We start from the raw sequence: 57,671 nt of genomic DNA, 5'->3' as shown, positions 1-57,671 counted from the left end.
CCCGGTCTGTCAGCGTCGTCTGGGCCTGCTTGATTGTCTCATAGGCCGGGTCAATCAAAAGAACGTCTGAACTCATTTTTTGCTGGATCTCAGGGGTCAAAAACGGGAAGTGGGTACATCCTAGGATCAGACCGTCAACCGGGTGCTGGTCAAAGAACGCCAGTGCCGAGTTGACCGTTGTCTGGGCTTGAGGGGTCCCGGTCAGGCCGTGTTCAACGATGGGCACCATCTCTTGCGCGGCGTGGCTGAAAACCTTCATTTGGGGATCCAAACGGTGAATGGTTGCTGGATAGGCTCCCTTAGCAATCGTCGATGCGGTGCCGATCACCCCGACCGTCTGCAAATGGTGGTGAACGGCTGCTATGGCTCCAGGCTCAATCACCCCAATCACCGGTACCGGCAGCACTCGTTGCAGGAGGGGCAGGGCTGCCCCGGTGGCGGTGTTGCAAGCCACAATCATCATCTTGATGCCCTGGTCAACCAGAAAGTGACCGATGTTTAGTACCAAATGCTGCAACTCCTCCTGACTCTTGGTCCCATAGGGAAAGTGACCTTGGTCACCCACGAAGATCAGTGATTCGCGGGGCAGCTGCTTATGCAAGACCCGCATCACCGATAGACCACCGAGCCCAGAATCCATTAAGCCGATTGGCCGTTCATCCATTTCCTTCACCTCATTAATTAACATTTAAACTTAATCTGCGTAAAATTGCTTGAAACTATATTATCGTTTTCCAGCAGAGAATTTGCAAGTTTTTTAGAACTTTTACTATTCCCACCACTATTTTTAAGTATAATAGGAATGATTGCGATAAAGGAGCGAAAAGTCTAATGAGTCAAAAAAGTTATGATCAATTGCTAGCCAGTCACCAAGGCCTGATGAACGGGACCCTGCGTGACGTAATCCTGCCAAGCATCCTCGGCAAGGAAGCCGACGATATGCTCTACTGGATTGGAAAGGATCTGGCCCGGGAATATCCGGTTGCCACTCATGATGATCTCATCATTTTGACTCACCAACTGGGACTCGGAGACTTACAGCTACGCCGGCACGATAAGACCAGCCAGGTCTGGCGGCTGGGCGGGCCGATCGTTGTCGAGCGCATCCGGCGTGATGAGGAACAGACCTCCTTTGGTCTCGAACTAGGCTTTCTGGCCCAGGAGATCGAGTTCCAGCTCGGTACGGTGGCCGAGGCAGAGATTACTGATCGTCACCATGAATACGTCGATATCACTGTTAAGAACGACCCAAAGAGCGATGCCGACAGCGAACGCAGCGAGCTGGTAACCTTCATTCATGTTGCCGCCCCGCAGGACAATAAGCCGGCTCCCCAAAAGAAGCACAAGCACTCTCTGCTGAAGAAACGTAAACAATAAGCAAAAGACCTGGTGAAATTAGCTCACCAGGTCTTTTACTTATGCTGTGTATTGTTGCAGGATCTGCTGCAACTGTTCTTTTGGATGATAACCGACAATCTGGTCAACCACCTGACCATCTTTCTTAATCATTAAGGTTGGAATGCTCATGATCCGGAATTGCTGAGCGGTAGCCGGATTCTGGTCAACGTCCAGTTTGAAGAAATTAACTTCTGGCATCTCCTCGGATAATGCCTCAACTACTGGTGATTGCATCCGACATGGACCGCACCAGGTTGCCCAGAAATCGATCAAGGCAACCCCGGTGGCCGTGTCCTGTTCAAAGCTTTGGTCAGTTGTTACGTTAACAGCCATTTGCTCGTCCTCCTATCGAATTGATTACTTTTATTCTAGCAGAGACAGGCAGGCCTGTCACGATTACTGCTTACTTTTATTCGGTAAACTATAGGTTGACAATCGTCGCCCCATCGCCACCATTATTCGGGGCAGCATAGGAGAAAGACTTGACCCGCGGGTTGCTCTGCAGATATTGTTGGGTCCCCTTCCGCAGGGCCCCGGTTCCCTTCCCGTGGATGATGGTGACCGAGGACAGGTTGTTCAAAAGGGCGTGGTCAATAAAGTCGCTAAGTTCACTCATCGCTTGCTCGTAGCGGTGACCACGCAGGTCGAGCCGGGCCGACGTACGGCGGGTCTGGGTGGTATGCACGGCACTCGTTCGCCGCTTGTTTTTCTCCTTCGGTAGTTCCTTCTTGGTAACCTTCTCTAGGTCATGCTCATCAATCTCCATCTTGAGGATTCCAATCTGAACCTCCCACTTATGCTTTCCCCGCTTGTCAAGAAGTTCACCGTATTGACCATAGGACTTGACTAAGACAGCATCTCCAACATGAAGGTCGTGCTTGGCCTTAGCCCGCTTGAGAACGCTGTTATGCTTAAGGTGCGGATTCTCCTGGTGCAGGGCGTTTAAGGCTCCTTGAGCGTCGATCAGCTGATTTTCCTTAACATTTGCCCCCTGTTGAACCTCCAGTTGACGGAGGTGGTGAATAATGCTGTTAGCCTTGCGCTTGGCCATCGATACCTGGTGGTTGGCCTGAGAACGAGCTTGGTCGAAGAGTTTATCACGCTGCTCGTTAAACCGGTTCAGCTTCTCATCCAGCTCCTTTTGGGTCCGTTCATTGGCCGTCACCAGCTTGCTCAGGCGCTCATTCTCTTCGCGAGCGGCCTTGCGTTGGGCTACCAGGTCACCAATCATCTGATTGAGTTCCTGACTATCGTCACTGACTAGGGAACGGGCCTCGTCAATCACAGTCGAATCAATTCCCAGTCGTTGGGCGATCTCAATCCCGTTGGACCGACCGGGAATCCCTAATAGAAGCCGGTAGGTCGGCTGAAGAGTTTCTTGGTCAAACTCCATACTGGCGTTGATCGTCTTAGCGCGGTCGTAACCATAAACCTTTAGTTCCGGGTAGTGGGTCGTGATAACGACCGTACTCCCCTTGCTGCCGAGTTGATCAAGAATTGCCATCGCCAGGGCCGCCCCCTCCTTCGGGTCGGTCCCAGCCCCTAGTTCGTCCAGCAGGACCAGGCTCCGGTTAGTAACCTGCTCGAGGATTGCCTTCACATTGTCCATGTGTCCCGAAAAGGTCGACAGGTTCTGCTCTAATGATTGCTCATCCCCGATGTCGGCGAAGATATTGTCAAAGACACCAATCGTGCTCCCCTCCTCGGCAGGAATGAAGAGCCCCGATTGTCCCATCAGCTGAATTAACCCGAACGTCTTCAGGGTGATCGTTTTCCCACCAGTATTAGGACCTGTAATCACAATTGCCTGGTAGTCGTCGCCAACCTTGATGTCGTTAGGCACTACCTTGTGTGGATCAATCAAGGGGTGACGGGCATGACGGAGGTTAACATGGTTCTCCTGGCTCAACAGGGGCAGACTAGCCTTCATATCGTGGGCCAAGGCTGCCTTAGCGTTAATGAAGTCAAGCTTTCCCAGTACCCGCTCATTGTTTTGAATGTCGTGACGATAAGGAGCAATCAGGGCTGACAGTTCGGCTAAGATCCGTAGCATTTCCTGGCGCTCCTCAATCTGAGCCTGGCGGAGACGGTTGTTATACTCAACCACCCCAGCTGGTTCGATGTAGAGGGTCTGGCCACTGGCACTTTGATCATGGACGACCCCACCAAGCTTATTGCGGTAACGGGCCAGGGCTGGCACAACGTAGCGATCGTTTCGAATCGTTACTACCGGTTCACTGAGATACTTGGCCCCCTTCCCCCGAGTGTAATGTTCCATCTGCTGATGGATCTCCCCCTCGGTCTTAACGATCAGCTGCCGGATCCCGTGCAGCTTGCTAGAAGCCTCATCGTTCAACCGGCCATCCGGGTCCACCGACCGAACCAAGCGCTGGGTGATCGACGGAATAGTTATCAACCGATCCACCAGCTGGTCGAGAACGCGGAGTTTGATCTTCTTCTCCCGCATCTGGTCGAAGAAGTTTTTCACGCTCATGCTGGTCTGCAAAACCTTAGTAATCTGGGCCAGTTCCGTCCCGTTCAGGTTGGCACCAATCTTGAGCCGCTTCATCTGCGGCTGGATATCGGCCAATTTAGGAATCGGGATACCGCCTTCCAGGCGCAGAATATCGGCTCCGTCAGTTGTTTCCGTCAGGTAGCGTTGGACACGGTCATAATCCCCCTGAGGCGCCATGTGTTCCAGTTCGTGATGGCCGGCCGCTGAAACCAGGTAACGGGCCAGCATCCCCTTGACACGCGCAAATTCTAATGTTTCCGTAATCTTGTGATTCATTCTCATTCTTCCTTTATTTAAGCGTATTAAGCATCAGCTGGGCCAGGCCTGGGGTCTGGTTAATCATGAACTGGGCCAGGCCCGAGTTGGCTAACTGCAACTGCCACCAACCAGCCGGCCATAGCTGGAGAATCACCAGAGCCACGTAGATCACCACGTAGCCAATCGCCAACGACAAAATTCCCCCGGCCAATTGGTCAAAGGTCCCGATCACCGGCAGACACTTAATCCAGCGTAGTTTGCTGATTCCCCAGTGACAGAGGATTGAAACCAAAGTGAAGATCACCAAAAAGGCAATCCCATTGTAGAAAAAGACGTTGTTGTCGACCGCCTTCAGCACAGTCGTCGAGTAGGCCGCACTATGGCTGACATCGGGCAGCATCCCGCTCAATCCGCCACCAATTGTCTGTGCTCCCCACTTAGCAACTAACCAGCTGATCAGGTAGGTTCCAGCGTACAGGACCATCATCAGTAACCCACGCCGACGGCCATTAATGAAGCAGCCAATCATAATTAAAATAATCAACGTTGTTAGAATCATGTTATTACCCGTTTGATAGAAAAGGGAAGTAGCAGCGCCGCGGCTGTCACTTCCCGATTACTCGCTATTTATTAAGCATTGAAGTTCCCGTCATCATCGAGAAAGGTGTTTAAGACCTGTTCAACCATGTCCCATTCCTTATCATCCTCGATTGGTACCAGGTCTTGTCCATCGCCGTCTTCGTTATCCGCCACGATATAAGCCTGAATGTCAACTGAATCATCATTCTCCTGTTCGGCAGGATAGATGAAGATGTAGGACTTGCCATAATCATCAGAGTCAAAGGTAAACAGTTCCTTAAAGAGCTGCTCGTTGCCATTCTCGTCGATCAGAGTAATTAAGTTTTCATCGTTATTAGCTTGTTGTTTACTCATAATTAATTCATCCTTATTTCAATTTCTGGACTAAACGGCCGTGACGATCCAGGTAACTCTGCAGGATAAAGGTGGCTGCAACTTCATCGATCACCTTTTTCTGCTTGGCCCGGGAGATATCGGCTTCCTCAACCAGCATTCGGTGCGCCTCGACAGTGGTTAGACGTTCATCTTGGAAATCAATGGGAATATCAGGAAAGCGCTGTGCGAGGAGCTCGCCATAGTGCTTAGAAGCATCTACTCGCGGCCCTTCCGTGTTGTTCATGTTCTTTGGCAGGCCAACCACAAACCCGGCCACCTGCTCCTTGACCACCAGCTCAGCAACGCGATCAATCCCAAAGACTGCGTTATCCTCATCAATGGGGATAATCTCCACTGCCTGTGCTGTCCAGCCTAAAGGATCACTAACCGCGATCCCAACCGTCTTTGAGCCAACATCTAGCCCCATCAATCTCATTTAGTCTCACCATTATTCTTCAGATATGACACAACTAACTCCTCAATAATCTCATCGCGTTCGTGCTGACGGATCAAGTTCCGGGCATCATTTAAACGGGGAATGTATGCGGGGTCACCAGAAAGGAGATAGCCCACGATCTGGTTGATTGGGTTATAACCCTTCTCCTCTAAGGATTCGTATACTGTCTTGAGGGTCTCCTTGATATTTTTTTGCCGTTCCTGACCAAAGTCATAGAACATCGTTTCATCATTATTGGTAGTCATTAATCGTCACCTCCGACTAGTCTCTTAGCTATACATTCTACTATAAATATCAATAAATCACAATTATGAGGCCCAATGAATAATAAAGAAAGGCAACCTGCTGGCATCCCTACCAGCTGATTGCCTTTCAAGCAATACTACTTATCCATGTATTCCTTAGCAAGCTTCAGAGCATCCTGAATCCCGGCTGGGTTCTTACCACCAGCCTGGGCAAGGTTTGGCCGTCCACCGCCACCACCGTTGATGGCTTTAGCAATCGACTTGATCAAGTCGCCGGCTTTCATGCCGCCCTTAACCTTGTCGTCGCTGACAGCAACCAGCAGGTTAGCCTTGCCGTCGTTGGCCGTACCAAGGACCAGCACGTCGGAGAGCTGCTTAGCCCGCCAGCTATCAGCCAGCTGCCGGAGTTGTCCCATCCCGGCTACCTTGACCTCGGCGGCAATTAGCGTCCCCTGCTTGGTATCCTGAACGTTCTCGAAGACGTTGTTGGCCTGCTGAGCCGCAATCTTAGCTTCAAGAGCCGCACTCTTCTTTTGAGTTTCCTTTAATTCCGCCTGAAGAGCAGCGACCTGGTGAGGAACCTCCTTGATCTGGGCAGTCTTCAGTTCGTCAGCCGTCTGATTCAGCAGGTTGTCCCGATCCTGCAAGAACTTGAAGGCGTCGCTGGAAGTAACGGCTTCAATCCGCCGAACGCCAGCACCAACCCCACCTTCAGAGACAATCTTGAAGAGACCGAGCTCATTGGTGTTCTTGACATGGTCACCACCACAGAATTCAGTGTTGTAATCGCCAATCTTAACAACCCGAACCTTGTCACCATACTTATCAGAGAAGAGGGCGATAGCTCCCATCTCCTTGGCCGAGTCAATGTCGGTTTCAACGGTCTTGACTGGAATTTCCTTCCAAATCTGCTCGTTGACCATCTGTTCAACCGCCCGCAAATCCTTGGCCGTGACCTGACCGAAGTGGTTAAAGTCGAAGCGCAGGTAATGCTCTTCAACCAGGGAGCCGGCCTGCTGGGTGTGTCCACCCAAGACGTTACGCAGGGCCTGATCCAACAGGTGGGTAGCAGTATGGTTCTTCTCAATTTTCAGGTGACGGAGCCGGTCAACAACCAGCTTGTAACGGGCCCCCTTCTTGATTGGTGCCGTCAATTCAACCCGGTGCAAATTCTGCTGGTTTGGAGCGTGCTGAACGTCGACAACCCGGCCAATCTTCTTGCCATAATTATCGATGATATCACCGGTGTCGGCTACTTGACCACCCATCTCGGCGTAGAATGGGGTAACGTCAAAGATAACCTCAATGTTCTTATCATCAACATTGGCAGAATCTGCCTGCTTACCGTCGTGAGCAAGACCGATCACCTTGGCGTTATCAACACTCAGGTCGGTATAGCCGACATACTTACTTGCTTCCTTAAAGTCGGTCCACAGGTCAGTCTGAACTCCCATTCCATTATCCATATCACGAGCGTTACGAGCCCGGTTCTGCTGCTCGATCATCGCGGCCTCAAATCCTTTTTGATCAACCGTCAGGCCTTCATCGCCAGCATATTCCTTGGTCAGCTCAATTGGAAAGCCGTAAGTATCGTAGAGCTTAAAGGCAGTCTTGCCATCGATCTCGTTAGTACCATTCTTCTTGGCCTCAGCGATTACGTTGTTCAGTAGGTTCAGACCGCCATTCAGGGTTGCGCTAAAACGATCTTCCTCGGACTTGATGACAGAAGCAATGTAGTCGGCATTTTCCAGAACATCTGGATAGTAGTCCTGCATGATCTTACCAACTGTTGGAACCATCTTGGCCAGGAATGGCTCGTCGATGCCCAGCTTCTTGCCAGCCACTACGGCCCGCCGCAACAGACGCCGGATGACGTAACCCCGACCCATGTTGGATGGTAAGGCACCATCCCCGATAGCAAAAGTAATCGTCCGAATGTGGTCGGCGATAATCTTGAACTGGATATCATCTTCCTTGTTCTCACCATATTTCTTCGTCCCGCTGAACTGCTCAGTCTGCTTGATCAGTGGCATAAAGAGGTCGGTTTCAAAGTTAGTTGGGGCGTTTTCAAAGATGGAAACCACCCGCTCAAGCCCCATTCCGGTATCAATGTTCTTGTGGGGCAGCGGCTCGTAGGTATCTTCAGGGGTATGATTGAACTGACTGAAGACAATATTCCAGATCTCTAGGTAACGTTCATTTTCCCCACCTGGGTAGTTCTCAGGATCGTCATCGGCCAGGTTGTTAAATTCCTGCCCACGATCGTAGAAAATCTCGGTATCTGGACCAGATGGCCCTTGACCAATATCCCAGAAGTTGTCCTCATCCGGAATCAGGTGATCCTTGGCTACTCCAACCTCACGCCATCTGTTGTAAGCATCATGATCCTTTGGGTAATAGGTGATGTAGAGCCGTTCGGGATCAAACCCAAACCACTTGTCACTGGTCAACAGTTCCCAGGCCCAAGGAATAACCTCATTCTTGAAGTAATCACCAACGGAGAAGTTCCCCAGCATCTCGAACATGGTGTGGTGACGGGCAGTTTTTCCCACATTTTCAATATCATTGGTTCGAATACTCTTCTGAGATGAAGTCATCCGTGGGTTCTCCGGCACAACCTTGCCATCGAAGTATTTCTTCATCGTAGCCACCCCAGAGTTGATCCAAAGCAGGGTTGGGTCATTGACTGGAACCAGTGACGCACTTGGCATGATCTTATGCCCATGTTCCTCAAAGAACTTTAGATACATCCGCCGAACCTGAGCACTATTCAGCTTCTTTAATTCTTTCATAGTATCTCCCTTTCCAAAACAAAATCCATCCTTGCGATCAGAGACGCCGGACGACGCGGTACCACTCTGCTTGCAACGATGGATTTCGTTTACCTCTTATTTCTCGACATTGGCCGAGTTGAATATCAAATTTTATGAATGGGGAGCACCCGCCAGGTATTCATCGGTCGTCACAGCAACCCAACCGTTTCTGAAAATCGTACCTGGCCGGCATGTCCCAAACGAGTCATATTATAGCGAACTTGTCCGCCAAAATCAACGGGCATTCCGTTCCCGACGGTGCTGCCGCTGGCGTTGCCGCTTGGCTTTACGAATCTTGTGACGAAGCTCGAGTCGGTGCTTTTCCTGTTCGTCCTCTCTGATGGCCCGTTTGATCCGTTTCTTATAGCCCGGCTTAACCCGCTTCTTGGTCTTTTTAACAAAGCCCTTCATGGATGGATCCAGTTCGGCCCGCTTGCGACGGTAATTCTTCCGCCGATTCCGGTCATGAGTTGTAACCAGCCGACCATTGCGTAGTACCTTGGGAACAAACTTGATCCCCCGTTCTTCCAACTTAGCAATCAGGTCATCTTCAGCCGGAGCGTAAAGGGTAATCGCTGTCCCAGTCATCCCGTTGCGGCCTGTCCGGCCAACGCGATGGATGAAGTATTCCAGGTCAGTCGGAATATCATCATTGATCACCAGGGAAACCCCGTCGATATCAATCCCCCGAGCAGCCAGGTCAGTGGCTACTACATACTGGTAATCCAGATTTCGTACTTGCCGCATCGTCCGCTTTCGTCGACGTGCTTCCAGTCCACCGTGAATCATGGCAACTTTAAGCCCTTGCTCTTCCAAATAGTGAGTCAACTCTTCGACCCGCTCTTTGGTATTAGCGAAAACGAGCGCCAGGTAAGGTTCACCCATCGTCAGAAGACGGTAAATCAACTGATTCTTATCCTGACCCTTGGTCGACATCAGCCAATTTTGCACGTCGGGGTTGATGACCGCCTGCGTCGGAATCTCCTCAACCTCGGGATTAGCCATATACTTTTTTAAAAATGGCCGCAGCTTCTTTGGGATCGTTGCTGAGAAGACCATCATCTGAAGATCCGCTGGGAAGTTACTGGCGATCTGGTCAACTTGCTCTAAGAAGCCCATGTCGAGGGTCATATCAGCCTCATCAACAACAAACATTGTTGCCGTATGGATATCTAGGGCCTGACTCTTGATCAGATCAAGCACCCGTCCCGGGGTTCCGATAACCAGTTGCGGCTGCTTACGGGCCAGCTGATCAAGCTGATGCTGCTTATCGGTACCACCAACGTAGTTATGAATCGTTAGTGCTTGTGGGGCAAACTTATTCAGCTGCTTGGCGGCACTATAGATCTGGTAGGCTAGTTCCCGGCTTGGGGTGGTAATGACTGCCTGCACCGCTTGAACATCAGGATTAATCCGGGCAAAGAGCGGCAATAGAAAGGCATGAGTCTTCCCACTTCCGGTTGCTGACTGGCCAACAACACTCTGCCCCTTCAGAATGTCCGGGATAACCCGTTCTTGAATCGGCGTCGGTTGGTAAAAGTTGATCGCCTGCACCGCCTTGATTAAGTACGGTGGCAGCTTGAAGTTCTTAAACTTATTTTCGGTCATTTAGTCAGTTCCTCTCCGTTATTTCGTTGCGTAATCGGTCGTCAGCTGATCTAGCTCAGCGATCACCTGTTTGATCTCATCCTGATCCTGGGCCTTGGCCCCGCTGGCCAGGGCGTGCCCCCCACCATTGTGTTTCTTAGCCAGTCCATTGATGGATGGCCCCTTGGAGCGTAGCCGGATCCGATAGTGCCCTTCCTCCTGCTCAACAAAGATCGCCCAGGCAGTCACATCCTTGATCCGCCCTGGCAGGGAGACCACTGCAGAGGTCCCAGCCTCACTCAATCCAAACTTGGTCAGCAGATCATTGGTCAGCACGACGTAGGCCGCCCCGTGGTCCAGGATGGTCAAGTGTTCGTAAACGTAGGCCGACAGACGTGCCAGGGGCAGGGTAATCTCATTCTCCCGCTGGCTGATAGCAGCTGCATCTGCCCCGGCCGCCATCAGAGCCCCAGCAACCAGCATTGTCCGTGGGGTCGTCGCTGGATAAAGGAAGCGACCAGTATCACCAATAATTCCAGCGTAAAGAGCGCTAGCGGCATTCCTTGGCAATTTCAGCTCCTTGGCAAAGTGCTGGTAGAAGGCGTAGATCATCTCCGAACAGCTGGATGCATCCGGTTCGACCCACATCAGGTCACCGAAGGGCTCGTCATTTGGATGGTGATCAATCTTGATCAGCTCGTCCCCGTTATTGAAGCGTCGGTCGTCAATTCGCGGTGCGTTAGCGGTGTCAGTAACGATTACTAGAGCATCGTCAAAGGTTTCATTATCGATCTCGTCCATCGTTCCAATCCAGTCGAATCCTGGAATATGTTTACCGACCACATAAATCTGCTTATAAGGGAAGGAGGCCTTCAAGATCTCTGCTAACCCTACCTGGGAGCCGATGGCATCCGGGTCGGGACGCTGATGCCGGTGGATGATAATTTTATTGTATTTCTTGATTTGTGCAAAAATTGCTGCTAATTGATCAGCCATGATTATTTACCCTCTTATCCAAAATTGTTCTAATAATTAAGTATACCAGTAATCGTCAAGCGGGCCAATTTTAAAAAATAAATACCTCCCGCTAATTGGCGAGAGGTATTTATTAAAGAAACTAATAGAAAATCATTAGTTTACTTGGCAGCGTCCATTGCGTGGCCACCAAAACCGTTCCGCAATGCAGAAACAACCTTTCCATCGAAGGAGTCGTCTTGCATTGAACGGAACCGCTGACTTAATGCTTCGTAGATGACTGGTGTTGGTATTTGCTTGTCCATTGCGTCCATCAGGGTCCAGTGAGCTTCACCAGAACTGTGCATCCGACCGGCAATCTTATCCAGGTGTGGGTCCTTTTCAAAGGCTTCTTGAGCCAGTTCCATCAGCCAGGAACGGATAACAGAACCATGGTTCCACATCTTGGAAACGGCTGCATTGTCGTAGTCGAAGTCAGAAGCTTCCAGAATTTCGAAACCTTCACCAATGGCTTCCATCATTCCGTATTCAATGGCATTGTGAACCATCTTAAGGTAGTGACCAGAGCCAGCCTTACCGGTGTAAAGGTAACCATCCTTCTTAGCAATACCGTCGAATAATGGAGCAAGACGTTCGTTGAAGATGTCCTCGTCATCCCCACCGATCATGAAATTACCGTCTTTAAGAGCACCCTTCCAACCACCGGAAGAACCGCAGTCGAAGTAGTGAATACCCTTTTCGGTGAACATACGGTTATGACGTACGGAGTCCTTCCAGAAAGTGTTTCCACCATCGATAACCGTATCGTCAGCATCGAGCAGGTCTGCTAGTTGGTCCATCGTAGAATCAGTTGGCTTGCCGGCTGGAACCATGACCCAAACGGTCCGTGGCTGGTTAAGCTTCTTAACCATTTCTTCCAGGGTGTAGGCAGGCTCGGCACCATAAGAAGCAGCTTCTTCAACTAACTTCTTGTCAAGGTCAAAGGCAACCACTTGGTTGTCATTGCGCAACATGTTTTGGCAAAGGTGGATACCCATCTTACCTAAACCAATCAATCCGATTTGCATTAGAATTTCCCTCCTGTATTTACAGTCTCACTAAGGAAATGCAGCCCTCAGCAAGGGATAAAGACGCGTAAACGTCGTGTCTGAGAAAACGGGCGGTAAGCGCATTTAATCAAACTTCCGTTAAAAGTTTCCCACTTTTTACAGGATTAGTCAATTACTTTTCCTGATCGGCAGCCTGGTCGCTAGCGGAGTCGGCCGCGGAATCATCCGTGGCTGCTTTATCTGCTGCTGAAGCCTTCTCGTCAGCAGTCGGTTGGTCGCTGGTGTCAGCCGCTGGTGCAGCTGAAGCTGGTTGATCGGCGGTATTTTCCTTACTGCTATCGGTCTTAACAACCCTGGCAATGGCTACCATATCAAAGGTAAGGTAAATTCCTTCACAGTCTAAGGTTACCGTCCGGTCAGTTTCGTTGATCGAATCGATCTTACCGTGCAGCCGACCGATGGTGACAACCTCATCCCCAGGATGCAGGTTACTCATCATATCTTGGTGTTGCTTACGTTGTTTCTGTTGTGGCCGAATCATGAAGAAGTACATCAGAGCAATCATCAACAGGATTAGGATGATTCCGGAGTAACTACTTGCTCCCGCACTAGCGGCACCTAAAATTCCAAAAGTTAAACTATTCACAGTAATATCCATCCCTTCAAAAATACTCACCAATAACTGTAACAAACTTTATTATAAAAAGCCACTATTGGTCATGCTGTTCAGCAAATTTACGCAGGTCGTCTGATACCTGTTTTCTCGCAATCATCGACCGCACATGTGCAACTAATTGATTGACGGCGAAGAGGTTATGGAGGAGCAGATAACGCTCCCCGACCGGTTGACCGGTAATCAAGAAGTGGTGAATTGTCGCCCGAGAAACTCCAGCGCGACAGGTTGGACAACTACACCGCTCCGCTAGTGGGTGACCGTCATCAGCAAAACGCTCCCGATCAAGGTGGAGCCGCTCCAGGCCAACCAGGGCGTTTCCCATCGCGGCTTCACGACCAGCTAAATCACTATCGATCATGTCAACCCCACCTAACAGCATGGCGACCAACTGATGAAAGTCGCCGGTCGTCGGCAGGTAGCGCAGCTTAGCAGGCTCCAGCATGTCTATCAACTCGCTGAGCAAGCGAACTTGCTCAGCGGTTGGCACATCCGGACCAACCCCCAGAATACTATAGCCGGTCACGGTTGCCGGAACAGCAGCCTGGCTGGCTTGGCGAACCCTTTTCAAACCTCCCCCGACCACCGGAGCCAGGTCACCAGCTAGTGCCGGTTGGGCGGTCAGCCACCCGGCTGTTTGCTCAGCAGCCACATTGAGGTCGTCGACTGGTGCAAAGTAGTCATCATCCCGAGCAAAACCCTGACTGATGTCGGTCCCGAGTTCCTTCTGCATAGTCAAGGCCGCCTCGGGGGTGTAAAACTTCAGCTGGCCGCTATTAGGGTCATGGAAACTGACTCCATCCTGTTTACGACCACGGGGTTTAGCCCATTGATAAGCCCGCTCAGCCCCAGAAGATGTCACCAGAATCCCGGGCCAGCCGAGCAAATCGTGTAGGTCCCCGGACTGACTATCACACCAGTAATCGATAGCATCCTGCTTGATGGCCTGAACCCCGCACGCCTTCAGCTCTGTCGGAGTCAGGATAGTCAGGGCACTCCCCGTCTGGACGATTGCCGGGGTCGTCAACTGACGGCCGTTAACCGTCACCGTACCGACCCGCATATTCCGGTATTGCTGTTTGATCTGAAAGGTTAACTTCTTACTCATCGTCTCTTCCTTCATTTATCCGTTGGATAGCTGATTCCCAGGTGCCGGTAAGCATCTGGCGTAACCACCCGCCCCCGTGGTGTTCGGCTGATAAAGCCAATCTGCAGCAGGTAGGGTTCATACATTTCCTCAATCGTGTTGGTTTCTTCGCCGATGTTGGCGGCGATCGTCTTCAGGCCGACTGGGCCACCATGGTAGTAGTTGATCATTGTCAATAGCATTTTACGATCAATCTCATCGAGCCCCTGACGGTCTACCTGGAGCAGGTCAAGGGCCTTGCTGACAGTAGCAGAGTCAATGCTGGGCTTCCCCGCTACCTGAGCAAAGTCGCGAACTCGCTTGAGCAGACGGTTGGCGATTCGAGGAGTCCCTCGGGATCGCAGTGCTAACTCATGAGCCCCCTCATCCTCGATCTGGGTTTCAAAGATCTTAGCCGAACGAAAGATGATTTGTTTGAGTTCATCCTGGTTGTAATAGTTCATATGCTCGACAATACCAAAGCGATCCCGTAGTGGGGCAGATAACATTCCGGCTCGGGTAGTGGCCCCAATCAGGGTAAAGGGTGGCAAGGGGAAATGAACCGGGTGGGCGGTTGGCCCCTCCCCGACCACAATATCAATGTAGTAATCCTCCATCGCCGAATAGAGCATCTCTTCGACTACCTTGGGCAGGCGGTGAATCTCGTCGATGAAAAGGACATCGCCAGGCTTAAGCTCATTAAGCATAGCCACCAGGTCACCAGGCTTCTCGATCGCTGGCCCACTGGTGGTCTTGATATTAACCCCCATCTCGTGGGCAATCACCATTGCCAGGGTTGTCTTTCCCAGGCCCGGGGGGCCATACAACAGGACATGGTCTAACGCTTCCTCACGCGCCTGTGCTGCCTGAATATAAACACTCAGTTCATGTTTAATTTTATCCTGACCGATATAGTCACGCAGACGTTGTGGACGCAATGTCATCTCAATCTGTTCCTCCGCGTCGTTTTGGGAATGATCGGACATCAGTCCATGATCCTCAGCCATCTAATCGCCTCCTAACTAGTTAATCAGGGCTAACGCCTGACTCAGGTACTCTTGGGTCGTATTAGCGTCCACCTTTAATAATTGCTTCTTGATCCGTTTGATGTCCCGCTCCTTATAGCCTAGGGCAGACAAAGCGGATAAGGCATCTTGCAGGGCCGGATTATCCGCCTCCACTGGGACTGCCGGGGAAAACAGGGCGGTACTTGTCATACCGGCCACCTTATCCTTGAGGTCCAGAACAATTTGGGAGGCCGTCTTCTTGCCAATCCCAGGGAATTTGGTCAAGTAGCCAACGTTATCGTTGGCAATCGCGTCAATCAATCCCTGGTGGTCAGGATTGGCCAGAATTGCCAAGGCACTTTTCGGCCCGATTCCGGAAACGTTAATCAGCTGTAAAAAGAGCTGTTTCTCGGCCCGGTCAATGAAACCAAACAGTGTGATGGCGTCGTCACGTACTGCTTGGTAAACGTAGATTCGGACCTTTTTCTCTGCATCTTCCTGAAAGCGGTAGGGATTTGCCACAAATAACTGGTAGCCGACCCCACCGACTTCTAGGACAACATACTGGGGAGTCACGCTAGTAACCAACCCCGTCAAATATTCATACATTGATTCAACCTACTTTTCGTTAAAATTCGTGATCGTCAAACTCGTCAGCAAATGGAGTGTGACTGTCCTGGATCCGTTTAAACATCTTCTCCAGGTCCTGATCATTGAAGTGGACTGTCACCGGCCGCCCATGGGGACAGTTGAAAGGATTTTCACACTGTGGCAGGCGGTGCAGGAGAGCCTTAGCCTCACGATCATCAAGGTGGTGATTAGCCTTGATCGCCCGCTTGCAACTCATCATGATTGCTGTCTTCATTCGAAACTCCCGGACGGTGATCTTGCCATTCTTAAGTAGCCACTCAATCATCTCCCGAGCAGTGTCCTCCTCTTGCCCCTCCTTAAACCAGGTTGGGTGAGAGCGGAGAATGAAACTGTTCTGCCCAAATGGTTCCAGGTTCAGCCCTACTCCGGCCAGGGTATCGCGGTGCTGATTGATGGTCATCGCATCAACTGTCGAGTAGTTCAGTACCAGTGGCACCAGAAAGGCCTGTTGGGCACCGCTGACCTGACCAACCTCCTTGCGGTAACGTTCGTAGTTGATCCGCTCCTGAGCAGCGTGCTGATCGACGATGTAGAGTCCGTCCCCGGCCTGGGCCAGGAGAAAGGTCCCCTGGAGCTGGCCAATGTATTGGAGATCCGGGAAACGCTGTTTAGCCTCATCGCTCTTATCGTGGACGTCAAGCTCTAGATTCTGGGCCGAGTGCACTGACTGGCTTGAGGCTAGAGTATCATCCATGGGATAGCCAAATGGCTGGGCATCCCCCTCCGTTCGGTAACGTTGATCGAAGGCTTGCATTGCCGGACCTTCCAATTCAGCAACGTGATGGATAACCACCGGTGCTGCCACCTGACTGTCGTCAGCATCAGCATTGGCTGGTCCGGCACTTGGACTGGTAGCCGACTGAGCACTCTGCGGTGCTGCTTCATCCGGCTGGAAGTGTGTCGCCCCACCGACCTGGTAGTGACTGGCGGCCTCATTCAGACGTTGGTCAAGGGCAGCAATGTCGTCGGCGCTTGGTCCCAATGTGGCCGGACCAACATCGGGAATCAGGTTTTCACCGGCAAGTCGTTGCCGAATCGTTCTGGCAATGAGCTTGGTAAGCTGATCTTCCTTACTCAGTCGGACCTCCCGCTTAGCCGGATGAACATTCACATCAACCAGAACCGGATCGAGTTCGACATTAACAACCGCAATCGGGTAACGACCAACCATCAACTTGGATTCATAGCCCTGAATAATCGCCTTAGTCAGTTCGAAGTTACGGATATAACGGTGATTGATCGTAATCGTGATGTACTGGCGTGATGCCCGGGTCAACTCAGGCAACGAGACAAAGCCAGTGACCGCAAAATCATCGTCTTGGCCAGCAATTGATAGCATTTTACGCCCAGCCTTGATTCCATAGATGGCAGCAATAACCTGTTGGAGATTATCATTACCGGCCGAACGGAAGATTTCCTTATCGTTGTGGGTAAAGCTGAAGGCAACAGCTGGGTTAGCTAAGGCCAATCGATTAATAATATCTGTGATTCTGGTCAGTTCTGTCTGGGGCGATTTGAGATACTTCAGACGGGCCGGAGTATTGAAAAAGAGGTCAGTGACCCGGACATCGGTCCCTTGCCGGGCAGCGGCGGGTTTCTTATCTAGGGTCTCGCCACCCCGGATGTGAATCTGGGTACCGGCGTCCTGGCCAGCCTGAGCGGTCACCATCCTGACATCAGCAACAGAGGCAATGCTGGGTAGGGCCTCACCCCGAAAGCCCATTGTCTGCACTTTAAAAAGGTCCTTGCGACTAGCAATCTTGCTAGTTGCGTGCCGTTGGAAGGCCAATTGCACGTCATCATTGGCGATCCCCTCACCATCATCGATTACACGGATGCTGTCAAGTCCCGAGTTTTCCACGATGATGTCAACCCGTCGGCTATGAGCATCTAAGGCATTTTCAACCAGTTCCTTAACAATTGAGGCCGGCCGCTCAATCACCTCCCCGGCAGCAATCTGGTCGGCCAAGACCGTGTCTAGCTCGTGAATCTTTCCCACACTATTCACCTCACTTCAGTTTTTCCTGCCATTGATAAATCTGATTCATTACTTCCATCGGTGTCATCCCCATCAGGTTGAGCTCCTTGAGCTGGTGGAGGATCTTATCCCCCTTATTGGACCGGCGCTTCGGCGGGACTGGGGTAAACAGCTCCATCTGCCCATTGGCGTCAACCGCCGGGCTATTACTGGTAGGAACACTTGGCGTCCCGGTTGTTTCCTTTACCCGGTCCGCCGACGTGGCTGATTTATAGACCGCCGTATTTGCTTTAGTTGGAGTTGGCAGGGTGGTTGCCTTCTTCTCCAGCTTCTGGAGAATCTGGTCAGCCCGTTTCAGCAGAGTATCCGGCATCCCCGCCAATTTAGCAACATGGATCCCGTAGGATTTGTCCGCTGGACCGGCACTAACCTTATGGAGGAAGACCAGTTCGCCATTCTTCTCAGTAGCTCCCACATGGACGTTCTTTAACCGGGATAGGGTGTTCTCCAGAGCCGTCAATTCGTGATAGTGGGTTGAAAAGAGGGTCTTGGCCCGGACATGCTGGTGAACATACTCGATAATCGCCTGAGCCAGGGCCATCCCGTCGTAGGTCGCGGTCCCCCGCCCGATTTCATCGAAGAGAATCAGGCTATGGTCAGTTGCATGAACGAGGGCATTGTTGGCCTCCATCATCTCAACCATGAAGGTACTCTCCCCGGAGATTAAGTCATCAGCCGCCCCAATCCTGGTGAAGATCTGGTCAAAAATCGGTAACTCAGCCGACTTGGCTGGTACAAAGCACCCCATCTGCGCCATCACCGCTGTCAGGGCCAGCTGACGCATATATGTACTCTTTCCGGACATGTTAGGCCCGGTGATCAGTAGGATATCAGTCTGATCATCCATCATAACATCGTTGGGAACGTATTCCTGGTGACCCATAAACTTCTCGACAACCGGATGACGGCCATCCTTGATCTTTAGGGTATGGCCGGTATTCATCCGTGGCCGGACGAAGTGATAATCTTCGCTAACCACCGCAAAGCTCTGCAGGACGTCCAACTCGGATAAGGCCTGGGCCAGCCGTTGCAGCCGTTTAATCTCCTTCTTGACTCGTTCACGAATATCAACAAAGAGGTCATATTCTAAGGCCGTAGACTTCTCCTGAGCCCCCATAATCAGGGCCTCCTTCTCCTTCAATTCCGGAGTCGAGAAACGCTCGGCATTAACTAAGGTTTGCTTGCGTTCATAACGATCCTGGGGAATCTTGCTCAGGTTGACCTTGGTGACCTCAATGTAATAGCCGAAGACGTGATTATAACCAATCTTTAGGTTATTGATCCCAGTGACTTCACGCTCGTGAGCTTGAAGGTCGGCGATCCAGCGTTTCCCGTTATTCATCGCGTCCCGATACTGGTCAAGCTGCTTGTTATAACCTGGCTTAATCAGCCCGCCATCGGTAACGGCAATCGGCGGGTCATCAACGATGGCGGAATCGATCAGGCTAGCCACGTCGCTCAATGGGTCAAGACGTTTCTCCAGGGATTCGAAGACCGGTGAATCAAGGGTCTCCAGGACATACTTGATCTTGGGAACCTGCTGAAGAGAGGTCTTCAGCTGGATCAAATCACGCCCGTTGACGCTCCCGTAGGCCACACGACCGGCAAGGCGCTCCAGGTCATAAACCTTGATCAACTCCTGCTGGAGATTGCTACGTTCGAAGTAATGGTCGAGGAGCTCTTGAACCTTATCCTGACGCGCACTGATTTGGTCCGGATCAATTAGGGGCCGGTCCAACCAGCGCTTCAGTAGACGACTCCCCATCGCCGTCTTCGTCTCGTCCAGCAGCCATGATAGGGTCCCCTGACGCTTGCCACTCCGCATGTTGGTCATTAGCTCCAAGTTGGTCTTAGAATAGTGATCAATCTTCATAAAGGCACTCGGCTGGTAAGCTACGGCCCGCTGCATGTGGGCCAGAGAACGCTTCTGAGTTGTCAACAGGTAGGACACCAGCAATGCCACCACATGCTGCTGATCGTCAGAAGCCAGGTCCTGAGTTAGGTAGCTCACCTCAGCGTTCTTGAGGATCTTCGGCTGGTGGGACTGGAGAATGTTGCGTTTAGTCAGCTGGTTAGTCAGTGCGTCCGGCAAGTGGTCATCGACGACCGTCTCCTTGCTGCGCAGGTTGACCAGTTCGTTGACAATCGCACTGACGCTATCGAGAGTGGTAGTTTTCAGTTCACCAGTCGAGAGGTCGGTGTAAGCGAGGTTAAACTTCCCCTGCGCCACACTGATCGCCGTCAAATAGTTATTCTGACGGGCAGCATCGCCGGTCATGTCCATCTGGGTTCCCGGCGTGACCAAACGGGTAACTGCCCGCTTGACCATCCCCTTAGCCTTCTTTGGGTCCTCCATCTGTTCACAAATAGCGACCTTGTAGCCCTTATCAATCAAGATGTCAACGTAGTTTTTCACTGCCCGGTGAGGCACCCCACACATTGGAATTGGGTTCTTCGCACTATGGTTACGGGTCGTCAGGGTCAGCTCCAACAGCTGGGCCCCCTTCACCGCATCATCATTAAAGAGCTCATAGAAGTCTCCCAACCGGTAGAACAGGAAGGCGTCCGGATACTGGTCCTTTACCTTTTGATATTGTTCCATCATTGGTGTCAGTTTTTTTGTCAAATGTCTCACCTCATCAAATATTCACTAATTAAATAATACGGTAGCTCTTTATTTGTTCATGTTTTTTTACATAGTTCAATTATATTTTCTGACCCCATTCGGTGCAAATGAACTACACACCGCTTAAAGGCAGTGGTTTCCAGGAAAGCAAAGTAGGATTAAGATCTTACACGTGTATTTACGCTACCTAATTTGCAAAACTCCACTCCCTTAGTATGATTAGTCCCTAACCAACAGCCGTGATGAACACTACACTTTGGACATGTCCATTCACGAATTTCTAACGTTTTTTTGCCACTATATATTAATTATATCAAGAATGGGCGCTCATCCCACGACTAAAGTCACGGACTTTCTGCCCAACATCATCAGTAAACACTGCTAAACAAAAAAGAACTGGGGCCTCCCCCAATTCTTCTCACTTAGCATAGTCAACCGCGCGTACTTCCCGAATTACCGTCACCTTAATGTGCCCCGGATACTCAAGCTGCTGTTCAACTTGCCGCTTGATATCATGGGCCAAAGTAGTGGCTTGCAAGTCCGAAATCTTCTTCGGCTTGACGATTACCCGCAGTTCACGACCTGCCTGAATTGCGTAACTATGGTCAACACCATCGTAATTATTTGCTATGCTTTCCAGCTTCTTGAGGCGCTGGATGTACTGCTCAAGCGATTCACTCCGAGCACCAGGCCGAGCACCGGAAATGGCATCCGCCGCCTGAACCAGAACCGCAATGATTGAGGTTGGGGCAACATCGCCGTGGTGGGAGGCAATCGTATTGATAACCACCTTATTTTCCTTGTACTTGCGCGCCAGTTCTACTCCTAATTCAACGTGAGAGCCATCAACCTCGTGGTCAACTGCCTTCCCGATATCATGAAGTAAACCAGCTCGTTTGGCGAGAGTAACATCCTCACCCAGTTCAGCTGCCATAATGCCGGCCAGCTTGGCCACCTCAATCGAGTGGTTGAGGACGTTTTGCCCATAGCTGGTCCGATACTTCATCCGACCGACCGTCTTGATCAGATCCGGATGCATGGCATGGATTCCGAGGTCAAAGAGAGCCTGTTCCCCAGTTTCACGGAGTTGGGCATCCATCTCCTTGCGAGCCTTCTCAACAGCCTCCTCAATCCGGGCTGGGTGAATCCGACCATCCTGGATTAATTTTTCCAAGGCGATCTTAGCAATTTCCCGCCGGACAGGATCAAAGCCACTCAATACTACCGCTTCAGGAGTGTCATCGATAATAAGATCAATCCCAGTCAGGGTCTCCAAAGTACGAATATTACGACCCTCACGGCCAATGATCCGACCCTTCATGTCGTCATTTGGCAGGTTAACCACCGAAACCGTCGCCTCAGAAACTACATCAGCTGCACTGCGCTGGATCGCTTCAACGATTAGTTTCTTGGCATTCCGATCGGCCGTCAGCTCGGCCTCTTGTTCACTATCCCGAATCATTACTTCACGCTCGGTCTTTAACCGATCTTTCATTTCACTTAATAATTGCTTTTTAGCATCCTCATGAGACATCTCGGCAATTCTTTCTAATTCTTGTTGCCGTTGTTCCACCAATGCCGTAGCCTTTTTTTGTGATTGCTGAAGTTGTTCCGTTCGCTGATCAAGCTTGTGTTCACGTGCCCCAACCGTGTTCTCCCGTTTCTCAAGAGCATCATCCTTACGGTCAAGGGATGTTTCGCGTTGCAAAAGCCGGTCTTCCTGACGCTGAATCTCATTGCGCCGCTGTTTGAGTTCATCCTCAACACTTTCGCGATAGCGGTGACTGTCCTCCTTAGCCTCCAGGATAGCCTCCTTTTTCGCCGTCGCCGCCTTTTTCTTTGCATCCGCGATAATTCCAGCAGCATTTTGTTGAGCTTCCGCAATCTTTTTTTCATAGGAAAGCTTGCGAACTGCATAGCCGATAATAATCCCGACAACCATAGCAAGCGCGGCGAAAATTAATACGTTCATCATTTCACCTCCGCTTCAACTATTCTGTTGTTGGTTAATTAAATTAATTTCACCGTGTCATGTCAAAACATCACACAAATTAAATTCTAAGCTTGCCCAAGATAGGTGTCAACCACTGAATGCATTCGGACCTAAAAAAGAAAGGACTGGCACGTGCCAATCCCGTCTAAAATTATAAAGCAAATTTACTTCTTGCTTGCTTCTTCAATTGTATCCTGCTTTTGTTCACCTGGCTGACCTTCACCGTCGGCATTCTTGGTATCCTCCAGTGGGGCCATTCCATAGGCAACTCGAACCTTGTTCATCAACTCAGCCATCTGATCAGGGTGTTCGGCCAGCCACTTTTTAGCATTTTCACGTCCCTGACCAATCCGTTCACTGCCATATGAATACCAGGCCCCACTCTTGTTGACCAGGTCCTTTTCAACCGCCATGTCCAGCAATTCCCCTGTCTTGGAGATTCCTTCGCCATACATGATGTCGACTTCACAACGCTTGAACGGTGGCGCTACCTTGTTTTTAACGATCTTAACCTTGGCCCGATTACCAATGACATCGGTGCCATTTTTGATCTGCTCGGCCCGTCGGATCTCCATCCGAATCGTGGAATAGAACTTCAAGGCCCGGCCACCCGTTGTTGTCTCAGGATTACCAAACATCACGCCAACCTTTTCACGGATCTGGTTAATAAAGATGGCGATAGTCTTGGTTTTGTTAATCTCTCCTGAGAGCTTTCGCAGGGCCTGTGACATCAGCCGTGCTTGCAGTCCAACATGGGCGTCACCCATCTCACCTTCAATTTCAGCCCGAGGAACCAGGGCAGCCACGGAATCAACCACGACTAGGTCGACGGCTCCGCTGGAAATCAAGGCATCAGCAATTTCCAGCCCCTCTTCACCGGTATCTGGCTGGGAGAGGAGGAGGTTGTCAACATCAACCCCGAGGGCCTCGGCATACTGCGGATCCAGGGCGTTTTCAGCGTCGATGTAAGCCGCCGTGCCGCCCTGCCGTTGAACCTCTGCCACGGCATGCAGGGCCACCGTCGTCTTACCAGAACTTTCGGGACCGTAGATTTCCACAATCCGGCCACGTGGGTAGCCGCCAACCCCAAGTGCCTTATCAATCGCCAATGAGCCACTGGAAACCGTTGCGATCTTCATGTCGGCAGCGTCCCCCATCCGCATGATAGAGCCCTTACCGAAATTCTTTTCGATCTTTCTGATGGCAACATCTAGTGCTGCCTTTCGCTGATCAGCCAAATCAAAATTCCTCCTTTGCATCGAAATGTCCGATAACTAATGATACCAGTTTTACATAAAAAAACAAGAAAAATGCGAACAGTGGTTCCCCTATTTTTGAAGGGCCCGGTAGAGCATCTGCAGTCCCGCCTGGACACTCTGTCGGCGAACCGCTTGACGGCCACGATAAGCGCCGAGGTGGAGGAGCCGGGTCGTCGTTGGCTGACCGGTAATCGCCAAGCCAACCCAGACGGTACCAGCTGGCTGCCCCTCGAGATCGTCAGGTCCGGCCACCCCAGTAAACCCGAGTCCGACCTGAACGCCAAGCTTATTCCGACTCTTCTCAGCCATTTGGGCGGCCGTTTGAGCGCTAACTACCCCGTGTTTAGCAATAATCCGGGGATCGATCCCCAGTAGCTGCTCCTTGGCCCGAGCCGCATAGGTAACCAGACCCCCGTCAAAGACATTGGAGGCACCAGGTACCGAGCAGATTGTACTCTGGAACATCCCGCCAGTCAGACTCTCTGCAGCCGTCACTCGCCAGCCGCGTTCCCGTAACTGGCCGACCACTACCTTGGCTAACTGACAATCATCACCAATCCCAAAGAAAAATGGAGCCTCTTCATTGATAATTGTCTTCTGAGCAGCATCCAGCAGACGATCAGCGACAGCTTGCGGCTGATTGCGCACGGTCATCCGCACCTGAATGGCATCCGGCTGAACGTAGGAGGTAATCGTCACCCCAGCTAGGTCAGCAGTTACAGCAGCAATCTCGTCCATCAGCTGTGATTCCGGCCGACCAAAGAAGTTTAAGGTGCGACTGGTGATCTGAACTCGTTGCCCCACGAGTTTGGTTAGACGCGGCATAACCTCTTCGGTAAGCATCGGGACAAATTCACGGGGTGGACCCGGCAAAACTACCAACCGGTGGCCGTCCCGCTCGTACCAACTCCCCAGTGCCAGCCCCACGGCGTTAGGAAGTGGCTGGCCACCAGACAAGAACTTGGCCTGTTGGATATTCTCCGGCATCATCTGCTTATGGCGTTGAGCAAAGGTCTCTTGAATCCATTGCCAGTGATTCTGATCGAGGGTCAGGCTTGTTCCCAGGACCTTGGCCACGGCTGCCAAGGTCACATCATCGGCGGTTGGCCCCAGACCGCCACAGACAAAGACCAGCGGTGACCGCTGCCAGGCCGCCTGAATTGAATCGACCATCAAGGTCTGCCGATCTGGAATCGCCAGTTGGCGGTCGGCGGTGATCCCCAGTGTCGCCAGCTGACGAGCAAGAAACGGCGCGTTGGTATTTACAATCTGGCCGAGCACAATCTCGGTACCAACGGATATAATCTCAGCATCCATTTTACTTATCCACCCCTATATAGTTAATACGTAAATTATAACTTGCCAGTTCAAAAAAGCTGGGAGAAGAACTCACCAGCTTGATTATTTTTTATTTGAAACCATCGGCAAAGACACCCCGGCCTTGGATGAAGTAGTCCACTCCGGAGTACACCGTGAAGAACAGGCAGATGTAGAGCATGATCTGACCAAACGGAATCCCCCAGATAGCAAAGATGACATTGTTCAGCAATAGGAAGATAATTGCGATGAACTGGGTCGTCGTCTTGATCTTGCCAGGCATTTTGGCCGCCAACACAATTCCGCTCTGTTCAACCAACAGGAGGCGAAGACCGGTTACAGCCAGCTCACGCCAAATGATGATAGCGGTGACCCAGGCCGGCACTATCTGACTACCAGTCAGGACGATAAAGGCCGTCATGACCAGAAGTTTATCAGCCAGCGGATCGGTAAACTTACCAAAGTTGGTCACCAGATGGTCGCGCCGGGCGATCCGACCATCGAGGTTATCGGTAATCGTCGCCGCAATAAAGAGAATTGCTGCAATTAGCTGGGCAACTGGAATTGTGGCGCCCCAGAAAGTCACGCTGCCCCATGACAGTGGAACCACCATCAGTATCAAGAAAAAGGGAATGATAATCAACCGCACAACGGTTAACTTATTAGGTAAATTCAAAGTCTACTCCTCCAATTATCGTGTCTGCGTATTTGTCTGCTGCCGGTTATTGGCATTTGAGGTTGCCGTTGTGGACTGACGGTTGGCATCATTGTTAGTCGTTTGCTGGCTAGCAGCACTACTGCTGGTCGTCGTCCGCTGACCGTTAGTACTCGTTGCGCTGCTGGACGAAGCCATTGAGCTGCTGCCCTGTTGGCTGCCGAAGTTAATCGTTACCGTCCGGGTGTTTTGGTAACGGCCATTATCAGTGAAGTCGATGGTCCGGTTGCCAATTTTCAACTTGGTGGACCGAGCATTGCCGACCGTGATGACCAGGCTAGTGGTATCCTTAGCTACCTTGACTTTAGCCTTATCGTTGGCATTCAGAGTCTGGTTCAATAGGGTATTGTTATTAGCCCGTACCTGCATCCAAGCCCGGTCGGTCGGGTTGATCTGTAACGTTGTGTCAGCCTTCAGTTGTTCGGCCGTGTAGGTAACACTAGTCTCATTTCGACTGGCCTGCGTGAGCTTAAGTGCGGTCGAAGCTGGCTTCTTAGTCACCTTCTTGCTGGATGAAGAGGCCTTCTTTCGACTCTCACCCGAAACGGAAACGGAGCTGTTGTCGATCCGCGTTGAGGAGTCCCGATGGCTCCGGGCAATTGCAGTAAACCAGATAGCCGCCAAGACTAAGATGATCACCACGGTGATGATGATCGTTGGCATATACTTTCGTGTCTTATTGACCTGGTTGCCGATGGTCTTGTGCTGACTGGCCCGTGACTCCACTGCCTGGGCAATATGGTCGGAGTACTCGGCCGTTTTAGCCTTGGGCAGGTCATCCTCGTACTCCTTGAGCAGGTCCTCCCCGTTCAAACCGACAGTGTCGGCATACTGCTTGACGAAGGCCCGGACGTAGAAGTCGCCAGGAAGCTCATCAAACTTTTCGTCCTCGATTGCAATCAGGTACCTCTTTTGGATCTTAGTGATCTGTTGGAGGTCGTCAAGCGTATATCCCTTGGCCTGACGGGCTGCCTGCAGCTTCTTACCGATCTCAATATGCTTTTGTTCGCTATTGTTTTCACTCATTAGCCTATCTCCATTTTATTTTTTCACTTATCCTTGGACATTATATCATGTTCTCTTAAGAACAGAAGTTAAGAAAAGGGAACATTACTGGTGATGTGGAACTACCTGGTAAACCGAGATTCCCTGTGGAGTGATAAACTCCGCCGCTACCTGATAAAGGTCGTCCAGAGTGATGGTCTTCAAGGCCTGAATTTCATCCATCAGGTTGGCACAATCAAATAGACGGCCAGCATAGCGATTGGCGATTGCCTCTGGAGTATCCAGCAAGCCAATCAAACGGCCAAGCTCGGCCCGTTTGATTCCAGCAAACCGGGTCCGGGCAGCATCAATCTGCTTATCAGCACTTTCCAAAATAGCTACAACCTCGTCGGCGAAGCGTTCCATCTGGTCGGTGTTTGAACTGAAGTAGGCAAAGTGAAAGCCCCGTTGCATCTCAAAATTGTACCCAAAGGAGTCGTCAAGAACCTCATTGTTATAGAGACGCAGGTAGTTATCAGACGTATCATCGAATAGGACGTCCAAAAGTAGGTCCACGGCTAGTTTGTAGCGCAACCGTTCACGGCCGTCATTAAACTGCTTGATCCCGCGCAGCCCGACCATCACCTTTGGCCGGGCAATATTCATCGTCAGCGATCGAAATGGGATAACGTCGTGGGCGGTCGGGTCATTCAACTCAAACAAACGCCGTGGAGCCTCGGTCGGTGAAAATTCCTTAGCCCCCTGGTTCTCCTCGATCCATTCCAGGGTTTGCTGAGGATCCAGGTTACCGACGATGAAAAGGTTCATGTTAGCCGGCTGATAGAAAGTTCGGTAACTCTGCATTAAGATTGCCGGGGTGATCTGTCCAATCGACTCCACCGTCCCGGCAATATCTATCCTCATTGGATCATGTGGATAGAGGTTCCCAATCAGTCCCAGATAGAGGCGCCAGTCGGCATCATCGTCATACATCTTGATCTCCTGACCAATGATCCCCTGCTCTTTTTGTACCGTCTGGGCAGTGAAGTAGGGATCCTGTACGAAGTTGAGCAGGACGTCCAAGTTTTCATGAAGGTAACTGGTCGTAGCAAAGAGGTAGCTGGTCTGGGTAAAGCTGGTATAGGCGTTAGAGTCCGCACCCAGTTTGCCAAAGAGGTCAAAGGCATCGTGATCGGCCTTCTCAAACATCTTATGTTCAAGAAAGTGGGCCACCCCATCGGGCACTCGAACCGGTTCTTGCTCGTGATACGGGATGAAGTGGTTATCAATTGAGCCGAAGTCCGTCGAGAAAGTTGCGTAGGTCTTCTGGAAACCCGGCATCGGCAGAAGCTGAACGAGGAGTCCATTGGCTAGTCGCTGTCGGTATATAGTCCGGTTGAATTCTTGATACGTTTGTCTATCCATCTGTTTATTTCTCACCACTCAATAAGTAAATCGCCTGCATTTTCACCATCTGGGCCACCCGAGAGACATCTTCGGGAGTCACCGCATTAATCTTCGCTGCAACCGCGGTTGCCGGTGGCAGATTAAGCAAGGCCCGCAGGAGCTCACGACCTAGAATATTGTTTGCCAAATCATGACTAGCCCGGTATTGGTTAATCAGGCTATCCTGAACCTCAACCAGTTGCTCGGTCGTGAACTTTCCCACACTGAGATCAGCCAGCTGCTGGGCAATTAGATCCTCCACCCGCTGAGCATCGGCGGACTGGATTCCCGTCTGAACCCCTAAAAAGCCAGTGAATGGTAAAAGACGGCTCGTCGCATAGTAAGCTAGACTAGCCTTCTCCCGAACATTGGTAAAAAGCTTAGAATATGGCGTACCGCCAAAAAGGCCGTTAAAGACCAACCCAGCGTAATAGTTGCGGTCGTGATAGTAAACCGGCAGCTGGTAGCCCAGGTTAAGCTTTGCCTGAACAACGGGCTGGTGTTCCACCCGTTGCTGAACAGCTGGGAAGAGCGGTTGTTGGTAGTAAGGACGCATCGATGGAATCTCCCGGTCAGCAAACGGCAACAAACCAATCTCATCCCTAACCATATTTGGATCGACGTCGCCAAGCACAAAGATATCAACCCGGTCATGCGTAATCATATCCCGGTATACCGGAACGAGGTTCTGTGCCGTCAGGTCGGTGAGGTCAGCCACCCGGCCGAAACTAGGGACCCGCATAACGGTATCCGATGGGTAGTAGAGTTTCATCAGTTGCCGGTTAGCGTAGAACTGCTTGTCATCGTACATAGCAGTGATGGTCTGCTCCAGGTTATGGGCCTGGATTCGAAAGGTCGGGCCATCGAACTCATTATCATCAATCAGGGGATGAAAGAGGATCTCATTGATCAAGTCAATCACCTGAGCAAAGAGGTTAGTACCGGCGATCTGGTCGTTGACGAAACTGGCTCGTAAGCGTACCGTATGTAAGCGGCCAACCCGACCAACTCCCATACCAACATAAGCCCCATAAAGCTTGGCCAGTTGCCGGGCCAAGGCTGTTTGAGTCGGGTAACGATGGGTACTGGTCTCAAGAAGGTTGGCCAGAAGGTTGCGAGCCGTTGCGTTATCACGTGTCTGGGGCGTGGTAAAAGTGATCAGAACATGTGTCATCTTAAATTGCTTGGTGGGGATAACGTGGAGAGCCACGCCACTGGCAAGATCAAAGTGCACTATCGATGTTCTCCTTTCCATTAGGATAAGCGTCAATAAAATGGAATAACGCTCATCATTTTTGCCGAATTAGTCATACTGGTTAATGATACGTTAAACCGTCTTAAATTACAAACTGATCCCCAAATTTTGGGACAAATTGACACAGAAAAGCTGGTGATTTTTCATTCCACCAGCTTTACATGCATTAAATATCAGTTGTTATCGGGGCCCAGGAAGGTGCTATCCGTCCCAAACCACTTTTCATTAATCGCTTTTAACTGGCCATCACGTTGCAGGCGACCAAGCCCATCATTGATCTTAGTCCGTAATGTCTTGTCGCCCTTACGCATACCAACCGCAAAGTATTCTACCGGGAACTGTTTATTGACCTCGACCCGGTAGGCACCCGGATCCTTCTGGTGCTTGACATAGTAGTTGGCGTAGACCTCGTCCATCAGGATCCCCTGAATCCGTCCGGCGTTCAAGTCGATAAAGGCGTTGGGGAAGGTATCATACATAACCGGGGTCTTACCCTTAATTTTATTTTTCAATAACTTAGGGTGTTCGTTTAAGACCGTATCTCCGGTTGAGCCGGTCTGTACGCCGAGGGTCTTGCCCCGCATGTCGTTGAGGTTATTGATGTGGTCACGCTTCAAGGTTACCAGGACCTGCCGGTTGGCAAGGTAATAACGAGAGAAAGCGACCTTTTTGCGGCGGCTGGCGTTGACAGAGTAACCATTCCAGAGGAGGTCAATTGTCCCGTTTTTCAGCTCAGTCTCCTTCATCGACCAATCGATCGGCTGGAAGTCCGCCTTGATCCCGTACTGCTTGAAGACAGCCCGGGCTAAATCAACATCATAGCCGACCAGTTTCCCGTTCTTCTGCCGGAAGCCCATCGGTACGAAACTATCATCGAGGCCGATGATAACTTTCTTGCGACGCTCAATCCGAGACCAAGTATCCTGGTGGTTGGCTCGCGTCGTGACACTTTCACAGCCAGTCAGGCACAAGGTGGGAATTAGCAGCAGTAATAATAGCCAAATTGCTTTGAACTTTTTCATATGCTTCCCCTTCCCTTCTATGACTGTTTCTTATCAACGTCTTGAATCTGATTGAAGGACTTATCGAGGGCTCTGACCTTCAAAATATCATCGGCGATCTCGTTAGCAAAGTCAACATCGTGGGTAACCACCAGTTGAGTCATCCCGTCTTTTTTGAGTCCCATAATGATTTTAGCAACTTCTTTGCGCATCTCGGGGTCCAAAGCGGAGGTAGGTTCATCATAGCAAAGAATCTTCGGGCTCATCGCCAGGGCACGTGCGATAGCCACCCGCTGCTTTTGTCCACCGGATAACTGCCACGGGTAGAGGTCACCCTTGGTGTTCAGCCCCAGTTCTTCAAGCAAGTCCTGGGCATCTTTGACAGCCGCTTGTTTAGACTTCTTCAAAACCAGGGTCGGTGCCAGAGTGATATTCTCCATCACGGACAGGTTGGGAAAGAGATTATAGTCCTGGAAGACAACCCCGATCACCCGGTCGGATTCCGCCGTTCCCTGAGGGTCAAAGGGCTTGCCATCAATCAGAAATTCACCCTTATCAGCCGTTTCTAACCCCGTGATGCAACGCAGCAGGGTCGTCTTTCCGGCCCCAGATGGACCAACGATGCTGAGGATTTCGCCATCCTTAACCGTTAAGTTAACGTTATCTAAGATGACCCGGTCACCGAAACTCTTGTATAAATTCTTAACTTCTAACATTGGCAATTCCTCCTACATTACTTGAAGTACGAATAACGCTGTTCAACCTTCCGCAGAACCAAGGTGCAGATTCCCACTAAAATCAGGTAGATTACAGCGACCAGGAGCAGCGGTACCAGGGTGACATCCCGGGCAGTGGCAACGTTACCGGCCCGCAGCAGGTCGCCCAGACCAATGACGTAAACCAAGGATGAATCCTTAACCAGGTTGATGACCTCGTTCCCAATGGACGGAATAACGATTTTGACCACTTGAGGAATCACTATCTTACGCAGGGTCTGCCAATAGCTCAACCGTAGAACTCGGGCTGCCTCAAACTGCCCTTCGTCGATGGCCTGAAAGCCACCGCGGAAGATCTCAGCAAAGTAGGCCGCATAGTTAAGGATGAAGGCCACTAAGGCGGCATCGTAACGTTGGAAGACGATCCCAATAATCGGCAGGCCGTAGAAGACAAAGATCAGCTGTAGCAGCAACGGTGTCCCCCGCATCAACCAAACATAGATCTCAAGAACCCATTGCAGAGGCCGAATCTTAGAGATTAACCCTAGGCTGACCAGGATCCCCAGTGGCAGCGAACAAACCAGGGTCCAGAAGAAAATCTGGAGGGTTAGTCCCGCCCCTTGTAATAATGATGGCAAAATCTCAGTAACGTATTGCATATCAAATCCTCCTTCATCTTCAAGCGCCAAACGACAGTAAACAAAAAATCCCCTAGGACCTAAATCCTAGAGGACGAATCAATCGTGGTACCACCCCATGTTCGTGACCGCCTCACAGCTGCCACCTCGGTAAGTTCAATTTTATAACCGTTAAACAAAAAACGTCCTCGAGCCAAATGGCTACGAGGGCGTTTCCGCGGTTCCACCTCATCTTGTTGACCCCTCACGAGTATCAACCTTAGCGAGTTCAAAATTAAACTCCGTGCTATAACGGGCTTCCCCGGGTTCCCCTACTGTCGCTTCAGGAAACCAACTCACAGATGTGATTCAGGCATCTTAGAAGGTCCCTTCCCATCTAACGGGACTCGCTTGACAACTAATGCTACCCTACTAGTCTGTTCATTGTCGTTCGTGATATTGATTGTTTTGTATCTTACACGCTTCTCAGTAACTTGTCAAGACCGTTTAGGCCGTTTTTTCGCTGGTAGCCCAGTTAAAGATTGCTCGGATGGGCCAATAGAGAACCACAAAGTACACTAGGTTTAATGCCAGGGTTGGTGCCAGGACATAGACTAAGTAATCACCGAACGTGGTTGACGTAATCCCGACTAGCGAGTAAGCCCAGTAATTGAGGGTGATAAAAACAACCAAGTCAATGAAGAAAATCATGATCATCGACAGAAACGACGAGGAAAAGTACTTCGACAGGATGGTCGTCAGCCCCACAATGCACGGAAATAGGAACATATACAAGCCGAGGATTCCCGACCCATACAAGTCTGCCACAATCCCTGCGGCCGCTGCGAACGGGATCAGTGGAATCTCAATGCCATTCTCAAAGAAATAGGCCAAAGTCAGCCATAAAAGAACCAGTTCACTGGCCATTGAATAGGGATAGTGGAAAAACAGCGGTGCCCAGACGTGGCTTAGCGCACCATCCAGAAACAGGCACACAAACAAGCCCACGGGAAAAACGTATTTTAATCGTGATAATCGATACATGCTTCATCACTCCTGAGATGCCGATTCAGCAACCGTAACGATGTTAATATCATTAAAGTTTGCTGCCGGAGTAATATAAACCTTCTGAGCCAGGCCATAATCATCCTTGCCGATCCGAGAAACCTTGCCGACGTATAGACCTTTAGGCGTAATTCCACCCATACCGTTGGTGGTTACCCGAGCCCCCTTCTTGATCTTAGCCTTGGAGCTGACCTGCCCCATAACCAGTTCATTGCGGGAGGCGTTATAGCCAGTGATGATCCCATTAACAACCCCGTCCGTACCGTGAATGGAGATGGCGAACCGATTAGATGATTCGCTAGTGTCGCTGAGCAATTCGACCTTACTGTTAGTCTTGTTAACCTCGGCCACTCGACCGATTAGGCCGCCATCACTCATAACCGGCATATTTTTCTTAATGCCACTGGACTGACCCTTGTTGATCACAAGCTGTTGCTGCCAGGCCGACGGGGTCCGCATCAGAACAGCAGCCGTAACCGTATCGTAATCAGTCATTGAACTGTTAAGTTTGAGCTCTTGCTTTAGTTGTTTATTTTCATGAGCCAAGGCCTGGTTCCGCACCTTTGTCTGGGCGAGGTCCGTAACCTGTTGCTTCAGCTCCCGGTTTTCTGAGTAAGTATTCATCAGGTCGTTGACCGAACTGAAACTGGTCTGGAGCCAATTAACCGGTAGGGCAACGGCACTATCTGCAAAGCCGATAATGTCATTGCCAAACTGCTGGATCAATGGCGGCGTATTCCGCCGGTTACGCATAGCAACCGACCCCGCCATCAGGCCAAAGCAGACCACCAGAATTATCACAATGATAACCAACCGGCGATTGGAAAAGAACTTGCGCATGATAATCCTCCAAATGCAATTTACCAAATAACAAAAGCGCGGCTAGACAAAACAAATCGTTTTGCGACCAGCCCCGCCTACTTACCGGGCAGACCACTACCCGATTTTGATTACTTCTTCTTCATTACGTCAATACTCTTAAGGGATTCACCAGTCCCAATTGCCACACAATCAAGCGGATCGTTGGCAATAAAGACTGGGACCTTCGTGGCATCCGCAATTACATCTGGCAGGTGTTTCAACAACGCACCCCCACCGGTGAGCACAATCCCATGATCGATTACATCAGCGGCAATTTCTGGCGACGTCTCTTCCAGCGTCCCTTTGATAGCGGTAATAATATTTTCAACCACGTCTTGAAGGGCAATGGAAACATCCTTAGCTGAAACCTCCATCGTCTTTGGCAGGCCGGTAACCAGATCCCGTCCGCGAATCTCAGTCGTACCCATCTCATCAGCAGCTTCAACGGAGGCTGAACCGATGTCCCACTTAAGCTTCTCGGACGTCCGTTCACCGATCAAAAGGTTCTTGTTTTGGCGAACATATTGGGCAATGGCATCGTTCATCTTGTCACCAGCCATCCGAATAGACCGGCTCGAAACGATTCCTCCCAGTGAGATCGTAGCAACATCAGTGGTCCCGCCACCAATATCAACAACCATACTACCAGTTGGATCCATTACGGGAAGACCAGCACCGATAGCGGCCGCAAACGGTTCCTCGATGACGTAGGCATCACGGGCACCAGCCACCCGGGTAGCGTCAATGACCGCCCGCTTTTCGACCTCGGTGATACCACTTGGAACACAAACCATCACGTATGGCTTGCCATTGCTACCGCCCAGGGCCTTTTCAATGTAGTATTTCATCATAGCAACGGTCGTATCGTAATCAGCAATAACCCCGTCTTTCATCGGCCGAATAGCCACGATGCTCTCAGGTGTCCGACCGATCATGTCACGAGCGTCTGAACCGACGGAGATCACTTCATTAGTCTTGGCATTACGCGCAACAACCGATGGCTCACGCAGCACAATTCCCTTACCCTCAAGGTAAACGATTGTGTTGGCAGTCCCCAGGTCGATTCCTAGATTTTTGGTTCCAATTCCTAGCAATCTACTTCTTCCCTTCGTTTTTAACTGATAAATTCAATTTAATATCGTGGATATTATACCATAGCCAGTAACGACATACGAACATTAATATACATTATCGGCACCTAGGAAAGAGATTTTTCTAGAGAAATTAAAGTTTTCTTTAACTTTACACCCTAGTGTTGCTGTTCACGCCAACTGTAGTAGCAGTCATGACCGACAATCATGAAATCCAGCACCTGGATTCCCAAAAGATGGCCCCCCTGCTCAAGACGCTTTGCAAAAGCCAGGTCCTGTGCTGAGGGCTTGACGTCCCCTGATGGATGGTTATGAATCATCACCAGGCCGCTGGCCGAACAACGCAGGGCCTGCTTGAAAATCTGATCCGGGTATAAGACACACTCACTGCACCCACCGATAAACATCCGCTTGAACTTGATAATTTCGTTATGAACATTAGTGAAGGCCACACAGACGCTCTCCTGCTCATCACCGGTAAAATGATCAATCATCGCCTGGCCCAATTCCATGCTGGAATAGGCATACCCTTCCACAGCTGGGTGAGCCCGAGCCAGCAATTCTCCCAGCTGAACGGCGGCAAAGAATGCCGTCAGGGTTGTACTGCCCTGACAAAGGCTGATTCGCTCGTCTTCAGTCATCTCGCGGAGGGCCAGCGGCGTCGGGTAATGGTCCAGTATATAGCGATAGCCAGGCTCATCACCGATTGTTGCATTGGGAATGCTATACCTCAACAATTCCTGGTATTCATTCATGTTCATCGCTCCTTTATATTTATCTGCTCACTAGATAAATACGGCAACAGGACAATTAGTCGTCAAATAAGCGGCGCACATCCGAGATAAAGTAGAGCGACCCCGTCACAATCATAACGTCTTCTGCACTAAGCTGGCTAGCAACCTGCGAAAAGCCAGCCTGCCAGTTAGTCGCCACGTGGATCGGGTAGCGGCTGGATAAGCGGTCAGCCACCGCTGCTAGATCGGCACTGGGCCGTTTGGGCCCAGGGCCAGCAAAATTAGTGACGGTCAGGTGGACATTGCCCAGACTAGCTAACTCACCCAGCATCAGGTCATACTGCTTATCGGCCAAAATGGCAACCAAGATGTAGACGTCACGATCGGCAAAATCATCCCGGATCGACGCTACCAGTGCCTGCATTCCCGGCAGGTTGTGAGCCCCATCAAGAAGAACCAGTGGCGTGGTGTTGACGATCTCCATCCTGCCTGGCCATTGACTAGCGGCCAGTCCCTGCCGCAAGGCTGCCTGATCAAGTGGCACCCCGATAGCCTTCAGAAAAAGCTGGGCCGCTGTCAGGGCAATTGCCGCGTTTTCTACCTGGTAATCCCCCGCCAGGCCAAGTTGAAAGTGACCGTGGTGGATTGACCCACCGTCGTACTGTAACTGGGCCCGCAAGCCATGACCGTTAAGCTTGAGTGCCGCGAAGTCTTCACCAAATTCGTATAGTCGTGCACCTAGCCGTTGAGCCGTTTGAGCAACGACTTTACGAGCAGACGCCGGCAGCGCCCCAATAACCACCGGAACTCCCGGCTTGATGATTCCGGCCTTCTGAGCCGCAATCGCTGACAGGGTATTGCCAAGATACTTCATATGGTCCCAACCAACCGTGGTGATCACACTGACGTCAGGAATGATTACATTGGTAGAGTCATACAGCCCACCGATGCCAACCTCTAGCAGGACAACATCCGGTCTTTTCTCGGCCATATAGCAGAACATCAAGGCAGTATCGATCTCAAACTCAGTTGGTCCACCAGTCGGCAGCTCACGGTCCAGCTTGGCGACTATCGGCTCCAAGCGCTGGGTCAACCGCACCAAATCAGCATCACTGATCTGGGTAGCGTTGTACTCAATCCGTTCGTTAAAGCGAGTGATGAAGGGTGAGGTAAAGCTACCGACCGTCAGGCCACAATCGAGCAGCATTGCCCGCAGCATCGCCACTGTCGATCCCTTTCCGTTAGTCCCGGTCACATGGATGTAGTGCAGGCCAGCCTGAGGGTTACCCAATTCAGCTAAAAAGCGCCGCATCCGTTTGAGGGTGGGAATCTTCTTGAATTTCGTCCGCCCGTGAATAAAAGCAAGGGCGTCGGCGTAGTTTTGAATCATTATCTTATCCCCTTCAATAAAAAAAGATGGTTGTAATACTGAAATGGTACCACAATCATCTTTTAGTTGGTTAGGCTTCTTCTAGCGAAGCGAGGCGTTCCTTGGCCGAATCAAGCTTCTGCTGCCATTCAACGGCCTTTTGCTTCTCTGCTTCAACAACCTTTTCTGGCGCGTTGTTGACAAACTTTTCGTTGCCCAGCTTCTTTTGGGAGCGCTGCACTTCCTTTTCAAGCTTAGCAATCTCTTTCTTCATCTTAGCCCGTTCTTCATCCAAGTCGACCAATTCGGCCATTGGGATGTATACCTCAGCCCCAGCCAAGATACCAGACATAGCCAGTTTTGGAGCCTGAACATCGGTACTGATGGTCAGCTCAGCCGGATGACAGAAGCGGTCGATGTAGTCCCGATTGGCATTAAGCATGTCACCAAGGTGCTGATTATCAACCTTGACCAGAATGTCGACCGGCTTAGACATCGGTGCGTTGGCCTCATTCCGGATGTTCCGAACGGCCTTAATCATTGCAATCAGGTTGCTCATCTGCTCGGTGGCAACAGGGTCATTAAGGGCGGCATCTGCCACTGGGTACTTGGCCACCATGATCGACTTGCCTTCGTGTGGCATCGATAACCAAAGCTTTTCGGTAACGAACGGCATGATCGGGTGCATCAGCTTCAAGGTCTGATCTAAGACGTAACCTAGAATATTCTTAGTGTCGGCCTTCTCTTCATCCGTTCCATTGTTGAGCTTCTCCTTGGTCATTTCGATGTACCAGTCGCAGAAGTCATTCCAGATGAAGTTGTACAGGGCCCGACCAGCCTCGCCGAATTCAAACTTGTCAAACTGCTCGTTGACCTGCTTAATAGTAGCGTTCAACCGGCTGAGGATCCAGCGATCAGCCAGGTCCCACTTAGATTTGTCGGGCAGAACCGGTGCCGCCATGTCACCAAGGTTCATGATGACATAACGACTAGCATTCCAGATCTTATTGATGAAGTTCCAGGCCGCATCCATCTTGGTGTAGGAGAAACGGATGTCCTGACCCGGTGTCGATCCGGTGATCAGGAACCACCGTAGAGCATCGACCCCGTACTTCTTGATAACGTCCATTGGGTCGATCCCGTTACCCAGAGACTTACTCATCTTCCGGCCCTGCTCGTCACGGATCAAACCATGCAGGAGGACATTCTTAAACGGGGCCTTGCCGGTGAATTCCAGGGATTGGAAGATCATCCGGGATACCCAGAAGAAGATGATGTCATAGCCAGTAACCAGGGTACTAGTCGGGAAGTAACGCTTGTAGTCCGGTGAATCGGTGTCTGGCCAGCCCATCGTTGAGAATGGCCACAAACCGCTACTGAACCATGTATCCAGCACATCGGTATCCTGAGTCCAGTTCTCGGCATCCTTTGGTGCTTCCATGCCAACATAGACTTCGCCAGTCTTCTTGTGGTACCAAGCCGGGATTCGGTGCCCCCACCAGAGCTGCCGTGAAATAACCCAGTCGTGAACATTTTCCATCCATTGAGTGAAGGTGTGCTCGAACCGCCCTGGAATGAAGTTAACCTTGTCGGCCGTCTTCTGGTTATCAAGGGCCAGCTTAGCCAGTGGCTTCATCTTGACGAACCACTGGGTAGACAGACGAGCCTCCACTTGGACGCCGGTCCGCTCAGAGTGACCAACGGAATGGACGATTGGAACAACCTTGAGCATGTAGCCCTGGTCGGTCAGATCCTTAACCATTGCCTCGCGGGCCGCAAACCGATCCAACCCCTGGTACTTACCAGCGTTCTCGTTCATCGAGGCGTCTTCATTCATTGTGTTCAGTTCTGGCAGATTATGACGCTTCCCAACCTTAAAATCATTCGGGTCGTGTGCCGGGGTGATCTTAACCATCCCAGTCCCGAAGTCCGGTGTTACATAATCGTCAGCGATAATTTCAATCTCCCGGTCAACCAGTGGAACCCGGACGTGCTTACCGACCAGTTCCTTATAACGGTCGTCATTCGGGTTGACAGCAACAGCTTCATCACCAAACATGGTCTCCGGCCGGGTCGTGGCAATCTCAATGTAGTCCTTGCCGTTAAAGGTCGTCCCGTCGGTAAATGGGTACTTAACGTGGTAGAACGCCCCCTTATCATCCTTGTGGATAACCTCAATGTCAGATAGGGCCGTTCGTGCTTGCGGGTCCCAGTTGATAATGTAGGTTCCCCGGTAGATCAGACCCTTGTTATAGAGATCAACAAAGACCTTGCGTACCGCCTTATTCAGCCCTTCATCCAGGGTAAAGCGTTCACGGTCGTAGTCAACGGAAATCCCGAGCTTGGCCCACTGCTTATGGATAATATCGGCGTACTCGTCCTTCCAGTCCCAGACCTGTTGAACAAACTTTTCCCGACCGAGGTCGTAACGGGAAATTCCCTGCTTGCGTAAGCGGGCCTCAACCTTCGCCTGAGTAGCAATCCCGGCATGGTCCATCCCCGGTAACCAGAGGACATCATAACCCTGCATCCGTTTCTGACGGATCAGCATATCCTGCAGGGTGGTGTCCCAGGCATGGCCCAGGTGCAACTTTCCAGTAACATTCGGCGGTGGAATAACAATCGAATATGGGTGAGCCTTCTTGTTGCCACTCGGCTTGAAGAGGCCTTGGTCAATCCACCATTGGTAACGACCGGCTTCAACGGCGGTCGGATCATACTTTGTTGACATTTCCTTATCGGCTGTCATCGTATAATCGCTCCTTTCAAATTACAAAGTTAAGTTTCTGAGTATAAAAACGGTAACCAAATAAAAATCGCCCTATCTAAACAGATAGGACGATTGATTTCGCGGTACCACCTACGTTGAGCAGTCTTAGTGGACTGCCCCCCTTGTTCATTTAATAACGGTAAATGAACCGGGTCTGCCTACTGAATTTCAACAAACCAGCTCCCGAGCTACATTCGCGAAGCTGATCCAGGTCTTTCCAGCAGCAACCCTCTCTGGTGAATCGTAGTACTCCGTTACTATTTCGGTCATCGCTTATATTATGCTTGTATCATAGCTAAATTATTGCTGAGCGTCAAGCGCCGATTATAGCAATTCAGCAAAAACGTCCTCGTTTTGATTGAGGAAGTCCTCACCTGGGTGGATGTTGGTGATCTTGATACCATCCAGCGACCGCTTCATCAGACCGTCGATATCCAGACGCTGCTCGTACTTGCGAGCCCGCTCTACGCTTGGCCGAGTCTTTGGCGATGGCGGCGTGAAGACCGTACAGCAGTCCTCATATGGCAGAATAGAAAGATCATAGGTGCCGATCTGCTCGGCGATCTTAATAATCTCAGTCTTATCATAGGAAAGGACCGGCCGCAACACTGGGTAGGTCGTAACGTCATTAATTGCTAACATACTCTCCATTGTCTGGGAAGCCACCTGACCGAGAGACTCCCCATTAAAGATTGCCAGACCGTGGCGTTTAACCATTAGGGCAGCTGCCAAACGAAGCATCATTCGTCGCTGAACCGTCATCAGATAACCCTCAGGAACCTTCTCCTTAACGGTTTCCTGGATTTCGGCGAATGGTACCTGGATAAAGCGGATGTTACCACTATACTTAGCCAACCGCTCCGTCAGCTGCTGAGCCTTGGCCAACGCTTGTGGACTGGTGTACGGCGGACTATAGAAGTGGACCATCTCCAAGGAAACGCCCCGCTTCATCGCCAGGTAGGCAGCCACTGGAGAGTCAATCCCTCCGGACATCATCATCATGCCCTTGCCAGCGGTACCAACCGGCATTCCACCAGCCCCCTTGATCGTCTCACTGGATAGGTAGATTCCGTTAAGCCGAATCTCAACCCGCAGTGTCAAGTCCGGGTGGTGAACATCAACCTTCAGCTTATCGGGGAACTTCGCCAACAGGTACCCCCCTAGTTGGTTGTTCATTCCGAAGGTGTCTAATTCAAAGTGGTGATCTGACCGCCGTGTCTCAACCTTAAAGGTGATTGGATGATCGACCTGTTCTTCGATCATCTGGGCAGCCGCCTTGGCTGTGGCGTCAAAAGATTTTTCCACCCGGATCGATGGCGAAAAGTTCTGGATCCCAAAGACCAGCTTTAACCGGTCCATCACCTGGTCATAGTCCGCACCGTTGAGCTCAACGTGCAAACGATCTCGCTGGGCGTGAACTTTGACCTGATCAAAGCTATGCAGGGCGTGCCGAACATTGTCACCCAAACGGTCGATGAATGACTTCTTATTATGACCCTTGGTGGATAGCTCGCCATAACGAACCATAATTTCGGTATATTGCATGTGTAATTCCTCCTTTCAAGCGTTATTTTCTAACTAATCAATAATCTTTTGAAAACCAGCATAAAGCTCATCGAAAACCTGATTAAACTGGTCAGCTTCCGCCAGGGTATTCTGATCACCGAGGCTGATCCGAACTGCACTGGTAGCAATCTCCTCAGGGACCTTCATCGCAGCCAGAGTCCCCGCCTCAGAATGCTTTTTCGAAGAGCAGGCGCTGGTCGTAGAAATGTAGATACCCTTATCTTCGAAGGCATGAACGATTGTCTCGCCCCGAACACCGGGAATGGCGAAGCAAAGAACATGTGGAGCAAAGCCCTTATCCCGACCGGAGATCAGCTCGACATGATCAAAACGACGAAGGTGGTCGTAAATCCGTTCCTTAATGGCTTGCTCACGCTTAACGGCCGCCGCCTCATTCTCCTTGACCAATCGAATAGCCCGGGCCATGGCGACGTCCCCCGGCGTGTTTTCAGTACCACTGCGCATTGTTCGCTCTTGACCACCACCGGCAACTAGTGGAGCCAGCTTCCGCCCGCTTTTCATGTAGACAAAGCCCGTACCACGCGGGGCGTGAAACTTATGACCAGAGAAGGTGGCAAAGTCAACCCGATCGCTGAAGACCAGGTCATCGATTCCCTTGCCGATAGCCTGCACTGCATCCACCATGTAGTGGATATTAGGGTAATCCTTCAAGATCTCACCAACCTCTTTAATCGGTTGGATTGTCCCAATTTCATTGTTAACCGCCATGATTGAAACTAGGATGGTATCGGGACGGATGGCAGCCTTGACATCGGCCGGATTAATCCGGCCCGCTCGGTCAACCGGCAGATAGGTAATATCAAAGCCTAACTCCCTCAGCTGCTCCATCGGGTTGTGGACCGCCGCATGTTCTACACTGGTAGTAATGATGTGCTTGCCGAAGCGGTGCTTGGCCATCGCGGTTCCCTTGATTACCCAGTTATCACCCTCGGAGCCACCACTGGTGAAAATAATCTCACTGGGCTTGACCCCCATTAGCTTAGCAATTTGCTGCCGGGCCTGTTCCAACAAGTTCCAGGCGTTTTCGCCGAAGTTATGGAGGCTGCTCGGGTTACCCCAGATCTTTTGACTGACCGTATCGTAAGTTTGCAAAACTTCCGGTGCCACCTTCGTTGTAGCACTGTTGTCAAAGTAAATCATTAACTCTGTTCCTTTCATGATAAGTAGTATTGAGCGGGGACACTGGCAAATGAGCTAGTGACGTACCGCAGGATTGGCGAGCATGCCATTGAATAGTTCGACTCTTCTTAAAACGACATTATATTATAGCAGAAAATCAAACACTAGGCATCGAAAAAAGCACGGGGCAAGCAATCATGCTCACACCCGTACCTTAGTAATTATTCATTGATTTCCTGATAATAGCTATCCTCAATCCGCTTGTAGCTACCCGGCTCAGTTTCTTCTAGGGCCGTGGCGATAGCCTCGAGACTGCCGGCGTAGTTATACTGGTCAAATAGCTGCCGTGACTTTTTAGCGGCGGCGGCTACCTTGGTATTACCCGCAAACCGGTTAGCGTATTGCTGCAGTCGCTCGGTCAGTTCAGCACTGTCGCGCAGGTCGTTGGTCTTGTCCTGAAGTTTCTCCAGGTCCGCCTCGACCATAATCAGCTGCTTGGTTACATTATCCATATTAATCTTGTACTCGTTAAGTTCGTTGGCCAGCTTTTTGATTTCATCGCTAACCCCAAAGAAGTAATCCATATACTCCTGGCCGACCCCTGGAAGGTTGAGCTGTTCAACCTGGCGGCGAATCGTTCGAATCTGGACAGAATACTGTCGGAGCATCTTACGGGCCCGTTGCTCATCAGTCTGGAGTTTGGCAACAGCATCGTTAATCTTACCCTGTTCCTGCTCAATAGCGGTCAAGTTATCACGGTTATTCTTTTCCCGGTCGACGATTTGGCTATACACTGCCTGCTGATCACGAATCGCCTGTTGGTCCGCATTGTACTGCTTAACGATTGTCTTGATCTGCTCATTCAGCTGACGAGCCTGTTCAAACTCGTTGTTGTTCATGGTATAACTGAGGCTCAGCCGATCCAGCTCGCCAATCAGTTCGTTATTCTGACGCTGAGCATGTTGGGTAAAGCGCCCCATCATTTCAACCAGGTGGCGAGCCTCATCTTGAGCATCAATTTCCTTTTGCATCACCGCGTAGACGTGGTCAATCTGCGCAGCCAGGTCATCATTGGCCTGCTTAACCACGTCTAATTGAAGGTCATTGAGCTGTTTCAGTGTTGCGTCAACCTTGGTCTGCAGACGCTTAATTTGCTCATCAAGGTCGTCCTCAGTGAAATGATAGTGCTCCGCCGTCAGGGTCTCATAACCACTAGCCAGTTCCTGCAACTGGTCAGGGAACTCGGTTACTAGCGGCTTATAAAGAGGCGGTACCCGCTTGATCTGTGTCGCCAGCTTCTGGTTATCCTGCTGGAGGTCGGTGAGTACCTCCTGGGCGGCATCCTGATCCCCCTTCCTGGTTAACTCAACGAAGTGGTCATACTGTTTCTCTAATTCGGTTAGCTTTTCATTCAGCTTCTTGACACTGTCACCATACTCAAAGCTCTTTTCATTTAATTGTTGGTGAAACTTCTGGTAGTTCTTCTTGATCCGGTCGATGGCCTGCCGGTGGGTCTTGCTCTGCCGCTCAATGTGTTGCAGGGATTGCTCAACCTGCTGGAGAGCCGTCGTAGCCGCAGCCAGGTCGGCGCGCAGGTCATTGACCGGGCCACTGATTGTCAGCAGCTTTGTGGTCCGGGCAGCCTGCTGGAGGTCTTGACCGGTCTCACGGATCGCCTTCAATTGAGGAACGATCTTATCATTATAACGACTCCTTAACTTATCAAATTCCTGCTTGGCGTCCCCAGTTAACTGGAGCTGGTCAGCCTGCTTTAACTGCTCTTCAATCTTCTTATCATGAAGCTGTTGACAGGCGACCACCATTCCCTGTATCTGCTTGAGGACCCGGTGCTGATACCAAACGATGCCACCCAGGATGATGAGAATCACGATCAAAATTACAATTAAAACTTGAAACATTAAAATCTCCACCTACAATTAAATTTGCCTTAATATCAGCTAATACTAAGAAAATTATACCATAGGTTATCCAGGGAGGAATTACAAAAAATCCGCAATTTCCTACAAATTAATTGACGTCGGCCGACCAACCATTGTATACTTATTTTTGTGTAAAATAATGCAGCAGTGAGGGGCAAGCTCGTCAACAGACTGATGCCGAATGGTGTTTTTAGTAACCCAGCTGCAAGGGTGAAAGATTCAAATCAGCCTGCACGAATGCCAAGCTCACATCGGATTATTTTACTCCAACTAAATATATTGGAGGAATTTATTTATGTCTCGTTACACTGGTCCAAGTTGGCGTGTATCTCGTCGTCTTGGTGTTTCACTTTCAGGTACTGGTAAGGAATTAGCACGTCGTCCATACGCTCCTGGTGACCACGGTCGTGATCGTCATGGTAAGCTTTCCGAATATGGTACGCAACTTCGTGAAAAGCAAAAGCTGCGTTTCATGTACGGGATGACGGAACGGCAATTCGCTAACCTGTTCGTTCGTGCCGGCAAGATCAAGGAAGGTACCCACGGTGCTAACTTCATGGCTCTGCTGGAACGTCGTCTGGATAACATGGTTTACCGGTTAGGTTTGGCCACTACTCGTCGGCAAGCTCGTCAACTGGTTAACCATGGTCACATCACTGTTGATGGCAAGCGCGTTGACATCCCTTCATACGAAGTTGATGTTAACCAGGTCATCGGTGTTCGTGAAAAGTCCAAGAACCTGGACATCATCAAGAACGCGGTTGACGCCGTTGTTTCACGTCCATCTTACGTTGACTTCGATGCTGACAAGCTCGAAGGTAAGCTGAACCGGATCCCTGCCCGTGAAGACATGGATGCCGACATCGATGAAGCCCTCATCGTTGAATACTACAACAAGTAAGATTGACTTACTCATAAAAAAGCAGCCCCCTTGTGGAGCTGCTTTTTTATTTGGTAAAGGTTAGTTGGTCGGCTGTCGAGTACTCAGGCCGATATCGGTAATTGGCAACTCTAAAGGCCTTTACTCCCGCTAGATCATGGATATCATTCTCCGCCAGGTAGCGGACCATCTCTCCCCGAGCCATCTTTGCCAAGGTGGCTTTTTGCTTTACCCGACCGCTAACCAACTCACCGAACACGCAAGTCACCAGACGCCGATGCTCAGTCAGGTAGGGAGTCACCGCCCGCTCGTACTTCTTGGAGGCCAGGTTGAGCACCAACTGGTCATCACGATACAAATCGTCGGCAAGCCGGGATCCCCAGAATGCATAAAGATTCTTGCTGCCATCAATCTGGGCGTGGTCCCCCATCCCTAATCGATAGGGAACGACCCCATCAAATGGTCGTAAGAGGCCATAGAAACCGGAGAGAATCCGCAGATTGTTCTCAACATATACCAGTCCCTGATCGCTAAAAACGTCTGGTGCCATGTATTGGTACTGAAGGCCACAGAAGGCCAAGATCGCTGGGGTCAGCTGACGGGTCAGATCCATCTCCTGAACCCGCCGATAGTTGAGAGAAGCCAGTTTGGTGCTGCAGTTCCACCAAAGCCGATGGAGCTCGTCATAAGTCTGGCCCCGCATCCAGTCCAGGATCTTCCTGGTCTGGGGCAGAAATTTCGGCAGGTCTTGGTATGGCAGCGAGTCAGTATCAACCCGCATCGTCCGAGCTGGGGAAATAATAATCTTCATCTCAACACCTCCTCTCTAATTAAGATCCTATCATGTTTAACAAATTTATTTAAAACTTTTTATTCGTGTATATAGTCACGTGTATGTCAACCGGTTAGCATATGCTTCAATAAATATAATTATAATAATCAAATAGTAGTAGCAACTATTATTGACATCAGTGGGTGGACGTTGTAAATTACCATTCGTAACGTGAGTGAAAAAATTCACGAACTGATTGAGAGAGATTAAGAGTAAGAGAAGGAGTGTTTATTTTATGGATAAAGAAATTCCAGTCCATGGCAAAGTCGCCAAGCGAACAATTTCGCTGACGGCTAGCTGGGCCTTTTTTGCATTTTCAATTGTCATTAACTCAATGGGGAACGTTCTGACCCTGGTAACTAGTTCCCACATTCACCCCCAATTCCTGGGGTCCGCTTACTGGACCGCTGCGGAAAATAACCTGGGGATAGCTGTCCTGGGAAACCGGCCAACAACCCTGTTCTGGGCCTTCATGACCCTGGGGATGCTGACCTCAGTTTTAAACGCCATCCTGATGCATAAATGGGATTGGCGGCGAATCGGCGGCAACTTTATCTTCATGTTGCCATTCTCCCTGTTCATTCAGTGGTTCTCAAACATCTTCAACCGGATCATGCCTGATGCCACAACCCTGCCGATGATCATCCTCTACGTGCTGATCAACTTCCTCGGGGTGGCATTCATCGGGACTGCTATCTCGATCTACCAGCGGGCCAACTTGGTTTTGCACCCGGCCGATGACCTTTTCCAGATCATCCGTTTCCGCTACTGCCATGGAAACGCCACTATTGCGATGTGGGCATCCTACATTCCGCCGACAATCATGGCAATCATCGCGGCTTTTATGCAAGGTGGAATCTACAATTTTGGTCTCGGGACTCTGTTTGCTCTGGCCTTTCAGGGAGGCATCACCGGTTGGGCAGACCTGCATATCTTCCCACACCTTAAGCACCAGGCCTTAGACATCGGTAACTAACTTATTTCCTACAAGCAGTCCATCATCGTGGGCTGCTTTTTTCGTATCTCTATCCAGAACTTGTTATAATGAAAACATCACTAGCAAACAGAAAGGATGGTTCAGACAATGGCAGCAAATAACGAAAAATCAGGTACTGAACAGCGGATTGAGAATGCCATCTATGGGACACCGAAGATTAAGCCTGACGAACAGCGCCGGTACCTGGGCACCTTCCGGGAACGGGTCTGCCTGACCATCAGTGTCAAAGAACTGCACGAGCAGAACTGGCAGCCGGCCCTGGTAGCTGAGCTCAAGCGGGGAATTGGTAACCTTGTTTTCTTAAACGGCAACCTCCCCCACGAAGAGATCCACCCTTACCTGCTGGCTACTAATCAGCACGGGGGCTCCTTTACCATGAAAACCGACCCAGAATTTAAGACGGATCCGGACTCTTTAGCGGTCGTAGTCGCCGCTAAAACGGGGGTTTATCAATCGCCAGTCGATGTTGAGAAACGTTACCCCCAATTTAAGGTCGGCCAGCAGCAGGCAACGCCGTCATCTGACGACGAAAAACATGGTTTCTTCTACAAACTCTTTCATCAAAAGGGGGCAGAATAATGCAGCAGCCCCTCGCCTACCGGATGCGGCCCCGTACGCTAGCTGAGGTCGTCGGTCAGCAGCACCTCATCGGCCCCGGTAAGATTATCAATCGGATGGTTAAGGCCCGGATGCTTTCCTCGATGATTCTCTACGGCCCACCCGGTACCGGAAAAACCAGCATCGCCAGTGCCATTGCTGGTTCGACCAAATATGCCTTCCGCAAGCTCAACGCCGCCACCGACACTAAAAAGGATCTCCAGATCGTGGCGGAGGAGGCTAAGATGAGCGGAACAGTGATTCTCCTGCTCGACGAGATCCACCGGCTGGACAAGAGTAAGCAGGACTTCCTTCTCCCCCACTTAGAGAGCGGCCGAATTGTCCTGATCGGCGCTACCACCGAAAATCCCTACATCAGCATCAACCCAGCCATCCGTAGCCGGACTCAAATTTTTCCAGTTCACCCATTGACCGATGCCGACATTAAAGTCGCCATCGAACGGGCCCTCAAGGATGCCGAACGCGGCTTAGGTAAATTGCCGATCGAACTGACTCCAGAAGCCGAGGAACAGCTAGCTACCGCCACCAACGGCGATCTGCGCAGTGCTCTCAACGGCCTGGAATTAGCTGCCAAGTCGACCGATCCAGACGATGATGGGAAAATCCACCTAACCCTGCCAATCATCGAGGAAAGTGTCCAGAAAAAGACTCTCGGGGCAGACAAGGATGGTGACGCTCACTACGACGTCATTTCGGCCTTTCAGAAGTCCATCCGGGGTTCCGACACCGACGCTGCCCTCCACTACCTTGCCCGCCTGGTGGAGACCGGAGACCTCCCGAGCATCGCCCGCCGACTGATGGTGATTGCCTATGAGGATATCGGTCTGGCCAATATGCCGGCCGCCCAGCGTGCGGTAACTGCCGTCCAGGCCGCCGAACGAGTAGGTTTCCCCGAAGCCCGAATTCCTTTGGCTGATGCGGTAATTGAACTCTGTCTATCCCCCAAGTCCAACTCCGGGATCAGTGCAATCGACGCTGCCATCGCTCAGGTTAAGCAAGGCGGCTTCGGCGAAGTTCCCGACCACCTCAAGGACGCCCACTACAAGGGGGCCAGCAAGCTCGGCCACGGTACCGACTACGACTTTCCGCATGACCATCCCCAAGATTGGGTGGCCCAGCAGTATCTCCCCGACCGGATCAAGGATGCCCAGTACTTCCACCCTAAGCAAAATGGTCACTTCGAACAAGCCTTAAATCGTCAATATTGGCAGCTGCGCAAAGCCCAGCACCAAGCCTTGCATGGCCATCACCATCCAGCGAAATAATTGCCTAATTGGATAAAAGATGCTAACATAATAATTGAAAATTCTGTAGTGTACGCGTTGTCTAAACGCAGGTTTGCCTTACAGTCTTTTTACTTTGGGACTAGTGCAGTGTCCTTTTTACAACATGCCTTTTCACTTGGTAGTTGGCGATTGGGCGGCCGGGTCCCACCTGTCTTAAACGCAGGTCAACACTGAATGACAATTAACGGCACCAACGGAGTTTTCGTCCATAACGGCGCGGTGATGATTTATTTTGTCACCGCGCTATTTTTAATACAAAAAGGAATGACTTCGATGCTTTTATCAATCTTTGTAACGCTCTTCGCCCTAATCGCCCTCTTTGAAGGGTGCTACTTCCTTACCCACCTAAACAAACCCTTTATGATCTTTGACCCAGTCAAGAGTCCCTTTGTTCACCGCCAGCTCCAAATCTGGGGTATTATCATGACCATCCTCGGTCTGATCACCCTGGTAGCAGCCTGGACCAATAGCATTGCCTTCATTGTTATCATGGTAGTGTTAGGCTGTGTTCTGGAGACCCAGATGGCCTTTTCCATCACCAGCGAATTTCGTTCAAAGAATCGCTAACATTGCTTTACGCTCATTCTGCGAAAAGTGTATAATAAAGGTAAAGAATTATGAGGAGGCACTAAATATGGCACAAGAATACAAACACATTTTGGTCCCAGTTGATGGATCCGCAGAAGCCGAATTAGCCTTTAAGAAGGCGGTAGCCGTTACCAAGCGGAATGGTGAAGATGCTGAACTGCGGCTGCTCCACGTTGTCGATACGCGGGCATTCCAAAACATCTCCAGCTTCGACACATCAATGGTTGAGCAGGTCACTGATACTGCCAAGAAGACCCTTGATAAGTATGTTGACTACGCCAAGAAGAACGGTGTCCAAAAGGTCAGCTACTCCATCGAATACGGGGCACCAAAGACCATCATCGCCCGGGACGTTCCTAAGGAAATGAACGCTGACCTAATCATGATTGGGGCTACGGGTCTGAACGCGGTTGAGCGAATTCTGATCGGTTCCGTTACTGAATACGTCACCCGGATGGCGATCTGTGATGTCTTAGTTGTTCGGACCGACCTTGACAACAAGCCAATTGAAAACCCCAAGAACAAAAATAAGAAGTAAGGCAAGATAAGTAGTCTTTATCAAAGTGATGCCCCATAATTTTGCTGGACGCGGATTATGGAGCATTTTTTCATCATTAATAAAAGAAGGTGGTTTATTATCGTCGAAACCAAGTATGAAATTGTCAAAGAGACCCTCCGTAAGGAGATCATCGATGGCAAGTACCAGATCAACCAGAAGCTTCCTACTGAAAGTGAATTAATGAAGCGGTTCAACGTCTCCCGCTACACTATCCGCCGGGCCGTGGGTGACTTAGAGAACGAACACTATGTCTACCGCATTCAGGGAGGTGGGATGTTCGTCCAAGACTGGCAACGCGACTGGACCGCCGATGATACTAATAAAGTTATTGGAGTTATCAGTACCCACGTAGCTGACTACATCTTCCCTTCGATCATTTCCGGAATTGATAGTGTCATTAGTGACAAAGGCTACTCAATCATCGTTGGCAATACTCTTAATGATCCCCACCGTGGCCGACAAGCCCTGCTCAACATGCTTGATCTCAAGATTGCCGGATTAATTGTCGAACCATCCCAAAGTGCTCTTCCCAACCCAAATCTTGACCTCTACCGGCAGATAACCGAGTACAAGATTCCCACCATCCTCTTCCACTCAACCTATCCAGAGTTAACTTTCCCCACCCTGCTGACCAGCGATAAGCAGGGTGAACAAAGACTGATTGAATACCTTTTTCAGCTCGGTCACCAACGAATCCTCGGTGTCTTTCAGGTTGACGACCAACAGGGGGTTGACCGGATGCAGGGAATGCTTCAGGCCTACCAGACCGCTGAAATTCCCCTGATGAACAGCAATATCATCATGTACCAATCCGCAGACTCCTACAGTGACATCATCAAACGAGTGGATAATGCCCTGGCCAGCCCGATAACTCCAACGGCGATCGCCTGCTATAATGATCAGCTTGCTACTCACCTAATCGGCCACCTCCAAAAGACCGGTCGGCGGGTTCCCGATGATATCTCCGTAGTGGGCTTTGATAACTATGACATGGCCCAGGTAATCGCACCGACCCTAACAACCGTTGAACACCCGAAGCGCCAACTCGGTCGAGACGCTGGGCAAATGATCCTAAAGATGATCAACGGTGAGGAGGTTACCTCTAAAACCTATGACGTTCCAATGATCATCGGTCACTCCACTAAAAAACTCAAGTAAAGGAAGCAGAAAATATTGAATAATCAAGTTAAAATGCTCACCCTCGCTGATGGCCAACAGATGCCACAGGAGGGTTTTGGGCTCTACAAGGTTCACGGCCAAGAAACCATGAATCAAACCATCAGTGACGCCTACAAGGCCGGCTGTCGACTCTTTGATACTGCCCAGCTCTATAAAAACGAGGCTGAAGTCGGTGTTGCCCTCCATCGGCTTGGCGTCCCCCGTGACCACTTCTTCGTCACCACTAAGATTGCTGAGGTCAACCAAGGCTACCAACGTACAATCGATTCATTCAAGGAATCCCTGCGTAAGCTCCAGTTAGATGCAGTTAACCTCCTTCTGATTCACTGGCCGACAGAGAAACACTTCTTTACTACCTGGCGGGCACTAGAGGACCTCAAGCAGGCTGGATTGACCCGGTCGATCGGCGTCAGCAACTACCAGATGATCCACCTCCAATACCTAGCAACTCAGGCCCATGAGATGCCGGTTGTCAATCAGATTGAACGTCATCCCCTCCTTAACCAGGCGCCTCTGGTCAAATTTGACCGTGACCATCAGATCGTCACCCAAGCCTGGAGCCCGCTTGGTCGAGGCAAGATCCTCGATAACCCGGTTCTGACCCAGATTGCTAAGGTCCATGGCAAGTCACCAGCCCAGGTAATCCTGCGTTGGCACCTGCAGGGCGGGGTTGCCTTCATCCCTAAGTCGGTCCATACCGCACGGATCCAGCAAAACCTTGATATCTATGACTTTTCGTTGACGACTGACGAGATGGCCAAGATCAACCAATTGAACAGCTTCCACCGCTTCGGGAAGGAGCCAGCCCTAGTCTACGAATATAACCAGAAATGGTAATTAACTAAATAAAGGACGTGCATTTTCCGCACGTCCTTTATTTTACTCATGAAATGGATTCTGCTTGATTACCCGGGCTGGATTGCCAGCAATCACGACGTTATCACCAAAGCTCTTGGTAACGACACTACCAGCACCGACAATCACATTATTGCCAAGGGTTACCCCCGGACAGATGATCGCCCCGCCACCAATCCAGGCGTCGTCGCCGATCGTGATATCACGACTCTGCCCATAAGCTCCGTTACGTCGCAGCTTGGGATCTAGGGGATGATTGACGGTATACAACTGAACACGAGGTCCCAGTAGACAATGTTGGCCGATTCGGATTGGACTGACATCCAACATCACACAGTCGTAGTTAGCGAAGAAATCATCGCCGACGTAAATGTTGTAGCCATAATCACACTTGAACTGGGCATGAACTTCACATCCTGTTCCTACTCGGCCAAATAATTGGCGAATCAGTTGCTCACTTTGCTGGGGATCCGTTTCGCCCAAAGCATTGAATTGTTCGACCAGGTCACGAGCCCGACGTCGTTCTTGAACCAGGACAGGGTCATAGACGTTAAATACTTCCCCAGCTAGCATCTTCTCTTTTTCTGTCTTCATTTTGCCTCCTAAAAAAGGTGGATTAGCGTTGCCTCGAGGTTTAACAGCGCGAACCCACCTTTATAATTTTATTGGATTGATTGGAACTTAAGGGAAACTATTCAATGAAGTCAACCGTTACGTCAAGCATTTCAAAGAGGTCCTTGATCTGTTGTGGCGTCAAGGCAAAACTCAGGATGGTGTGGTGACCACCACCGGCGTGCATCCAACGCTTAGCCCCTTCCTTCAGGCCAACCGTTGGTGTCCACAATTGCTTGGCAACTGGAAGGTGTGGCGTTTCAGCCTCTGGCTTGTGGCAGTCAACAGAGTAGCCGATGACCTTGTAGCCGTCGCCAAAGTATGACAGGGTTACGTCAACGGCTTCCCCTTCACGACCGGTGAATACAAGCCGAGCCGGATCGTCCTTACCACCAATGTCCAGTGGGTGAACTTCAACCCGTGGCTTGTCGGAGGCGATGGATGGGTCAACTTCCAACATGTGGGAACCTAAGATAGCCTCGTGACCATGACGAAGGTCCAGGGTGTAGTCTTCCATGAAGGCCGTGGCGTTGTTTTGAGCGGCGATCTTCAGCAGACGGTCCATTCCGGCAGACTTCCAGTCACCTTCAGCACCGAAACCATAACCATCACGCATCAGAAGTTGGGCAGCCAAACCAGGCAGTTCTTCCAGACCGTGCAGGTCTTCGAAGTTGGTAGTGAAACCAGTGTAACCCTTCTCATCCATGAACTTCTTCAGGGCCAGGTATTCGCGAAGTTGGTAACGAACGGAGTGTTCATAGTGTTCCTTTGTGTTGTCACCTTGAACCATGTCATATTGACTAGCAAGTTCCTTGTAAGCAGCATCGATGTCGTCTTCACTGATACCATTGACATATTCTACCAGTTCGCTTACTGGCCAGTAATCAACCGTCCAGCCAAGGAAGATCTGCGCTTCAACCTTATCACCTTCGGTAACGGCTACGTTACGCATCGTGTCACCGAACCGAACAATCTTGATGTTGAAGCTTTCGTTGTAGGCAACCGCTACATTTTGCCAGTCGGCAATTTCCTTTTGAACATCTTCGTCACCCCAGAAGCCATAAACAATCTTATTGTGCTTCTGCAGACGAGCATTAATGTAGGCGTACTCACGATCACCGTGGGCAGATTGGTTCAGGTTCATGTAGTCAAAGTCAATCGTGTCATACGGAATCTTGTTGAGGTATTGGGTTGCCAGGTGCAGCAATGGCTTTTGCAGCAGACGGGTACCACGGATCCAATTCTTGGCTGGAGAGAAGGTGTGCATCCAAGTGATGACACCAGCTACGTTATCATTGTAGTTAGCTTCCTTCATGAACTTCGTGATGCCGTCAGCGGTGGTCATGACACCCTTGAAAACAACCTTATATGGCAGATTGCCGCTAGCGTTGAGCTTTTTGGCAATGTCTTCAGCATCCGCCGCAACGGACTTTAATTGTTCTTCACCGTAAAGGAATTGACTACCGGTAACAAACCAAAATTCGTAATCCTTCATCTTTTGCATAATGTAACACTCCTTAAATTATTTTTATTGTAGCTACCAAAATCATTAAGCACGACTGGCATGGTCCTTAGAATGAGCATTGTTCTGCCCGTAGTAAGCGTTCTTACCATGCTTACGGTAGTAGTGCTTATCCAGAAGATACTGAGGAAGTTCCAAGTTCTTGCGAGTCAACTGCAAGGAGTGGTAGTCTTCTTCAGCAACAACTTCAAGTACCTTAGCGTTATAAACGGCCTTGTCTGGCGTTGGCCCCCAGGTAAAGGGACCGTGTTGGCTAACGAGGGCTGCAGGAACCGCTTCATAATCGAGGCCACGCTCGTTGAAGGTCTTTACAATGGTCTTACCAGTGTTGCCTTCATAGTCTTCCTCAATTTCTTCCTTAGTTAAGGCATCAGCGGCGGGAACATCACCATAGAAGGTGTCCGCATGGGTCGTATTCAGTGCCGGAACATCCATGTTAGCCCCGGCAAAGGCAACTGCCCAAGGTGAGTGAGTGTGCACAATTCCACCAATCTTAGGAAAATGGTTGTAGAGGTAGGTGTGTGTTGGGGTATCACTCGACGGGTTCAAATCCCCCTCGACAACCTCCCCATCCAGGTTAACTACCACCATATCGGATGGCTTGAGGTCCTCATAAGGCACCCCAGACGGCTTGATAACAAAGAGGCCTTTCTCCCGGTCAATCCCGGAAACATTCCCCCAGGTAAAGGTAACCAGCCCCAGCTTGGGGAGCTTCATGTTGGCCTCATACACTTCTTGCTTCAGTTCTTCCAGCATCTCATTTCTTCCCTTCTTCAGTAATGTCTTGACCAGCCAGACTTTCCACCGGCAGGCCAGCTTGATAACGTTTGATAAACTTCTGGTAACCCTTGACACCATCTGGCTCAGGAGTCAGGGTCATGCTCTCAGGATCGTTGAAGACCTCTTCATCCAAGAAGTCGGCCAGAGGCTGTTTGGCACCCGTTTCGGCATACTTGGCAAGAACGGCCATTCCCCATGGACCACCCTCACTGGCGGTATTCATGATCGTGATTGGGATGTTTAAGGCATTGGCCAGAATCTGCTGACCAATAACAGGAGTCCCAAACAGACCACCCTGGGCAATCATGACGTCGGTTTGCACATGCTCCTCATTGAGCAGGATATCCATCCCAATCTTCAGTGGTGCAAATGCCGCATAGAGCTGAGTCAGGAAGAAGTTGGCCAAATTCATCTTAGCGTTAGGCGTCCGGATGAAGAGTGGCCGACCGGCGTCGATTTTAGTAATGTTCTCACCTGAGAGGTAACTGTAGTTGGTCAATCCACCAGCGTCTGGATCGGACTTGACCGTGGCATCAAACAAGGTCTCGTAGAGCTTATTGGTGTCAAGCTTGGCACCAATTGCCTCCGCAAACTCACGGAAGAGGCCCACCCAGGCATTAATGTCAGACGAACAGTTGTTGACGTGAACCATTGCAACCGGATCACCAGTAGGGGTGGTCACAATATCAATGTCACGGTGCAGCTTCTTCAATGGAGCGTCTAGGACATTCATTGAGAAGGCCGATGTACCTACGGAGATATTCCCCGTCCGCTTACGGACACTGTTGGTACCGACCATTCCGGTACCAGCATCCCCTTCTGGTGGTGCCATTAAACTACCGGCTTGCAATTTACCAGTTGGGTCCAACAGCTTAGCTCCAAAATCAGTCAGCTGACCTGCATTATGACCAGCCACAATGACCTCTGGTAACAGATCTGTGATGTTCCATGGATACTTCTGAACTTTTTCCAAAGAACTGAACTTATCTAGAAAATCCTGATTGTAATCTAGCCGCTGACTGTCAATTGGAAAGACCCCGGAGGCATCCCCAATTCCAAGGACCTTGCGCCCTGATAGCTGCCAGTGAACATAGCCAGCCAAAGTTGTAATAAAGGTTACATCCTTAACATGGGGCTCATCATTTAAGATTGCCTGATACAGGTGAGCAATGCTCCATCGTTGCGGAATATTGAAATCGAAGACCTTCGTCAGTTCATCGGCAGCCTGACCGGTAATGTTGTTCCGCCAGGTCCGGAATGGGACCAACAGTTGGCCATCCTTATCAAATGGCAGGTAACCATGCATCATGGCACTAACCCCAATTGAACTAATCTTAGTCAGTGAGGCATGGTAGCGACTCTGCACATCTGCCTGAATCTTAGCGTAGGCGCTTTGAATGCCTTCCCAGACCTGACTCAGTGGATATGTCCAAACACCATTTTCAAATTTGTTCTCCCAGGTGTAACTCCCGGAAGAAACGGTCTCGTAATGTGTATTGATCAGGACGGCCTTAATCCGGGTTGAGCCTAGCTCGATCCCCAGTGAGACCTGACCCTGTTCAATCTGAGTCGCCGTTTCACGTAAATTCATTACTGTTCCTCCTAACTACTTGTGACTGTGCTTAGTACCCGCAGCTTCGATTTCTTCTAGGGTATGACCCCGTGTTTCAGGAACCCGTGTCTTGATGAAGAGAACACCTAACAGACAGATCACCCCGAAGATGGCGAAGACGGCTTCTTGTGGCATGTTCGCTGTCATAATTGGGAAGAGAAGCCCAACCAGCCATGACCCAATCCAGTTGAAGGATGAAGCCAGGCCAGATGCCCGACCACGAATGGCCAGTGGGAAGATCTCACCAACCAGTACCCAGGTTAACGGAGCCCAAGTTGCAGAGTAGAAAGCAACGTAGATACATAAGAAGACCACGATTGTCATTGGGTTCATGTGCGGCATCATCATATTGATAATGGCAGGCAGGATAAAGGAAAGACCCATGACGGTCCCACCAATCATCAGTAGGGAACGCCGGTTAAATTTCTCGGCAATCCACATGTAGACCAGGGAACCAATTACCAAGATGATCCCTTGAATGATTGGCCACATCAGGTTAGACGATGCAGCCTGACCGGTAGCTTTTTGCACGATCAGCGGAATGTAGTAGAAGATGGCGTTAGCACCTTGGAACTGTTGGAAGGCAGCTACACCTACCCCAGCGATAACCAGGTAACGGTACTTGGAACTGAAGAGGGTTGACCAGGATGCCTTGGAATTAGCTTTGGCTTCTTTATCAGCCGTTTCCTTAATGCTCTTAAGTTCGGCATCAATCTCACTTGGGTCCTTACGAATGTAAGTCAGTACCCGGTGAGCAGCTGCCTCGTCACCGTTGCGGAGCAGGAACCGTGGTGATTCCGGCAGACGGAGCACTCCGAGGAAGAGGATCAGTGCTGGTACCGCAGCCATCCCTAGCATCAATCGCCATGCCCATTCACCAGGCAGGTCTTTTAGCAGAAAGTCAACCACGTAGGAAAGCAACATTCCAGAAACAATCATCGTCTGGTTCAAACCGGATAGGCTTCCCCGGCACTAGCGCCTGTCAAGTATACAGTTCAAATAGAAAAATAGTTTATGCGGCTTGAGCGCGGAATTTTTCCGCGGTCAAGCCGTTTTTGGATGTATAAGCTCGTTGAGTGTTGAAATATTTAATAGCTTCCTTTACTGATTGTTCTAATTCCGTCAATGTTTTAGGCCGCG

At 50.5% G+C, this 57,671-nt stretch carries 51 protein-coding genes, 1 pseudogene and 2 other annotated features (1 of these 54 running past the window's edge); of the genes and pseudogenes, 9 read left to right on the top strand and 43 right to left on the bottom strand.

Annotated features, from left to right (window positions below; genetic code table 11):
• On the bottom strand, positions 1–664 hold the 5' portion of the coding sequence (gene murI / locus CK797_RS07250) for a glutamate racemase (protein WP_104689093.1). Its footprint begins 128 nt before the window's first position; 664 of the gene's 792 nt are visible here — the first part of the coding sequence; the start codon lies at positions 662–664; its stop codon lies off the left edge, out of view.
• Between the two features lie 167 nt (positions 665–831).
• Here murI and CK797_RS07245 point away from each other — a divergent pair, with 167 nt between their 5' ends.
• Complete coding sequence (locus tag CK797_RS07245; RefSeq protein WP_104689092.1) at positions 832–1,377, top strand: YslB family protein; 546 nt, start codon at positions 832–834, stop codon at positions 1,375–1,377.
• Positions 1,378–1,416: 39 nt separating this feature from the next.
• Here the strand turns inward: CK797_RS07245 and trxA are convergent, their stop codons facing one another.
• The 35 genes from trxA to ezrA form a co-directional block, all read right to left on the bottom strand.
• Positions 1,417–1,731, bottom strand: coding sequence for a thioredoxin (trxA, locus tag CK797_RS07240; RefSeq protein WP_104689091.1), 315 nt, complete (start codon positions 1,729–1,731; stop codon positions 1,417–1,419).
• A gap of 88 nt (positions 1,732–1,819) precedes the next feature.
• Positions 1,820–4,189: an endonuclease MutS2 gene (locus CK797_RS07235; protein WP_104689090.1), complete on the bottom strand. Its 2,370-nt coding sequence runs from the start codon at positions 4,187–4,189 to the stop codon at positions 1,820–1,822.
• Positions 4,190–4,202: 13 nt separating this feature from the next.
• Positions 4,203–4,730: a CvpA family protein gene (locus CK797_RS07230; protein WP_104689089.1), complete on the bottom strand. Its 528-nt coding sequence runs from the start codon at positions 4,728–4,730 to the stop codon at positions 4,203–4,205.
• Positions 4,731–4,801: 71 nt separating this feature from the next.
• Positions 4,802–5,104: a DUF1292 domain-containing protein gene (locus tag CK797_RS07225; RefSeq protein WP_104689088.1), complete on the bottom strand. Its 303-nt coding sequence runs from the start codon at positions 5,102–5,104 to the stop codon at positions 4,802–4,804.
• A 13-nt stretch (positions 5,105–5,117) separates the two neighbouring features.
• On the bottom strand, positions 5,118–5,561 hold the full coding sequence (gene ruvX / locus CK797_RS07220) for a Holliday junction resolvase RuvX (protein ID WP_104689087.1): 444 nt from the start codon (positions 5,559–5,561) through the stop codon (positions 5,118–5,120).
• Positions 5,558–5,827 (bottom strand): IreB family regulatory phosphoprotein, encoded by a 270-nt coding sequence (locus CK797_RS07215; protein WP_104689086.1) that lies wholly within the window; start codon positions 5,825–5,827, stop codon positions 5,558–5,560. Before CK797_RS07215 ends, ruvX begins: the two co-directional genes overlap by 4 nt.
• A 137-nt stretch (positions 5,828–5,964) precedes the next feature.
• A complete protein-coding gene (gene alaS, locus CK797_RS07210; RefSeq protein WP_104689085.1) occupies positions 5,965–8,619 on the bottom strand; it encodes an alanine--tRNA ligase in 2,655 nt (884 codons plus the stop codon).
• Between the two features lie 255 nt (positions 8,620–8,874).
• The gene (locus CK797_RS07205) at positions 8,875–10,248 is read right to left on the bottom strand and encodes a DEAD/DEAH box helicase (RefSeq protein WP_104689084.1); all 1,374 of its coding nucleotides are present in this window, start codon (positions 10,246–10,248) and stop codon (positions 8,875–8,877) included.
• Between the two features lie 18 nt (positions 10,249–10,266).
• Entirely contained in the window at positions 10,267–11,223 is a 957-nt protein-coding gene (locus CK797_RS07200; protein WP_104689083.1) for a DHH family phosphoesterase, read from the bottom strand.
• A 140-nt stretch (positions 11,224–11,363) separates the two neighbouring features.
• Positions 11,364–12,269 (bottom strand): phosphogluconate dehydrogenase (NAD(+)-dependent, decarboxylating), encoded by a 906-nt coding sequence (gene gnd, locus CK797_RS07195; RefSeq protein WP_104689082.1) that lies wholly within the window; start codon positions 12,267–12,269, stop codon positions 11,364–11,366.
• Positions 12,270–12,423: 154 nt separating this feature from the next.
• Positions 12,424–12,897 (bottom strand): preprotein translocase subunit YajC, encoded by a 474-nt coding sequence (gene yajC / locus CK797_RS07190; RefSeq protein ID WP_104689081.1) that lies wholly within the window; start codon positions 12,895–12,897, stop codon positions 12,424–12,426.
• Positions 12,898–12,961: 64 nt separating this feature from the next.
• Positions 12,962–14,032 carry a tRNA-guanine transglycosylase gene (locus CK797_RS07185; protein WP_104689080.1) on the bottom strand — a complete coding sequence of 357 codons (1,071 nt, stop codon included), beginning with the start codon at positions 14,030–14,032 and terminating at the stop codon, positions 12,962–12,964.
• Between the two features lie 11 nt (positions 14,033–14,043).
• Entirely contained in the window at positions 14,044–15,057 is a 1,014-nt protein-coding gene (gene ruvB / locus CK797_RS07180; protein WP_104689079.1) for a Holliday junction branch migration DNA helicase RuvB, read from the bottom strand.
• Positions 15,058–15,072: 15 nt separating this feature from the next.
• Positions 15,073–15,666, bottom strand: coding sequence for a Holliday junction branch migration protein RuvA (ruvA, locus tag CK797_RS07175; RefSeq protein WP_104689078.1), 594 nt, complete (start codon positions 15,664–15,666; stop codon positions 15,073–15,075).
• A gap of 19 nt (positions 15,667–15,685) precedes the next feature.
• On the bottom strand, positions 15,686–17,707 hold the full coding sequence (gene mutL / locus CK797_RS07170; protein ID WP_104689114.1) for a DNA mismatch repair endonuclease MutL: 2,022 nt from the start codon (positions 17,705–17,707) through the stop codon (positions 15,686–15,688).
• 10 nt (positions 17,708–17,717) lie between these two features.
• Entirely contained in the window at positions 17,718–20,372 is a 2,655-nt protein-coding gene (mutS, locus tag CK797_RS07165) for a DNA mismatch repair protein MutS (protein ID WP_104689077.1), read from the bottom strand.
• A gap of 418 nt (positions 20,373–20,790) precedes the next feature.
• A complete protein-coding gene (gene rny / locus CK797_RS07160; RefSeq protein WP_104689076.1) occupies positions 20,791–22,344 on the bottom strand; it encodes a ribonuclease Y in 1,554 nt (517 codons plus the stop codon).
• 185 nt (positions 22,345–22,529) lie between these two features.
• Entirely contained in the window at positions 22,530–23,603 is a 1,074-nt protein-coding gene (recA, locus tag CK797_RS07155) for a recombinase RecA (RefSeq protein WP_104689075.1), read from the bottom strand.
• Between the two features lie 90 nt (positions 23,604–23,693).
• Positions 23,694–24,941 carry a competence/damage-inducible protein A gene (locus CK797_RS07150; protein WP_104689074.1) on the bottom strand — a complete coding sequence of 416 codons (1,248 nt, stop codon included), beginning with the start codon at positions 24,939–24,941 and terminating at the stop codon, positions 23,694–23,696.
• A gap of 91 nt (positions 24,942–25,032) precedes the next feature.
• Positions 25,033–25,617: a CDP-diacylglycerol--glycerol-3-phosphate 3-phosphatidyltransferase gene (pgsA, locus tag CK797_RS07145; RefSeq protein WP_104689073.1), complete on the bottom strand. Its 585-nt coding sequence runs from the start codon at positions 25,615–25,617 to the stop codon at positions 25,033–25,035.
• Between the two features lie 15 nt (positions 25,618–25,632).
• Positions 25,633–26,682, bottom strand: a complete 1,050-nt coding sequence (locus CK797_RS07140) for a helix-turn-helix domain-containing protein (RefSeq protein ID WP_104689072.1) — start codon at positions 26,680–26,682, stop codon at positions 25,633–25,635.
• Positions 26,683–26,766: 84 nt separating this feature from the next.
• Positions 26,767–28,065, bottom strand: coding sequence for an EF-P 5-aminopentanol modification-associated protein YfmH (yfmH, locus tag CK797_RS07135; RefSeq protein ID WP_104689071.1), 1,299 nt, complete (start codon positions 28,063–28,065; stop codon positions 26,767–26,769).
• Between the two features lie 4 nt (positions 28,066–28,069).
• Complete coding sequence (yfmF, locus tag CK797_RS07130; RefSeq protein WP_104689070.1) at positions 28,070–29,320, bottom strand: EF-P 5-aminopentanol modification-associated protein YfmF; 1,251 nt, start codon at positions 29,318–29,320, stop codon at positions 28,070–28,072.
• A 194-nt stretch (positions 29,321–29,514) separates the two neighbouring features.
• Entirely contained in the window at positions 29,515–30,363 is an 849-nt protein-coding gene (locus CK797_RS07125) for an amino acid ABC transporter substrate-binding protein (protein WP_104689069.1), read from the bottom strand.
• 17 nt (positions 30,364–30,380) lie between these two features.
• Positions 30,381–31,058 carry an amino acid ABC transporter ATP-binding protein gene (locus tag CK797_RS07120; protein WP_104689068.1) on the bottom strand — a complete coding sequence of 226 codons (678 nt, stop codon included), beginning with the start codon at positions 31,056–31,058 and terminating at the stop codon, positions 30,381–30,383.
• Positions 31,059–31,075: 17 nt separating this feature from the next.
• Positions 31,076–31,717 (bottom strand): amino acid ABC transporter permease, encoded by a 642-nt coding sequence (locus CK797_RS07115; protein ID WP_104689067.1) that lies wholly within the window; start codon positions 31,715–31,717, stop codon positions 31,076–31,078.
• Positions 31,718–31,783: 66 nt separating this feature from the next.
• Positions 31,784–32,129, bottom strand: a binding site (T-box leader).
• A 53-nt stretch (positions 32,130–32,182) separates the two neighbouring features.
• Complete coding sequence (gene mreD, locus CK797_RS07110; protein WP_104689066.1) at positions 32,183–32,719, bottom strand: rod shape-determining protein MreD; 537 nt, start codon at positions 32,717–32,719, stop codon at positions 32,183–32,185.
• A gap of 6 nt (positions 32,720–32,725) precedes the next feature.
• A complete protein-coding gene (gene mreC / locus CK797_RS07105; protein WP_104689065.1) occupies positions 32,726–33,580 on the bottom strand; it encodes a rod shape-determining protein MreC in 855 nt (284 codons plus the stop codon).
• A gap of 110 nt (positions 33,581–33,690) precedes the next feature.
• Positions 33,691–34,695, bottom strand: a complete 1,005-nt coding sequence (locus CK797_RS07100) for a rod shape-determining protein (RefSeq protein ID WP_104689064.1) — start codon at positions 34,693–34,695, stop codon at positions 33,691–33,693.
• Positions 34,696–34,850: 155 nt separating this feature from the next.
• The gene (locus CK797_RS07095) at positions 34,851–35,447 is read right to left on the bottom strand and encodes a JAB domain-containing protein (RefSeq protein ID WP_225365040.1); all 597 of its coding nucleotides are present in this window, start codon (positions 35,445–35,447) and stop codon (positions 34,851–34,853) included.
• A 55-nt stretch (positions 35,448–35,502) separates the two neighbouring features.
• Positions 35,503–36,816, bottom strand: a complete 1,314-nt coding sequence (locus tag CK797_RS07090; protein WP_104689062.1) for a bifunctional folylpolyglutamate synthase/dihydrofolate synthase — start codon at positions 36,814–36,816, stop codon at positions 35,503–35,505.
• 70 nt (positions 36,817–36,886) lie between these two features.
• Positions 36,887–39,544 carry a valine--tRNA ligase gene (locus tag CK797_RS07085; protein WP_104689061.1) on the bottom strand — a complete coding sequence of 886 codons (2,658 nt, stop codon included), beginning with the start codon at positions 39,542–39,544 and terminating at the stop codon, positions 36,887–36,889.
• An 82-nt stretch (positions 39,545–39,626) separates the two neighbouring features.
• Positions 39,627–39,844, bottom strand: a binding site (T-box leader).
• Between the two features lie 45 nt (positions 39,845–39,889).
• Entirely contained in the window at positions 39,890–41,110 is a 1,221-nt protein-coding gene (thiI, locus tag CK797_RS07080) for a tRNA uracil 4-sulfurtransferase ThiI (protein WP_104689060.1), read from the bottom strand.
• A 33-nt stretch (positions 41,111–41,143) separates the two neighbouring features.
• The gene (locus CK797_RS07075; RefSeq protein ID WP_104689059.1) at positions 41,144–42,292 is read right to left on the bottom strand and encodes a cysteine desulfurase family protein; all 1,149 of its coding nucleotides are present in this window, start codon (positions 42,290–42,292) and stop codon (positions 41,144–41,146) included.
• Between the two features lie 200 nt (positions 42,293–42,492).
• Positions 42,493–44,190 carry a septation ring formation regulator EzrA gene (ezrA, locus tag CK797_RS07070; protein ID WP_104689058.1) on the bottom strand — a complete coding sequence of 566 codons (1,698 nt, stop codon included), beginning with the start codon at positions 44,188–44,190 and terminating at the stop codon, positions 42,493–42,495.
• A 316-nt stretch (positions 44,191–44,506) separates the two neighbouring features.
• On the opposite strand from ezrA, the gene rpsD reads away from it, so the two are divergent.
• Positions 44,507–45,112: a 30S ribosomal protein S4 gene (gene rpsD / locus CK797_RS07065; protein WP_104689057.1), complete on the top strand. Its 606-nt coding sequence runs from the start codon at positions 44,507–44,509 to the stop codon at positions 45,110–45,112.
• Positions 45,113–45,158: 46 nt separating this feature from the next.
• On the opposite strand, the gene yaaA is transcribed toward rpsD, so the two are convergent.
• Positions 45,159–45,902 (bottom strand): peroxide stress protein YaaA, encoded by a 744-nt coding sequence (gene yaaA, locus CK797_RS07060; RefSeq protein ID WP_104689056.1) that lies wholly within the window; start codon positions 45,900–45,902, stop codon positions 45,159–45,161.
• Positions 45,903–46,158: 256 nt separating this feature from the next.
• On the opposite strand from yaaA, the gene CK797_RS07055 reads away from it, so the two are divergent.
• The 7 genes from CK797_RS07055 to CK797_RS07025 all read left to right on the top strand — a co-directional run bounded on the left by CK797_RS07055 (position 46,159) and on the right by CK797_RS07025 (position 51,987).
• A complete protein-coding gene (locus CK797_RS07055) occupies positions 46,159–46,899 on the top strand; it encodes a fructose permease (protein ID WP_104689055.1) in 741 nt (246 codons plus the stop codon).
• Between the two features lie 108 nt (positions 46,900–47,007).
• On the top strand, positions 47,008–47,499 hold the full coding sequence (locus CK797_RS07050; protein ID WP_104689054.1) for a YueI family protein: 492 nt from the start codon (positions 47,008–47,010) through the stop codon (positions 47,497–47,499).
• The gene (locus CK797_RS07045) at positions 47,499–48,803 is read left to right on the top strand and encodes a replication-associated recombination protein A (protein WP_104689053.1); all 1,305 of its coding nucleotides are present in this window, start codon (positions 47,499–47,501) and stop codon (positions 48,801–48,803) included. Before CK797_RS07050 ends, CK797_RS07045 begins: the two co-directional genes overlap by 1 nt.
• Before the next feature lie 294 nt (positions 48,804–49,097).
• Positions 49,098–49,391 (top strand): hypothetical protein, encoded by a 294-nt coding sequence (locus CK797_RS07040; RefSeq protein WP_104689052.1) that lies wholly within the window; start codon positions 49,098–49,100, stop codon positions 49,389–49,391.
• 67 nt (positions 49,392–49,458) lie between these two features.
• A complete protein-coding gene (locus tag CK797_RS07035; RefSeq protein WP_104689051.1) occupies positions 49,459–49,950 on the top strand; it encodes a universal stress protein in 492 nt (163 codons plus the stop codon).
• A 57-nt stretch (positions 49,951–50,007) separates the two neighbouring features.
• Positions 50,008–51,129, top strand: coding sequence for a GntR family transcriptional regulator (locus tag CK797_RS07030; RefSeq protein WP_104689050.1), 1,122 nt, complete (start codon positions 50,008–50,010; stop codon positions 51,127–51,129).
• A 15-nt stretch (positions 51,130–51,144) separates the two neighbouring features.
• Positions 51,145–51,987, top strand: coding sequence for an aldo/keto reductase (locus tag CK797_RS07025; RefSeq protein ID WP_104689049.1), 843 nt, complete (start codon positions 51,145–51,147; stop codon positions 51,985–51,987).
• 42 nt (positions 51,988–52,029) lie between these two features.
• Here CK797_RS07025 and CK797_RS07020 read toward each other — a convergent pair whose 3' ends face one another.
• The 6 genes and pseudogenes from CK797_RS07020 to CK797_RS06995 form a co-directional block, all read right to left on the bottom strand.
• Positions 52,030–52,599, bottom strand: coding sequence for a sugar O-acetyltransferase (locus CK797_RS07020; RefSeq protein WP_104689048.1), 570 nt, complete (start codon positions 52,597–52,599; stop codon positions 52,030–52,032).
• Between the two features lie 97 nt (positions 52,600–52,696).
• Positions 52,697–54,121 (bottom strand): L-arabinose isomerase, encoded by a 1,425-nt coding sequence (gene araA / locus CK797_RS07015; protein WP_104689047.1) that lies wholly within the window; start codon positions 54,119–54,121, stop codon positions 52,697–52,699.
• 45 nt (positions 54,122–54,166) lie between these two features.
• Positions 54,167–54,895: an L-ribulose-5-phosphate 4-epimerase gene (locus tag CK797_RS07010; RefSeq protein ID WP_104689046.1), complete on the bottom strand. Its 729-nt coding sequence runs from the start codon at positions 54,893–54,895 to the stop codon at positions 54,167–54,169.
• Position 54,896: 1 nt separating this feature from the next.
• On the bottom strand, positions 54,897–56,510 hold the full coding sequence (locus CK797_RS07005) for a xylulokinase (RefSeq protein WP_104689045.1): 1,614 nt from the start codon (positions 56,508–56,510) through the stop codon (positions 54,897–54,899).
• A 15-nt stretch (positions 56,511–56,525) separates the two neighbouring features.
• A pseudogene (locus CK797_RS07000) lies at positions 56,526–57,500 on the bottom strand (sugar porter family MFS transporter); the annotation flags it as partial.
• Positions 57,501–57,543: 43 nt separating this feature from the next.
• Positions 57,544–57,657: an IS3 family transposase gene (locus CK797_RS06995; protein WP_225365041.1), complete on the bottom strand. Its 114-nt coding sequence runs from the start codon at positions 57,655–57,657 to the stop codon at positions 57,544–57,546.
• Positions 57,658–57,671 lie beyond the last annotated feature (14 nt).

Source organism: Limosilactobacillus pontis, from assembly GCF_002940945.1.
In the GTDB taxonomy this organism is placed as follows: Bacteria; Bacillota; Bacilli; order Lactobacillales; family Lactobacillaceae; genus Limosilactobacillus; species Limosilactobacillus pontis_A.
The sequence above is the reverse complement of the archived record's forward strand: the minus strand, read 5'-3'. Positions and strand labels throughout refer to the sequence as shown.

Excerpts from the sequence above, each read along its gene's own strand:
- CK797_RS07245 (WP_104689092.1), top strand. The coding sequence starts at position 832 with ATGAGTCAAAAAAGTTATGATCAATTGCTAGCCAGTCACCAAGGCCTG.
- trxA (WP_104689091.1), bottom strand. The coding sequence starts at position 1,731 with ATGGCTGTTAACGTAACAACTGACCAAAGCTTTGAACAGGACACGGCC.
- CK797_RS07235 (WP_104689090.1), bottom strand. The coding sequence starts at position 4,189 with ATGAATCACAAGATTACGGAAACATTAGAATTTGCGCGTGTCAAGGGG.
- CK797_RS07230 (WP_104689089.1), bottom strand. The coding sequence starts at position 4,730 with ATGATTCTAACAACGTTGATTATTTTAATTATGATTGGCTGCTTCATT.
- CK797_RS07225 (WP_104689088.1), bottom strand. The coding sequence starts at position 5,104 with ATGAGTAAACAACAAGCTAATAACGATGAAAACTTAATTACTCTGATC.
- ruvX (WP_104689087.1), bottom strand. The coding sequence starts at position 5,561 with ATGAGATTGATGGGGCTAGATGTTGGCTCAAAGACGGTTGGGATCGCG.
- CK797_RS07215 (WP_104689086.1), bottom strand. The coding sequence starts at position 5,827 with ATGACTACCAATAATGATGAAACGATGTTCTATGACTTTGGTCAGGAA.
- alaS (WP_104689085.1), bottom strand. The coding sequence starts at position 8,619 with ATGAAAGAATTAAAGAAGCTGAATAGTGCTCAGGTTCGGCGGATGTAT.
- CK797_RS07205 (WP_104689084.1), bottom strand. The coding sequence starts at position 10,248 with ATGACCGAAAATAAGTTTAAGAACTTCAAGCTGCCACCGTACTTAATC.
- CK797_RS07200 (WP_104689083.1), bottom strand. The coding sequence starts at position 11,223 with ATGGCTGATCAATTAGCAGCAATTTTTGCACAAATCAAGAAATACAAT.
- gnd (WP_104689082.1), bottom strand. The coding sequence starts at position 12,269 with ATGCAAATCGGATTGATTGGTTTAGGTAAGATGGGTATCCACCTTTGC.
- CK797_RS07185 (WP_104689080.1), bottom strand. The coding sequence starts at position 14,032 with ATGAGTAAGAAGTTAACCTTTCAGATCAAACAGCAATACCGGAATATG.
- ruvB (WP_104689079.1), bottom strand. The coding sequence starts at position 15,057 with ATGGCTGAGGATCATGGACTGATGTCCGATCATTCCCAAAACGACGCG.
- ruvA (WP_104689078.1), bottom strand. The coding sequence starts at position 15,666 with ATGTATGAATATTTGACGGGGTTGGTTACTAGCGTGACTCCCCAGTAT.
- rny (WP_104689076.1), bottom strand. The coding sequence starts at position 22,344 with ATGAACGTATTAATTTTCGCCGCGCTTGCTATGGTTGTCGGGATTATT.
- CK797_RS07150 (WP_104689074.1), bottom strand. The coding sequence starts at position 24,941 with ATGGATGCTGAGATTATATCCGTTGGTACCGAGATTGTGCTCGGCCAG.
- CK797_RS07140 (WP_104689072.1), bottom strand. The coding sequence starts at position 26,682 with ATGAGTGAAAACAATAGCGAACAAAAGCATATTGAGATCGGTAAGAAG.
- yfmH (WP_104689071.1), bottom strand. The coding sequence starts at position 28,065 with ATGGATAGACAAACGTATCAAGAATTCAACCGGACTATATACCGACAG.
- CK797_RS07125 (WP_104689069.1), bottom strand. The coding sequence starts at position 30,363 with ATGAAAAAGTTCAAAGCAATTTGGCTATTATTACTGCTGCTAATTCCC.
- CK797_RS07120 (WP_104689068.1), bottom strand. The coding sequence starts at position 31,058 with ATGTTAGAAGTTAAGAATTTATACAAGAGTTTCGGTGACCGGGTCATC.
- CK797_RS07115 (WP_104689067.1), bottom strand. The coding sequence starts at position 31,717 with ATGCAATACGTTACTGAGATTTTGCCATCATTATTACAAGGGGCGGGA.
- mreD (WP_104689066.1), bottom strand. The coding sequence starts at position 32,719 with ATGTATCGATTATCACGATTAAAATACGTTTTTCCCGTGGGCTTGTTT.
- mreC (WP_104689065.1), bottom strand. The coding sequence starts at position 33,580 with ATGCGCAAGTTCTTTTCCAATCGCCGGTTGGTTATCATTGTGATAATT.
- CK797_RS07095 (WP_225365040.1), bottom strand. The coding sequence starts at position 35,447 with ATGAATGAATACCAGGAATTGTTGAGGTATAGCATTCCCAATGCAACA.
- CK797_RS07090 (WP_104689062.1), bottom strand. The coding sequence starts at position 36,816 with ATGATTCAAAACTACGCCGACGCCCTTGCTTTTATTCACGGGCGGACG.
- CK797_RS07085 (WP_104689061.1), bottom strand. The coding sequence starts at position 39,544 with ATGACAGCCGATAAGGAAATGTCAACAAAGTATGATCCGACCGCCGTT.
- thiI (WP_104689060.1), bottom strand. The coding sequence starts at position 41,110 with ATGCAATATACCGAAATTATGGTTCGTTATGGCGAGCTATCCACCAAG.
- CK797_RS07075 (WP_104689059.1), bottom strand. The coding sequence starts at position 42,292 with ATGATTTACTTTGACAACAGTGCTACAACGAAGGTGGCACCGGAAGTT.
- ezrA (WP_104689058.1), bottom strand. The coding sequence starts at position 44,190 with ATGTTTCAAGTTTTAATTGTAATTTTGATCGTGATTCTCATCATCCTG.
- rpsD (WP_104689057.1), top strand. The coding sequence starts at position 44,507 with ATGTCTCGTTACACTGGTCCAAGTTGGCGTGTATCTCGTCGTCTTGGT.
- yaaA (WP_104689056.1), bottom strand. The coding sequence starts at position 45,902 with ATGAAGATTATTATTTCCCCAGCTCGGACGATGCGGGTTGATACTGAC.
- CK797_RS07055 (WP_104689055.1), top strand. The coding sequence starts at position 46,159 with ATGGATAAAGAAATTCCAGTCCATGGCAAAGTCGCCAAGCGAACAATT.
- CK797_RS07050 (WP_104689054.1), top strand. The coding sequence starts at position 47,008 with ATGGCAGCAAATAACGAAAAATCAGGTACTGAACAGCGGATTGAGAAT.
- CK797_RS07045 (WP_104689053.1), top strand. The coding sequence starts at position 47,499 with ATGCAGCAGCCCCTCGCCTACCGGATGCGGCCCCGTACGCTAGCTGAG.
- CK797_RS07040 (WP_104689052.1), top strand. The coding sequence starts at position 49,098 with ATGCTTTTATCAATCTTTGTAACGCTCTTCGCCCTAATCGCCCTCTTT.
- CK797_RS07035 (WP_104689051.1), top strand. The coding sequence starts at position 49,459 with ATGGCACAAGAATACAAACACATTTTGGTCCCAGTTGATGGATCCGCA.
- CK797_RS07030 (WP_104689050.1), top strand. The coding sequence starts at position 50,008 with ATGGAGCATTTTTTCATCATTAATAAAAGAAGGTGGTTTATTATCGTC.
- CK797_RS07020 (WP_104689048.1), bottom strand. The coding sequence starts at position 52,599 with ATGAAGACAGAAAAAGAGAAGATGCTAGCTGGGGAAGTATTTAACGTC.
- araA (WP_104689047.1), bottom strand. The coding sequence starts at position 54,121 with ATGCAAAAGATGAAGGATTACGAATTTTGGTTTGTTACCGGTAGTCAA.
- CK797_RS07010 (WP_104689046.1), bottom strand. The coding sequence starts at position 54,895 with ATGCTGGAAGAACTGAAGCAAGAAGTGTATGAGGCCAACATGAAGCTC.
- CK797_RS07005 (WP_104689045.1), bottom strand. The coding sequence starts at position 56,510 with ATGAATTTACGTGAAACGGCGACTCAGATTGAACAGGGTCAGGTCTCA.